The organism is Pseudomonas sp. HMSC076A11 (assembly GCF_001810205.1).
Classification (GTDB): domain Bacteria; phylum Pseudomonadota; class Gammaproteobacteria; order Pseudomonadales; family Pseudomonadaceae; genus Pseudomonas; species Pseudomonas aeruginosa.
Window position 1 is genome coordinate 54,346 of record NZ_KV800319.1, and the last position, 48,948, is coordinate 103,293.

At 67.0% G+C, this 48,948-nt stretch carries 46 protein-coding genes (1 of these 46 only partly in view); 26 read left to right on the plus strand and 20 right to left on the minus strand.

The features are described from left to right. On the plus strand, nucleotides 1-212 hold the 3' end of the coding sequence (locus HMPREF2716_RS24650) for a pseudouridine synthase (RefSeq protein WP_003114324.1). Its footprint begins 358 nt before the window's first position; the window shows 212 of its 570 coding nt (coding positions 359-570); the start codon falls outside the window, past its left edge; its stop codon occupies nucleotides 210-212. Between the two features lie 33 nt (nucleotides 213-245). On the opposite strand, the gene HMPREF2716_RS24655 is transcribed toward HMPREF2716_RS24650, so the two are convergent. The 3 genes from HMPREF2716_RS24655 to HMPREF2716_RS24665 form a co-directional block, all read right to left on the minus strand. After that, nucleotides 246-638, minus strand: a complete 393-nt coding sequence (locus tag HMPREF2716_RS24655; RefSeq protein ID WP_003093127.1) for a globin — start codon at nucleotides 636-638, stop codon at nucleotides 246-248. Between the two features lie 100 nt (nucleotides 639-738). Continuing rightward, a complete protein-coding gene (locus HMPREF2716_RS24660; RefSeq protein ID WP_003093125.1) occupies nucleotides 739-948 on the minus strand; it encodes a DUF2788 domain-containing protein in 210 nt (69 codons plus the stop codon). Between the two features lie 201 nt (nucleotides 949-1,149). Then, on the minus strand, nucleotides 1,150-1,659 hold the full coding sequence (locus HMPREF2716_RS24665; RefSeq protein ID WP_003119210.1) for an Lrp/AsnC family transcriptional regulator: 510 nt from the start codon (nucleotides 1,657-1,659) through the stop codon (nucleotides 1,150-1,152). A gap of 447 nt (nucleotides 1,660-2,106) precedes the next feature. Here HMPREF2716_RS24665 and HMPREF2716_RS24670 point away from each other — a divergent pair, with 447 nt between their 5' ends. Beyond that, complete coding sequence (locus HMPREF2716_RS24670; RefSeq protein ID WP_043492969.1) at nucleotides 2,107-2,790, plus strand: DUF6515 family protein; 684 nt, start codon at nucleotides 2,107-2,109, stop codon at nucleotides 2,788-2,790. Here the strand turns inward: HMPREF2716_RS24670 and fieF are convergent. Further along, complete coding sequence (fieF, locus tag HMPREF2716_RS24675) at nucleotides 2,783-3,679, minus strand: CDF family cation-efflux transporter FieF (protein ID WP_003093118.1); 897 nt, start codon at nucleotides 3,677-3,679, stop codon at nucleotides 2,783-2,785. The genes HMPREF2716_RS24670 and fieF overlap by 8 nt on opposite strands. An 88-nt stretch (nucleotides 3,680-3,767) precedes the next feature. After that, complete coding sequence (locus HMPREF2716_RS24680) at nucleotides 3,768-4,184, minus strand: hypothetical protein (RefSeq protein WP_003093116.1); 417 nt, start codon at nucleotides 4,182-4,184, stop codon at nucleotides 3,768-3,770. A 141-nt stretch (nucleotides 4,185-4,325) separates the two neighbouring features. On the opposite strand from HMPREF2716_RS24680, the gene hrpB reads away from it, so the two are divergent. Continuing rightward, a complete protein-coding gene (gene hrpB / locus HMPREF2716_RS24685) occupies nucleotides 4,326-6,842 on the plus strand; it encodes an ATP-dependent helicase HrpB (RefSeq protein ID WP_042178000.1) in 2,517 nt (838 codons plus the stop codon). 10 nt (nucleotides 6,843-6,852) lie between these two features. Here hrpB and HMPREF2716_RS24690 read toward each other — a convergent pair whose 3' ends face one another. The 3 genes from HMPREF2716_RS24690 to HMPREF2716_RS24700 all read right to left on the minus strand — a co-directional run bounded on the left by HMPREF2716_RS24690 (nucleotide 6,853) and on the right by HMPREF2716_RS24700 (nucleotide 9,247). Beyond that, on the minus strand, nucleotides 6,853-7,260 hold the full coding sequence (locus HMPREF2716_RS24690) for a hypothetical protein (RefSeq protein ID WP_003118266.1): 408 nt from the start codon (nucleotides 7,258-7,260) through the stop codon (nucleotides 6,853-6,855). Between the two features lie 23 nt (nucleotides 7,261-7,283). Next, on the minus strand, nucleotides 7,284-8,018 hold the full coding sequence (locus tag HMPREF2716_RS24695; RefSeq protein ID WP_003159347.1) for a substrate-binding periplasmic protein: 735 nt from the start codon (nucleotides 8,016-8,018) through the stop codon (nucleotides 7,284-7,286). Between the two features lie 89 nt (nucleotides 8,019-8,107). Beyond that, nucleotides 8,108-9,247, minus strand: a complete 1,140-nt coding sequence (locus HMPREF2716_RS24700; RefSeq protein WP_009313390.1) for an endonuclease/exonuclease/phosphatase family protein — start codon at nucleotides 9,245-9,247, stop codon at nucleotides 8,108-8,110. Between the two features lie 61 nt (nucleotides 9,248-9,308). On the opposite strand from HMPREF2716_RS24700, the gene HMPREF2716_RS24705 reads away from it, so the two are divergent. Further along, nucleotides 9,309-10,145 (plus strand): SDR family oxidoreductase, encoded by an 837-nt coding sequence (locus tag HMPREF2716_RS24705; RefSeq protein ID WP_003093110.1) that lies wholly within the window; start codon nucleotides 9,309-9,311, stop codon nucleotides 10,143-10,145. Nucleotides 10,146-10,151: 6 nt separating this feature from the next. Here HMPREF2716_RS24705 and HMPREF2716_RS24710 read toward each other — a convergent pair whose 3' ends face one another. The 4 genes from HMPREF2716_RS24710 to HMPREF2716_RS24725 form a co-directional block, all read right to left on the minus strand. Beyond that, nucleotides 10,152-10,586: a VOC family protein gene (locus tag HMPREF2716_RS24710; protein ID WP_003106829.1), complete on the minus strand. Its 435-nt coding sequence runs from the start codon at nucleotides 10,584-10,586 to the stop codon at nucleotides 10,152-10,154. Between the two features lie 66 nt (nucleotides 10,587-10,652). Continuing rightward, a complete protein-coding gene (locus tag HMPREF2716_RS24715) occupies nucleotides 10,653-11,309 on the minus strand; it encodes a DUF7847 domain-containing protein (RefSeq protein WP_003106831.1) in 657 nt (218 codons plus the stop codon). Between the two features lie 83 nt (nucleotides 11,310-11,392). Then, nucleotides 11,393-12,487 (minus strand): dimethylsulfone monooxygenase SfnG, encoded by a 1,095-nt coding sequence (sfnG, locus tag HMPREF2716_RS24720; protein ID WP_003093107.1) that lies wholly within the window; start codon nucleotides 12,485-12,487, stop codon nucleotides 11,393-11,395. Nucleotides 12,488-12,644: 157 nt separating this feature from the next. Then, complete coding sequence (locus HMPREF2716_RS24725) at nucleotides 12,645-13,226, minus strand: cysteine hydrolase family protein (RefSeq protein ID WP_003106834.1); 582 nt, start codon at nucleotides 13,224-13,226, stop codon at nucleotides 12,645-12,647. A 99-nt stretch (nucleotides 13,227-13,325) separates the two neighbouring features. Between HMPREF2716_RS24725 and HMPREF2716_RS24730 the strand changes: the two genes are divergently transcribed. The 3 genes from HMPREF2716_RS24730 (at nucleotide 13,326) to HMPREF2716_RS24740 (ending at nucleotide 16,035) form a co-directional block, all read left to right on the plus strand. Continuing rightward, on the plus strand, nucleotides 13,326-14,039 hold the full coding sequence (locus HMPREF2716_RS24730; protein ID WP_019726682.1) for a DUF2076 domain-containing protein: 714 nt from the start codon (nucleotides 13,326-13,328) through the stop codon (nucleotides 14,037-14,039). A gap of 65 nt (nucleotides 14,040-14,104) precedes the next feature. Then, nucleotides 14,105-14,608 carry a LabA-like NYN domain-containing protein gene (locus HMPREF2716_RS24735; protein ID WP_003093104.1) on the plus strand — a complete coding sequence of 168 codons (504 nt, stop codon included), beginning with the start codon at nucleotides 14,105-14,107 and terminating at the stop codon, nucleotides 14,606-14,608. 77 nt (nucleotides 14,609-14,685) lie between these two features. Next, the gene (locus HMPREF2716_RS24740) at nucleotides 14,686-16,035 is read left to right on the plus strand and encodes an RNA helicase RhlE1 (protein ID WP_003114319.1); all 1,350 of its coding nucleotides are present in this window, start codon (nucleotides 14,686-14,688) and stop codon (nucleotides 16,033-16,035) included. Nucleotides 16,036-16,057: 22 nt separating this feature from the next. Here the strand turns inward: HMPREF2716_RS24740 and HMPREF2716_RS24745 are convergent, their stop codons facing one another. Both HMPREF2716_RS24745 and HMPREF2716_RS24750 read right to left on the minus strand, forming a co-directional pair. Then, the gene (locus HMPREF2716_RS24745) at nucleotides 16,058-17,299 is read right to left on the minus strand and encodes a TIGR03862 family flavoprotein (RefSeq protein WP_003106008.1); all 1,242 of its coding nucleotides are present in this window, start codon (nucleotides 17,297-17,299) and stop codon (nucleotides 16,058-16,060) included. Between the two features lie 293 nt (nucleotides 17,300-17,592). Beyond that, complete coding sequence (locus tag HMPREF2716_RS24750; protein ID WP_003106011.1) at nucleotides 17,593-18,222, minus strand: response regulator transcription factor; 630 nt, start codon at nucleotides 18,220-18,222, stop codon at nucleotides 17,593-17,595. 281 nt (nucleotides 18,223-18,503) lie between these two features. Between HMPREF2716_RS24750 and rocR the strand changes: the two genes are divergently transcribed. From rocR to HMPREF2716_RS24785, 7 genes are all read left to right on the plus strand, one after another. Next, on the plus strand, nucleotides 18,504-19,682 hold the full coding sequence (gene rocR / locus HMPREF2716_RS24755; RefSeq protein WP_003106013.1) for a two-component system response regulator cyclic di-GMP-specific phosphodiesterase RocR: 1,179 nt from the start codon (nucleotides 18,504-18,506) through the stop codon (nucleotides 19,680-19,682). A 101-nt stretch (nucleotides 19,683-19,783) separates the two neighbouring features. Next, on the plus strand, nucleotides 19,784-23,422 hold the full coding sequence (locus HMPREF2716_RS24760) for a transporter substrate-binding domain-containing protein (protein WP_023518001.1): 3,639 nt from the start codon (nucleotides 19,784-19,786) through the stop codon (nucleotides 23,420-23,422). A gap of 214 nt (nucleotides 23,423-23,636) precedes the next feature. Continuing rightward, complete coding sequence (locus tag HMPREF2716_RS24765; RefSeq protein WP_003110394.1) at nucleotides 23,637-24,227, plus strand: GNAT family N-acetyltransferase; 591 nt, start codon at nucleotides 23,637-23,639, stop codon at nucleotides 24,225-24,227. A 26-nt stretch (nucleotides 24,228-24,253) separates the two neighbouring features. Continuing rightward, nucleotides 24,254-24,832, plus strand: a complete 579-nt coding sequence (locus tag HMPREF2716_RS24770) for a GNAT family N-acetyltransferase (RefSeq protein ID WP_003110395.1) — start codon at nucleotides 24,254-24,256, stop codon at nucleotides 24,830-24,832. 2 nt (nucleotides 24,833-24,834) lie between these two features. Continuing rightward, the gene (locus HMPREF2716_RS24775) at nucleotides 24,835-26,430 is read left to right on the plus strand and encodes a SagB/ThcOx family dehydrogenase (protein WP_016253023.1); all 1,596 of its coding nucleotides are present in this window, start codon (nucleotides 24,835-24,837) and stop codon (nucleotides 26,428-26,430) included. A gap of 33 nt (nucleotides 26,431-26,463) precedes the next feature. Next, on the plus strand, nucleotides 26,464-27,333 hold the full coding sequence (gene tesB, locus HMPREF2716_RS24780) for an acyl-CoA thioesterase II (RefSeq protein WP_003093084.1): 870 nt from the start codon (nucleotides 26,464-26,466) through the stop codon (nucleotides 27,331-27,333). Next, entirely contained in the window at nucleotides 27,330-27,926 is a 597-nt protein-coding gene (locus HMPREF2716_RS24785; RefSeq protein WP_016253024.1) for an HAD family hydrolase, read from the plus strand. The genes tesB and HMPREF2716_RS24785 overlap by 4 nt, the downstream gene beginning before the upstream one ends. A gap of 123 nt (nucleotides 27,927-28,049) precedes the next feature. Here the strand turns inward: HMPREF2716_RS24785 and HMPREF2716_RS24790 are convergent, their stop codons facing one another. Then, the gene (locus HMPREF2716_RS24790) at nucleotides 28,050-28,376 is read right to left on the minus strand and encodes an HU family DNA-binding protein (RefSeq protein WP_223198316.1); all 327 of its coding nucleotides are present in this window, start codon (nucleotides 28,374-28,376) and stop codon (nucleotides 28,050-28,052) included. A gap of 324 nt (nucleotides 28,377-28,700) precedes the next feature. Here HMPREF2716_RS24790 and HMPREF2716_RS24795 point away from each other — a divergent pair, with 324 nt between their 5' ends. The 6 genes from HMPREF2716_RS24795 (at nucleotide 28,701) to HMPREF2716_RS24820 (ending at nucleotide 35,642) form a co-directional block, all read left to right on the plus strand. Then, a complete protein-coding gene (locus HMPREF2716_RS24795) occupies nucleotides 28,701-29,621 on the plus strand; it encodes an acyl-CoA dehydrogenase family protein (protein WP_073650780.1) in 921 nt (306 codons plus the stop codon). Nucleotides 29,622-29,825: 204 nt separating this feature from the next. Next, entirely contained in the window at nucleotides 29,826-30,839 is a 1,014-nt protein-coding gene (gene tauA, locus HMPREF2716_RS24800; protein WP_003114314.1) for a taurine ABC transporter substrate-binding protein, read from the plus strand. A 64-nt stretch (nucleotides 30,840-30,903) separates the two neighbouring features. Further along, nucleotides 30,904-31,695 carry a taurine ABC transporter ATP-binding protein gene (locus HMPREF2716_RS24805; RefSeq protein WP_003114313.1) on the plus strand — a complete coding sequence of 264 codons (792 nt, stop codon included), beginning with the start codon at nucleotides 30,904-30,906 and terminating at the stop codon, nucleotides 31,693-31,695. Next, on the plus strand, nucleotides 31,685-32,503 hold the full coding sequence (locus HMPREF2716_RS24810; protein ID WP_023518000.1) for an ABC transporter permease subunit: 819 nt from the start codon (nucleotides 31,685-31,687) through the stop codon (nucleotides 32,501-32,503). Before HMPREF2716_RS24805 ends, HMPREF2716_RS24810 begins: the two co-directional genes overlap by 11 nt. A gap of 106 nt (nucleotides 32,504-32,609) precedes the next feature. Beyond that, the gene (gene tauD, locus HMPREF2716_RS24815; protein ID WP_003114311.1) at nucleotides 32,610-33,443 is read left to right on the plus strand and encodes a taurine dioxygenase; all 834 of its coding nucleotides are present in this window, start codon (nucleotides 32,610-32,612) and stop codon (nucleotides 33,441-33,443) included. 162 nt (nucleotides 33,444-33,605) lie between these two features. Next, nucleotides 33,606-35,642, plus strand: coding sequence for an OPT family oligopeptide transporter (locus tag HMPREF2716_RS24820; RefSeq protein ID WP_003114310.1), 2,037 nt, complete (start codon nucleotides 33,606-33,608; stop codon nucleotides 35,640-35,642). 107 nt (nucleotides 35,643-35,749) lie between these two features. On the opposite strand, the gene betT is transcribed toward HMPREF2716_RS24820, so the two are convergent. The 3 genes from betT to HMPREF2716_RS24835 all read right to left on the minus strand — a co-directional run bounded on the left by betT (nucleotide 35,750) and on the right by HMPREF2716_RS24835 (nucleotide 39,829). Then, nucleotides 35,750-37,711 (minus strand): choline BCCT transporter BetT, encoded by a 1,962-nt coding sequence (gene betT, locus HMPREF2716_RS24825; protein WP_003119234.1) that lies wholly within the window; start codon nucleotides 37,709-37,711, stop codon nucleotides 35,750-35,752. A 189-nt stretch (nucleotides 37,712-37,900) separates the two neighbouring features. Next, complete coding sequence (locus tag HMPREF2716_RS24830; protein ID WP_023517999.1) at nucleotides 37,901-38,875, minus strand: sigma 54-interacting transcriptional regulator; 975 nt, start codon at nucleotides 38,873-38,875, stop codon at nucleotides 37,901-37,903. A gap of 174 nt (nucleotides 38,876-39,049) precedes the next feature. Further along, a complete protein-coding gene (locus tag HMPREF2716_RS24835; RefSeq protein WP_003118275.1) occupies nucleotides 39,050-39,829 on the minus strand; it encodes a MetQ/NlpA family ABC transporter substrate-binding protein in 780 nt (259 codons plus the stop codon). A 437-nt stretch (nucleotides 39,830-40,266) separates the two neighbouring features. On the opposite strand from HMPREF2716_RS24835, the gene cioA reads away from it, so the two are divergent. From cioA to HMPREF2716_RS24850, 3 genes are read left to right on the plus strand one after another with little or no spacing between them, the layout of a single operon-like run. Further along, nucleotides 40,267-41,733: a cyanide-insensitive cytochrome bd quinol oxidase subunit I gene (gene cioA, locus HMPREF2716_RS24840; RefSeq protein ID WP_003103027.1), complete on the plus strand. Its 1,467-nt coding sequence runs from the start codon at nucleotides 40,267-40,269 to the stop codon at nucleotides 41,731-41,733. Nucleotides 41,734-41,736: 3 nt separating this feature from the next. After that, nucleotides 41,737-42,744 carry a cyanide-insensitive cytochrome bd quinol oxidase subunit II gene (gene cioB, locus HMPREF2716_RS24845; protein ID WP_003093053.1) on the plus strand — a complete coding sequence of 336 codons (1,008 nt, stop codon included), beginning with the start codon at nucleotides 41,737-41,739 and terminating at the stop codon, nucleotides 42,742-42,744. A 13-nt stretch (nucleotides 42,745-42,757) separates the two neighbouring features. Then, nucleotides 42,758-42,928: a DUF2474 domain-containing protein gene (locus tag HMPREF2716_RS24850; protein WP_003093052.1), complete on the plus strand. Its 171-nt coding sequence runs from the start codon at nucleotides 42,758-42,760 to the stop codon at nucleotides 42,926-42,928. A gap of 280 nt (nucleotides 42,929-43,208) precedes the next feature. Here the strand turns inward: HMPREF2716_RS24850 and HMPREF2716_RS24855 are convergent, their stop codons facing one another. Further along, a complete protein-coding gene (locus tag HMPREF2716_RS24855) occupies nucleotides 43,209-43,997 on the minus strand; it encodes an AraC family transcriptional regulator (protein WP_033862830.1) in 789 nt (262 codons plus the stop codon). A gap of 101 nt (nucleotides 43,998-44,098) precedes the next feature. Between HMPREF2716_RS24855 and HMPREF2716_RS24860 the strand changes: the two genes are divergently transcribed. After that, nucleotides 44,099-45,280, plus strand: a complete 1,182-nt coding sequence (locus tag HMPREF2716_RS24860) for an MFS transporter (protein WP_003093049.1) — start codon at nucleotides 44,099-44,101, stop codon at nucleotides 45,278-45,280. Nucleotides 45,281-45,336: 56 nt separating this feature from the next. Here HMPREF2716_RS24860 and HMPREF2716_RS24865 read toward each other — a convergent pair whose 3' ends face one another. Beyond that, a complete protein-coding gene (locus HMPREF2716_RS24865) occupies nucleotides 45,337-46,512 on the minus strand; it encodes an acetyl-CoA C-acyltransferase (protein ID WP_003103022.1) in 1,176 nt (391 codons plus the stop codon). 181 nt (nucleotides 46,513-46,693) lie between these two features. On the opposite strand from HMPREF2716_RS24865, the gene HMPREF2716_RS24870 reads away from it, so the two are divergent. Next, nucleotides 46,694-48,376 carry a fatty acid--CoA ligase gene (locus HMPREF2716_RS24870; protein ID WP_003103012.1) on the plus strand — a complete coding sequence of 561 codons (1,683 nt, stop codon included), beginning with the start codon at nucleotides 46,694-46,696 and terminating at the stop codon, nucleotides 48,374-48,376. Nucleotides 48,377-48,587: 211 nt separating this feature from the next. Next, nucleotides 48,588-48,948 (plus strand): DUF1302 domain-containing protein (locus HMPREF2716_RS24875; protein WP_031799310.1); only part of this gene is annotated, 361 nt, incomplete at its 3' end.

Consider the following 48,948-nt stretch of genomic DNA (forward strand, 5'->3'; position numbering starts at 1 on the left):
GGGAGCGGGTGCCGCCGGTGCGTTTTCGCAAGTCGGTGCCGACCCACTGGCTGGAATTGGTGATCCGCGAGGGGCGCAATCGCCAGGTGCGGCGGATGACGGCGGCGGTGGGCTTGCCGACGCTGCGGCTGGTGCGGGTGCGGATCGGCCCCTGGAGCCTGGACGGCCTGGGCCTCGGGGAATGGCGGGAAGTGCCGGCGCGGCTGGACTGACGAGAGGGGCGTCGTCCAGCGGGCGCGGAACGATCAGTAGTACGACTTGATCACGGCGATGCCACGACCCATCACGTCGCGCCAGGCGTCGCGGGTCTCGGCGTCGCAGTCGCGGTCGTGCTCGGCGACCGCCATCAGCAGGGCGTCCAGCCACAGGTCGTAGAGTTCCGGGCGGATATCCAGCGCGGCGCGCGAATGGCTGGCGCCGAGGGCGCGCAGCTTGCTGTCGGACATGCCGCGGGCGTACATCACCAGGTTCATGATCCCGGCACGCAGCAGGTGTTTCTGCGCAGTCATGTCGGTGGTGGCGAACTTGGCGCGAATCTGCGGGGAACTGGCAAGGAAATGCCGGTAGAAATCATCGAAGAATCCGGTGCTGGCACAGCAGCGTCCATAACTCTGCATGACGCGGTCGGCGGCGTTCATGGCGACTCCCTTGTTCTAGGCAATGGCAAGGCGAGCCGGCCCCGTTGGCCGGGGCCGGCGGATGATTACGAATGGTTGGATGACGCGCGTGGCGCCGGGGTTACATGCCCGCGCCTTCGAGGCTGCCGATGACCAGGCCCTTGATGATGAAGCCCAGTACGCCCAGGCCGAGGGCGAAGAACAGGATCAGGGTTCCGAACTTGCCGGCTTTCGACTTCTTCGCCAGGTCCCACACGATGAAAGCCATGAACAGGATAAGCACGGTCACCAGACCGGTCATCATCCACTCTTCGAACAGTTCGGGATCCATTGGCAACCTCCGGATTTTCAAGCAAACGAAGTCCGGCTCGCGGTCGGACGGAGCGTGCCATGGGGGGCGGGCAAGGCGTTTATCGTTCTACGAGCAGGCTGCTCTTTATATGCGGGGGCCACGCGGGCATGACAACTGAAACAGGCTGCCGATTATACGGCATGCCGCCTGTTCCGTGTCATGTCCCAGGTCTCGCTACGATCAATCGCGCAGGTGCTCCAGCGGCAGTTCGGTACTCGCCAGCACCTGGTTGAGGACGAAGCTGGAGCGCACGCTGGAGACCCCCTCGATGCGCGTCAGGGTACCCAGCAGGAGCTTCTGGTAGTGGTCCATGTCCGGCACCACGACCTTCAACTGGTAGTCCGCGTCCATCCCGGTGACCAGGCTGCACTCCAGCACTTCCGGGCATTTGCCGATGACTTCCTGGAAATGTTCGAAGCGTTCCGGGGTGTGTCGGTCCATGCCTATGAGGACGAAGGCGGTGAGGCTCAGGCCGAGTTTCTTGCGGTCCAGCAAGGCTACCTGGCGGACGATGTAGCCGTCGTCCTCGAGCTGCTTGACCCGTCGCGAACAGGGCGATGGCGACAGGCCTATCCGTTCTGCCAGTTCCTGGTTGGAGATGCGTGCGTCGCGCTGGAGTTCTTCGAGGATACGCAGGTCGTAGCGGTCGAGTTTGTTCATGGCGAGGATTTCTTTCAGGTTGATTGCCATCGGCAAGGTGAATTTGAGTGATTTATTGCGCAATCAAGGTTCTGGTGAGCAATATTAGCAATCATTGGTCGCGCCTGGCGACGTATTCTTTTACCCAGATTCACGGCCCGGACATCTCGTCCATCACGGCTCGCCCAATCAGGCCAGCCGTGGCCGCCGACCCTACAGGGTTGCGCCGGCCTCCGGGTTGCACACCGCCCAGAAGGTGGAGTGAGGTGAGCCGTCGCCAACAGCGCCGAGCCAGGACAGTTACCCCAGAAGGGAGGTCGACGGGCCTCCCTTTTTCTTTGCCCGCGATCCGGCCCGTGCCGCGCTTTTACCCATTCTTTACCCGGCGTTTACCCACCCTTGGCGGAAAACGGCGGAAAGTCGTTCCCGGGATCATTCGAACATGGCCGGGCGACCATGCCCGGGGCGAGGCAGACGATGAACGGTGGATGGTGGCGAATGCTCGGGGTGGGCGCTCTCTCGCTGAGCCTGTGCGTCCAGGCGCAGGCCGACGACGGCCGAGGGGGACGCGGCGGACCCGGCGGCGAGCGCGGTGTTGCCCACGGACAACCGGGACCTGGCCGCGGCGAAGCGTACGGCGGCAGTTGGGGACCGCATCCCGACTGGCGTCCGGGCCGGGTGGTGGAGGCCTTGCCGCGCGGACACCTGCGGGTGCCCTATCGCGGCGGCGAGTATTTCTTCCACGACGGCTACTGGTACCGACCCGACGGCCCGCGCTATGTGCTGGTCGTGCCGCCCCGCGGGGTGCGCGTCCGCAGCCTGCCACCCTATGCGGAGCAGGTCTGGCTGGGCAGCGTGCTGTACTTCCTTGCCGCCGGTACTTACTACCTGTGGCATGCCGACACCCGTGAGTACGAAGTGGTCAGCCCGCCGCCGCGGGCAGCGGGGCCCGGTTATCCGGTCAGCGTGCCGGCCACCGGCTACGACGTGGTGGCCTACCCCGCGCGCGGCCAGGGGCCCGACCAGCAGGGCCGCGACCGCTACGAGTGCCACCGCTGGGCGGTGGGCGAGAGCGGCTTCGACCCGGCGGGGGCGACCTACGCGCCGGCCGCCGAGGTCGCCAACGGCTACCGCCGGGCCATGGCCGCCTGCCTGAGCGGGCGCGGCTACAGCGTCAACTGACGGTTTCCTTGCCGACCACTTCCTGCGGGTCGGCATGGATCAGCACCTCGGCCTTCGGGTATTCGCGCTTGATCGCCAGCACTGCGCGGTCGGTCAGGGCGTGGGCCACCGACAGGCTTAGCTCGCCGGGCAGCTCGAGGTGCAACTGGACGAACCAGTGGTTGCCGGAGATCCGCGTGCGCACGTCGTGCGCGCCGAGCACTCCCGGCACGCTGCAGGCGAGTTCGCGCATGCGCTCGCTGATGTCGGTAGGCAGTTCCCGGTCCATCAGGATCGACACCGACTCGCGAGCGATCTGCAGGGCGCTCCAGAGGATGTACAGGGCGATGCCCAGGCCGAACAGGCCGTCGCTCTGTGGCCAGCCGTAGCGGGCCAGGAGCAGTGCCACGAGGATGCTGGCGTTGAGCAGCAGGTCCGAGCGGTAGTGCAGCGAGTCGGCGCGTATCGCGGTGGAACCGGTGCGGCGGATGACGTGGGTCTGGAAGGCCAGGAGAAGGGCCGTGAGCAGCAGCGACAGCAGCATCACCGCGATGCCCCAGGTGGCCGCGCCGAGGGGCTGCGGGTCGCGCAATTGCTCGACCGCCTGGATAGCCACCAGCACCGCGCTGGCACCGATGAACATGGCCTGGGCCAGGCCGGCCAGGGCCTCGGCCTTGCCGTGGCCGTAGCGGTGGTCGTCGTCGGCCGGGCGTAGCGAATAGTGCACCGCCAGCAGGTTGAGCAGCGAGGCGGCACTGTCCAGCAGGGAGTCGGTGAGGCCGGCGAGCAGGCTCACCGAACCGCTCAGCCACCAGGCAATGGCCTTGCCGATGACCAGGGTGACGGCGACACCGAGCGAGGCCAGGGTGGCCAGGCGCAGCAGGCGGGCGTGGGGGGAATCGGGACTCATGGGGCGCTTCTGTCAGGAGGGACGGCGCCACTGTAAACCAACCGGGCGGCGACCGGGCACTGACGCACGGTCGCGCTCGGAGGGCGGATCAGGCGGCCGGCTTCAGGCCATAGGCCGCCAGTTGCTCGACGCTGCCGCTGTGGCGGATGAGGCGCGGGTCGTCGAGCGGCAGTTCACGGCCGATCTCGCGTTCGAGGATGGCCTTGAGCTTGCGGTTGTCGACCTTGCCGTCCGCGCCGACGGCATCCTTGAGCACTTCCGGGGCGACCGAGTACTTGGCGTCGGGCAGGTAGATGGCGCCGGTGGCGAAGTCGACGCCGAAGGCGATCAGGCCGGGGATGATATAGAACAGCAGGCCGATGGCGTCGAAGGCGACGATGGCCGGATCGATGCGACCGTCGATCTGGCCGCGTCGCTCGGGGTAGAACAGCGTACCGCAGGCCGACAACTGGCTCAGCAGGGCTGCACTGAGAACGGCACAGGAAACGCGGGTGGCAAGGCGCATGTATGACCTCCGGGTGAACATGACGGCGAACTATAGCAATCGACCAGCGTTCGGCAATCTTCTGCCGCGACGATGACGATAAGACCGTCGAAGGCGCCTGCCGGTTCGCCGGTATACTTCGTCGGTCAGTCCGGAGCCAGCATGATTTCCCTACCCATCGACGCCGTTGTTCCCGCCCTGCGCCAGGCCCTTGGCGCACAACACCAGGCCGTCCTGGAAGCCCCGCCGGGTGCCGGCAAGACCACCCGGGTGCCGCTGGCCCTGCTCGACGAGCCCTGGCTCGCCGGCCAACGCATCCTCATGCTCGAACCGCGACGCCTGGCGGCGCGGGCCGCGGCCGAGCGGCTGGCCGCCGAGCTGGGCGAAAAGGTCGGCGAGACCGTCGGCTACCGGATCCGCCTGGAGAGCAGGGTCGGCCCGAAGACCCGCATCGAAGTGGTCACCGAGGGTATCCTTGCCCGTCGCCTGCAAGACGACCCGGCGCTGGACGGTGTCGGCCTGGTGATCTTCGACGAATTCCACGAGCGCAGCCTGGATGCCGACCTGGCCCTGGCGCTGACTCTCAATGGCCGCGAACTGTTGCGCGACGAGCCGCCGCTGAAAGTGCTGGTGATGTCGGCGACCCTGGAGGGCGAGCGTCTTGCGGCGCTGCTCGGCGAAGCGCCGGTGGTGCGCAGCGAGGGCCGCATGTTCCCGGTGGATATCCGCTGGGGACGGGCGGCGCAACCCGGCGAGTTCATCGAGCCGCGGGTGCAGCAGGCGGTGCTCCAGGCGCTGGCGGAGGAAAGCGGCAGCGTGCTGGTCTTTCTTCCCGGCCAGGCCGAGATCCGCCGCGTTCACGAAGGCTTGCGCGAGGCCCTTGGCGGTCGCCCCGAGGTGCTGCTCTGCCCGCTGCATGGCGAGCTCGACCTCGCCGCCCAGCGCGCCGCCATCGAGCCGGCGTCGCGGGGCACGCGCAAGGTGGTGCTGGCGACCAACATCGCCGAGACCAGCCTGACCATCGACGGCGTACGGGTGGTGATCGACGCCGGCCTGGCGCGGGTGCCGCGCTTCGATCCGGGTAGCGGCATGACCCGCCTGGAGACCCAGCGCATCTCCCGCGCCTCCGCTACCCAGCGTGCCGGCCGCGCAGGGCGCCTGGAGCCGGGCGTATGCTACCGCTTGTGGTCGGAGAGCCAGCATGAGCAGTTGCCTGCCTACGGCACGGCGGAAATCCTCCAGGCCGATCTGGCCGGGCTGGCCCTGCAACTGGCGCGCTGGGGCGTGGCGCCGGAGGAGCTGGCCTGGCTCGACGCGCCGCCCGCGGCGGCCTACGCCCAGGCCCGCGAGCTGCTCGGGCGGCTGGGGGCGCTGAACGCCAGCGGCGCGTTGAGTGCCCATGGCCAGGCGATGGCCGAATTGCCGACCCATCCGCGCATTGCCCACCTGCTGCTGCGCGGCCAGGCCCTCGGCCTTGGCGAACTGGCTTGCGACGTAGCGGCGCTGCTCGGCGAACGTGACATACAGCGTGGCGGCGGCGCCGACCTGCACAGCCGTCTCGCCCTGCTCGCCGGCGAGGCCCGCCCTGGCGCCTCGCGCGGCGCGGTACAGCGCGCCCGGCAACTGGCCCGGCAGTTCCGCGGTTACCTGCGCGGCGCCGCCAGCGAGGCGGTCGTCGATCCCGGTCATCCGCGTTGGCTGGGTTGCCTGCTGGCCTTCGCCTATCCCGACCGCATCGCTCGCCAGCGCCGCGCCGGCGGCGGCGACTACCGGCTGGCCAATGGACGCGCTGCGCAGTTCGGCGAACCGGACAGCCTGATGAAGCTGCCCTGGCTGGTGATCGCCGATCTGGGCAGCCGCCAGGGCCAGCGCGAAGAGCGGATCTACCTGGCCGCCGAACTCGATCCGAGGTTGTTCGATACGGTCCTGGCGGAGCAGGTCAGCCAGCGCGACGAGCTGCAGTGGGACGAGCGCGAAGGCGTGCTGCGCGCCGAGCGCCAGCGCCGGGTCGGCGAACTGGTGCTGTCCAGCGAGGCGCTACCCGGCCTCGACGAAGCGGCGCGCAGCCAGGCGCTGCTCGGCCTGGTCCGGCGCAAGGGCCTGGAGTTGTTGCCCTGGACCCCGGAACTGCGCCAGTGGCAGGCGCGCATCGGCTTGCTGCGCCGGCTGGACCTGGAAGACAAGGGCGAGAGCGAGTGGCCGGACGTCAGTGACGCCGCGTTGCTGGAACGGTTGGAGGAATGGTTGCCGGCCTATCTCGGCAAGGTCACCCGCCTGGCTCACTTCGCCAACCTCGACCTGGCTTCGATCCTCGCCGGGCTGTTGCCCTGGCCATTACCGCAGCGTCTCGACGAGTGGGCACCGAAAACCCTGGAAGTCCCCTCCGGCTCGCGCATCCGCCTGGACTACAGCGAAACCCCGCCGATCCTCGCGGTGCGCCTGCAGGAACTGTTCGGCCTCGGCGACACTCCGCGCATCGCCCAGGGCCGCCTGGCAGTGAAGCTGCACCTGCTGTCTCCCGCGCATCGCCCGGTGCAGGTGACCCAGGACCTGGCGAACTTCTGGCGCAGCACCTATGCGGAAGTCAGGAAGGACCTGAAGGGACGCTATCCGAAGCATTATTGGCCGGACGACCCGCTGGTGGCCGAGGCCACTGCCCGGGCCAAGCCACGCAAGTAGTCGACGGCGCTCAGAGCACCCGGGTCAGGTCGTCGTCGAGGAAGTGCCGGAAACTCAGGCGCTGGCCGTCGGCGAAGTCGAAGTGGCTGTCCAGGGTCGGGCCGTTGAGGACGAACTCCAGGGCCAGCAGGCGCACACCGGCCAGGCCGCGCTGCCGGCCGAGGTCGTGCAGGCGGTACTCGCCCGGGCCTTCGTCGTTCTCGCAGGGCCGCGGCGCTTCGCCGCTGCGCCAGAACACCGTCTCGCCCTCGAAGTAGAGGCGATACCAGCGTTGCTCGAACTGCAGGTAGACCACGTTCACCGGATCGGCCGGACGGCCTTCCCACCACCATTCCTGGATCAGCAGCGACTGGCAGACCTGTCCGCGCAGGGCGGGCTGTTCGCCGTTGATCGTGCAGCAGGGGATGGCGGTATGCATCGGGCTCCTCCTCCGGGGTCGGTTCACAGCAGGGACAGGTCGGCGCCGTCGCTCCGCAACTGGTCGTAGGCCTGGTCCAGGCGGTCGCGCAGCGCTTCGGCGCCGGGAATGTGGCGCGAGACGATCATCCGCAGCGGCAGGCGGTACAGTTCCTGGCTTGCCAACGCCTGGCGGCTGGCCGCTTCCACCGGCGCCTGGTAGTCGAGCAGGTAGTCGCCGCGCCCGAGTTCGAGCATGCGCAAGGCGGCGTGGTGGGTGCCGGTGCGGTACAGGCGCAGGTGCAGGTTGGGGTCCTGGATGAAGTCGGTGACCGGTTTCCAGTAGCTGTAGCCGCTGATCAGGATCAGCCGGCGTCCGGCCAGGTCCTGGGGAACCCGCGGTGCCGGATGGTGCGCCGGGTAGTACAGGTTCAGGCTGACGTGGCCGAGCACGCGCCGCGCCTGGAGGGTGTCGGCGGCCAGCTCCGGCTTGGCCGCGCCGGCCCACAGCGCCACGCTGCCATCCTGCAGCCCCAGGTACAGGCGCGCGCTGGGCAGGGCGCGGAACGCCGGACGATAGCCGGCCCGCTCCAGCAGCAGGCGGACCAGGCGGGCGCCGGAACCGGCGGCGTGGCCATCCCGGGCGGTATAGATGTAGGGGGGGAATTCGTAGTAGCCGACGTTCAACGACGGCCTTGCGTCCTGCGCATGGAGCTGCGGGGCGGCCAGCAGGGCGAACGCCAGCAGCGCGAGCAGGGGCGTTGTGGTGCGTAGGGGCATGGTGTGCGGCCTTGCCGTTTTTTGTTGTTATGAATGGGGGCGAAGCATGCGGCGCGCCGGGCCGCTTGTCCAGCCCGGCGCGCGCCCGGTCAATGGGGCAGCAGGAAGCGCGCGGCGAGCGGCAGGTGGTTGGAGATCTGCAGCGTATCGCTGCGCCGGACCCGGGCATCGAGACGGGTCAGCGAGGGGCTGTGGAACAGGTAGTCGAGGGTCCGATCCGGCCCCTGGACCCGTGGGTCGTTGGGGAAGTGCGTGTACCAGCGAACCTGGTCGACGCCACTGGCCTCTTCCAGCGACGGCACCATCGGGAAGCGCCCGCTCAGGATGGCCAGTTCGCTGTCTTCCCGGTAGGGCGCGCGCAGCGGCGCCAGCAGGTAGGGATACTGGCCGGGCGGCAGCAGGTTGAGGTCGCCGCCGAGCAGCCAGGGCGTGCGCCTGGCCTGCAGTTCGTCGAGCAGCGTACGGGTGGTCCCGACCTGGCGCTCGAGGGTGTCGTCGTTCGCCTGCGGGCGGTCGAAGCGAGCGTTGAGCACGGCCAGCTCGCCGCCGCCGTCGATCGGCAGGTGGCTGACCAGGATCGCCGGGCGCGGCCCGAACAGGCGGTCGAACAGCCCGCCATCGCGTGGCGGCAACTGGCGCCGCTCGGCGCTATCGATGCGATAGCGGCTCAGGGTGGCCTGCTTGCGGCCGACGCTGCCGAAGATGTGCGGCGTCGGCACGAAGGCCGACTTCCACTCGTAGGCCTGGGCGCTGCAATGGTAGAGATCGTTGATGCGCTCCTGGATCAGCGCCAGTTGGTCCTGATCGTCGGTGGCGCTGGAGCCGTCGTCGATCTCCTGGAGCAGGACCAGGTCCGGCTGCTCGTCGCGGATCACCCGGACCACCTCGTCGAGGGTGAACGCCAGGTCTTCGGCGGTGGGGCGCTGGTCCGGGCCGGTGGCATCCGGCAGGTCGTCCCAGAAGACGTAGCGCTTGCCGGCCAGGTACTGGATGTTCCAGGTCATCACCTTCAGGGCCTGCCCCGGCTTCAGCGCCGGCGCGGCACCCTGGCAATGCAGGGGCGCGGCTTCGCGGTCGGCGGGTTGCCAGCTCAGCAGGTAGCTGGCGAGCAGGGCACCGCCGACCAGCAGGAGCAGGCCGACGAACAGCAGGTTGCGTAGACGGGGCAGTGACATCGCAATCGAGACTATGCTGGAAAGGACCAGAGCATAGAGCTTGCCGCCGCGCATTTCATCCTTGCAGGTCGAATTGACGCAAGGGTTCGCGTTTTTTCGAGCGGGAGGGTACCGCATGCCGCGCAAGGTATTCAGCAGCCAGGCCTACCGCCACAAGGTGGTGCTGGTCAGCGGCGGCTGTTCCGGCATCGGTCGCGCGCTGGCACTGCGTTTCGCCCGGGCCGGTGCGCGACTGGCGATCCTCGACCTCGACCAGGCGGCGCTGGACAGTTTGGTCCAGCACCTGCGCGACCATCTCGGCGGCGAGGCGCTCGGCCTGCGCTGCGACGTCGCCGACGCCGATGCGGTGGAGCGTGCCGTGGCGCTGGCGGTGGAGCGCTTCGGCGGCATCGACGTGCTGGTCAATAACGCCGGCATCACCCACCGCGGTACCTTCGCCGAAACCGGCCTGGGGGTTTTCCGCAAGGTCATGGCGGTGAACTTCTTCGGCGCCGTGCATTGCACCCGCGCGGCGCTGCCGAGCCTGCTCGAACGGCGCGGGCAGATCGTCGTGCTCAGTTCGCTGACCGGCTTCGCCCCGTTGCTCTACCGCAGCGCCTACAACGCCAGCAAGCATGCCTTGCACGGTCTGTTCGATACCCTGCGGATGGAGCTGGAAGGCACCGGCGTCAGCGTGACCCTGGCCTGCCCGGGATTCACCGCCACCGACCTGCGCAAGAACGCGCTGGTCGGCGATGGCTCGGTGACTCGCCAGCCGGTGCAAGTGCTGGGCAGCCAGGTGGCATCGCCGGTGGAGGTCGCCGAGGCGATCTTCCAGGGCGCCGCGCGGCGCCGGCGCCTGCTGGTGCTGTCCAACGTCAACTGGCGGGCGCGGCTGCTGGCGCGCTTCTTTCCGCGTCTCTTCGAAAAGCTGCTGGTGCCGCGCCTGTCGGGACTCAAGCCGCAACCCTGACGGTGCTCAGTGGGCGTGGTCGTGGGCGTCGAAGCCCTGGCTCATGTCCCAGTAGGAGGCCTCGACCTTGTGCCCGTCGAGGTCGCGGATGAAACACCCGTAGTAGGGCTCGCCGTACAGCGGACGCGGGCCCGGCGCGCCCTCGTCGCGTGCGCCGGCGGCCAGGGCCGCGGCGTGGAAGGCGTCGACCTGGGCCTTGCTGTCGGCGAAGAAGCCGACGTGGCTGCCGTTGCCGACGCTGGCGGGACGGCCGTCGATTGGCGCCTGCACCCAGAACTCCGGATAGAGCTTGCCGTAGGCTACGGCGCCGGGGTATTCGAGGATCACCTTGCAGCCGAGGGCGGCCATCACCGCGTCGTAGAAGGCTCGGGCACGGGGAAAGTCGTTGGTGCCGATGGACAGGTGGGAAATGCAGCTGGGGTTGGCCGATTCGTCGCTCATGGTCCGTTCCTCGAGGCAGGGCTCGTCAAGCATAGGCCAGCGCGGCGAATCGGCGCGCGGCGCCGTTCACATCCCGTTGCGTGGCGCCGGACCGAGGCTGTAGATGCGGAAGGCGACGATGGTCAACAGCAGCTGGAAGAACCCGCTGAGCGTATGCAGGGCGACCCGCAGCACGACGGCGTCGCCGGCCGAATCGGCGAGCCAGGCTTCCAGGCTCCAGACCGGCAGCAGGATCACCAGCGAACAGGCGAGGATCAGGAAGAATCGCCCACGGGTGAACTCGAAGCTTTCCCGCAGCGCCTGCAGCGGACTACGGCCGCGCAGCACCAGGCAGAATTCGGCGAAGGACAGCTTCACCATGACGAAGATGCCCGGCAGGATCAGCAGCGACAGGCCGAGCACGATCAGCAGCGAAGTCAGCGCCGCGAGTAGCGCGAAGGCTGGCCACAGGCGCAGCGCGGCGCTCCACAGCTGGCCGACGCGAGGCCGCTCGTCGCGCCCGCGCGCGTCCATGAACAGGATCAGGGCTGCGGTGTAGAGCGGGTAGAAGAGCAGTCCGGCGACCAGGCTCCAGGCGCCCATCTGCTGGGGGCCGACGGCTTCGTCGATCTGCTGCTGGAGCAGGCTTTCGAGGAATATCCAGGGCAGGCAGAGCGGCACCAGGGTGGTCAGGTGGCGGGTGAAGAAGAACCAGGCGTCACGCAGCGGCAGCAGAGGATTCATCGCGGGTCGGCAGATCGGATACGAGCCCGCGACTCTAACCCAGCCGGCCGCCGAGGCCAACGCCTGGCGGCCGCCGTTGCCGTTCAGGCCGCTTCGCGAGCCTGGGCCTGCTCCAGTTCGCGGACCAGCGGCAACACGTGCTTGCCGAAATACTCCACTTCTTCGTGGAAGTGCAGGAAGGCCGACAGCACCAGGTCGACCCCGGCCGCCTTCAGCGCGACGATGCGCTCGGCGATCTGCCGTGGCGTGCCGATCAGGTTGGTCTTGAAGCCGTCGTTGTATTGCACCAGGTCTTCGAAGGTGGATTTGGCCCAGTTGCCATCGCCCTCCGGCGAGGCCTTGCCGGCCTGTTTCACCGCGTCGCCGAAGGCGTTCACCGCCTCGTAGTCGGCCTTGGCGATGATCTCGTCGAGCACCGCCCGCGCTTCCTCCTCGGTGTCGCGGGCAATGATGAAGGCGTTCACTCCGACCTTGACCGAATGGCCGTTGGCCGCCGCCTTGGCGCGGATGTCCTCGACCTGGGCGCGGATGCCGTCGATGCTGTTGCCGTTGGTGAAGTACCAGTCGGACACGCGCGAGGCCATGTCCCGCGCCGCCCGCGAGCTGCCGCCCTGGAAGATTTCCGGGTGCGGCTGCTGGATCGGCTTGGGTTTCAGGGTGTAGTCGTGGAAACGATAGAAATCGCCCTTGAAGGTGAAGTTTTCCTCGGTCCAGATGCCTTTCAGCACGCGGATGAACTCCTCGGAGCGCCGATAGCGTTCGTCGTGCTCCAGCCAGGGTTCGCCGATGCCGGTGAACTCTCCCTTGAACCAGCCGCTGACGATGTTCACCGCGACCCGGCCATTGGTCAGTTGGTCGATCGTCGCCAGTTGCTTGGCCACCACCGCAGGATGCCAGGGGCCAGGCAGGATCGCCGCGATCACCTTGAGCTTCTCGGTGGCCGCCAGCAGGGCGTGGCTGATGGCCACCGACTCGTGCTGGTACTCGGCGCCGTAGCCGGCGGTGAAGCGGATCTGCGAGAGGGCGTAGTCGAAGCCGTTGCGTTCCGCCAACTGGGCCAGCTTGCGGTTGTAGTCGATGTCCCAGCTGGTGCGTTGCTCGATCTTGCTCACCACCAGGCCGCCGCTGACGTTGGGGACCCAGTAGGCGAAGCGGATCGGCTGTTGCTCTTGGCTCATCGGGGGTATCTCCGGGTAGGGGCGTGGTCCGGTGTCTATGAAGGAACCGTGCCATCCCGGATTCATGTTTTCGAATCAATGGCTTATGGGGGATATGGCGGAACCGGCCTGTCTTCTGCCGGACAGCCCTGTTGTCCCGCTGTTGCCCGGCAGACAGTCAGGCCGGCAAGCGCTGCAACAGTTCGGCGGCGCGCAGTACCACGGCGTACTCGCCGTGCAGGTTGGCCAACGCCATCGCATGCACCTCGTCGGCGCTGCGCGGGGTGCCGTGGAAATCGGGCTTGGCGAAGGTGAAGCAGGCGTCGGCCACTACCCAGGTCTGGAAGCCGAGGTTGCCGGCGCTGCGTGCGCTGGCTTCCACCGAGTTCTCCGTGGCTACCCCGACGAGCGCCACCTGGCGGATGTCGCGGACATGGAGCCAGCGTTGCAGGCCGCTGTTGATGAAGGCGTCGGGAACGTTCTTCTCGAACACCGCCTCGTCGTCGCGCGGCGCCAGCGCTGGCTGGAACTCCACGCCAGGCTGGCCGGGCGCGAAGGGCGAGCCGGGCTGCCGGGATACGTGCCGGACGTGCACCACCGGCCAGCCGGCGGCGCGCCAGGCGGCAAGCAGTTCGACGATGCGCGCCTCGGCGCCGGGATTGTTGCGCGGCGGCAGGTCGTGGCGCTGCATGCCGCGTTGCAGGTCGACGATCAGCAGGGCGACCTGGGACCGTGCGGAGCGCTGGGCATCGTCATTCATCGGGAATTCACCGGAGGAACTTGAGATCGTGCAGGGTGCTCCAATATTTCCCTTTGGTGCAATCCATCCTTCCTTCTCGAAATGCAGTCGAGGCGTGCGATGAAATCCGATGAGAAAACCCTGATCGACGGCCTGTTCAGCCGCCTGCGCGAGGCCGAGGGGCAGTCCGCTCCGCGTGACGCCGAGGCCGAGGCGCAGATCAACCAGCACCTGGTGCGGCAGCCGGCGGCGCCGTACTACATGGCGCAGGTGGTGCTGATCCAGGAAGCCGCGCTGAAGCGCCTCGACCAACGGGTGAAGGAGCTCGAGGCGCAGGTCGCCCAGTTGCAGCAGAGCCGTCCGAGCAGCGGCGGCTTCCTCTCCGGCCTGTTCGGCGGCGGCGCGCGCGACGAGCCGGCGCCGAGCCAATCGGGGCGCCCGGCGGGCTGGGGCGAGACGCGTTTCTCCAATCCGGCGGCGGCCGGCGACATGCGTCCGGGTATGGCGCCCGCCGCGGCGGCCGCGCCTTCGCGGGCCAGCGGCTTTCTCGGCGGTGCGCTGCAGACGGCCGCTGGGGTCGCTGGCGGGATGCTGGTGGCCGACCTGCTCACCGGCATGTTCCGCCACAGCCAGCCGCAGGAAATCGTCGAGGTGATCCAGGACGTCCCGGTGGATAACCTCGACGCCAGCCAGTTTGCCGATCCCGAGCCGGCGACCGAGCGCTTCGCCGATAGCGACTATCCCGCCGACGGCGGTTTCGCCGATGGCGATTTCAGCGACAGCGACTTCAACGACGACTCCAGCTTCCTCGGCGACGACGATTTGTTCACCTGACCGTTAGGGTTGCGGGCCGTGGGCTGCGATAATGGTGGCCCACTGCCGTCGTTCCGGAGTTCCCCTTGAGTCGTCCCGAGTCGCCCGCGGCGAAGAAGATCGCTGTCTTCGCCGATGTGCAGAACCTCTACTACACCGTGCGCCAGGCCTACGGCTGCCATCTCAACTACGCCGCCCTGTGGGCAGACATCGCTCGCGGCGGGAGCATCGTCGAGGCCTATGCCTACGCCATCGACCGCGGCGACCCGCGTCAGCAGCAGTTCCAGCAGATTCTGCGCAACCTCGGTTTCACGGTGAAGCTGAAGCCCTACATCCAGCGTGCCGACGGCTCGGCCAAGGGTGACTGGGATGTCGGCATCACCATCGACGTACTGGATGCCGCGCCACGGGTGGACGAAGTGGTGCTGCTGTCCGGTGACGGCGACTTCGATCTGCTGCTGGAGAAGGTCATCCGCGCCCACGGCGTCGTGGCTACGGCCTACGGGGTGCCTGGCCTGACCGCCAACGCGCTGATCCGAGCGGCGTCGCGCTACGTGCCGATCGAGGGCGGACTGCTGCTCAAGGGCTGACCGGCCGCGCTCCAGAGGACGATGGGAGACGGCGAATCCGCTAGAATGCCGTCCGTTTCCTTTTTTCCGAGTCGCTCATGACGTTCGCTTCCCTCGGTCTGCTCGACCCCCTGCTCAAGGCCCTCGAAGGGCTCGGCCACGGCACGCCTACGCCGATCCAGGCCCAAGCCATACCCCCGGCGCTCAAGGGCCGCGACCTGCTCGCCGCAGCACAGACCGGCACCGGCAAGACCGCCGGTTTCGCCCTGCCGTTGCTGCAGCGGCTGACCCTGGAGGGGCCGCAGGTCGCTGCGAACTCGGTGCGTGCACTGGTCCTGGTTCCAACCCGCGAACTGGCCGAGCAGGTCCACGCCAGCGTCCGCGACTACGGCCAGCACCTGCCGCTGCGTACCGCGGTGGCCTACGGTGGGGTCAGCATCAACCCGCAGATGATGAAGCTGCGCAAGGGAGTGGATATCCTCGTCGCCACTCCCGGGCGGCTGCTCGACCTGTATCGGCAGAACGCGGTGAAGTTCGCCCAGCTCCAGGCGTTGGTGCTGGACGAAGCCGATCGCATGCTCGACCTCGGTTTCGCCCGCGAGCTGGACGAACTGTTCGCCGCGCTGCCGCGCAAGCGCCAGACCCTGCTGTTTTCCGCGACCTTCTCCGACGCCATCCGCACGCTGGCCCGTGAACTGCTGCGCGACCCGCTGTCCATCGAGGTCAGTCCGCGCAATACCGCGGCGAAGAGCGTCAGGCAATGGCTGGTGCCGGTGGACAAGAAGCGCAAGGCCGAGCTGTTCTGCCACCTGTTGCAGGCCAATCGCTGGCGCCAGGCGCTGGTCTTCGCCAAGACCCGCAAGAGCGTCGAGGAACTGGTCGGACTGTTGCAGCGGCAGGGTATCGCCGCCGACTCGATCCATGGCGACAAGCCGCAGCCGGCGCGGCTGCGCGCCTTGCAGCGGTTCAAGGCCGGCGAGGTAGACCTGCTGGTAGCCACCGACGTGGCCGCGCGTGGCCTGGATATCGAGGAAATGCCGCTGGTGGTCAACTTCGACCTGCCGATCGTCGCCGAGGACTACGTGCATCGCATCGGCCGTACCGGACGTGCCGGTGCCTCCGGCCAGGCGGTGTCGCTGGTCTGCGCCGACGAAGTGGAGCTGCTGGCGGCGATCGAGACACTGATCGGGCAGACCCTGCAACGCCGCGAGGAGCCCGACTTCGAGCCGGAGCACCGGGTGCCGCAGACCGCACCGGGCGGCGTGGTGCTGAAGAAACCGAAGAAGCCGAAGAAACCCAAGGCCGCGGAGAGCGTCGGCAAGCCCGGCAAGATCCACTTGGGCAGTTGGTTCGACAGCAGCGCGCCGACGGTCAAGGCGGTGCGCAAGGCACCGGGCTTCGGCGCGGGTGCGGCGGGCAAGCCGAAGAAGCGGCCGTCCGGCAAATAGCGAGGCGCTGGCGTACCGGTCTCTAGCGCCTGCCGCGCAACCAGGCCAGCGCGCCGAGTCCGGCCACGCGCCCGCTGGCGAAGCAGGCGGTCAACAGGTAGCCGCCGGTGGGCGCCTCCCAGTCGAGCATTTCCCCAGCGCAGAACACGCCGGGCAGGCCATCGAGCATCAGGTTGCGGTCGAGCGCCTCGAAGCGTACGCCGCCGGCGCTGCTGATCGCTTCGTCCAGCGGACGCGGGCGCAGCAGCGTCAGCGGCAGGCGCTTGATCGCCGCCGCCAGGCGGGCCGGCTCGGTATAGGTGGCGGCGGGGGTGAGTTCACGCAGGAGGCCGGCCCGAACCCCATCGATGCCCAACTGGCTGCGCAGGTGATTGGCCATCGACCTGGAACCGCGCGGGCGAGCCAGGGCTGCCTCGATCTGCTCGCGACGCCTGTTCGGCAACAGGTCCAGCCATACTTCGGCCGAGCCCCGTGCCTCGATCCGTTCGCGGATGGCGGCGGAGAGGGCATAGACCAGGCTGCCCTCGATACCGTCGCGGGTCACGACGAATTCGCCCTGGCGCGGCGTTTCGCCCGCCAGTCCCATGGCCACCGGTTTGACCGGAGCGCCGGAGAACTTGTCGCGAAACAGCTCGCTCCAGCCGTCGATCTCGAAACCGCAATTGCTTGGCCGCAGGGGCTCGACCTCGATGCCACGGGCGCGCAGCAGGGGCACCCAGGCGCCGTCGGAGCCCAGGCGCTGCCAACTGCCGCCACCGAGCGCCAGGATCACGGCGTCGGCGCGTATCGACAGGCGCTCGGCGGCGCTCTGGATGTCCAGCGTACCGTCCGCGTTCCAGCCCAGCCAACGGCAGCGGGTGTGGATGAGCACGCCTTGCTCGCGCAGGCGCTTGAGCCAGGCACGGAGCAACGGCGCGGCCTTCATGTCGGAGGGGAACACCCGGCCGGAACTGCCGACGAAGGTGTCGATACCCAGGCCGTGGATCCAGGCGCGCAACGCATCCGCGTCGAATTCGCCGAGCAGTGCGGCGATTTCCTTCTGGCGCCTGCCATAGCGGCCGAGGAATTGTTCCCTGGCCTCGGCATGGGTGATGTTCATGCCGCCGACGCCCGCGAGGAGGAATTTCCGGCCGACCGAGGGCATGGCGTCGAACACTTCCGTGCGTACGCCCGCCTGGCTCAGGACCTCCGCGGCCATCAGGCCTGCGGGACCGCCGCCGACGATGGCGACCTGGGGGGAAGGGGAGGATGCTTGACTGGGCATGTGGACGACGAGCGAGACCTGGGGAAACCGGCGTGCAGTGTAACCGAGGCGAAGACCGCCTCCGAGCCTTGTCGATGCCACCTGGTCCGCTCGCCGTGCGCCTGGTCAGGAACTGATCAACCGTCGCAAGGCCAGGTACGATGCGCTGCGCGAAGCGTTTTTCGCACCTTATCCACAGGCGGTTCCACACGCTTTGTGGAAATCCGCCGACGCTCGTCGCGTGGCAGGAACGGCTTCCGGTCGCGCTTGCCCGAAGGTGCGCTAGGCCTTGGCTTCGACAGCCAAGCGCCAGGTCAGTGGATCAGCGAATTGCGCTTGGCGAACTCTGCGAGGTCGACCAGCGAACCCAGGCCGAGCTTCTGCAGCAGGCGGGTCTTGTAGGTGCTGACGGTCTTGTTGCTGAGGAACAGCTTCTCGCCGATGGCCTTGTTCGAATAGCCCATGGCGAGGTGCTGGAGGACGATCATCTCGCGGTCGGAGAGCAGGCCGATAAGCTCGCTTTCGGAAATGCGTTCCGGCGGGGTGCCGAGGGTATCGAACGTGAGCGAAGGAAAGAACGTGTAGCCAGCGGTCACCGCGTTCAGGGCGTTGATCAGGTTGTTCAGGTCTTCTTCCTTGTTGACGAACCCACGGGCACCGACCTGGATGCAGCGCTTGCAGAACGCCTCTGCGGATTGCGAAGTGAGTACCAGCACCTGGCTACGCAGTCCCAGGGACTTGATCCGCGAGATCACGGTCAGGCCATCGAGTTTGGGAATGCCGATGTCGAGAATCACCACGTCCGGTTCGTGCTCCCGGACCAACTGGATGGCATCCACGCCATTGTCCGTCTCGGCGACCACCTGCAGACCATGCTTTTCCAGCAGGACGCGCACGGCGAGACGGATGACGGGGTGGTCGTCGACGATCAGGACGGTATGCATAAATTCGATTTACCTTGAGGGACCGGGACAGGGTCGGGATTCGATTTCCCGGGCGCTGCCGCCGGTGGTCATCCATGTTGGGCGCTAGGCCGAGATCGCCGTCCAGAATAGCCTGTTAAGGCGGGGCGACTCGGTTTTTCATGTGGAACCATGCTAATCCAACCGAACCTCCAAATCAGTAGGAAAATTCCCACAAAACATGGGGACTTGTCCCATAGGTCTAGTAAGGGAAACACAGCAGTATATCGCCGGTATTTCCTGGAAACCCTGTGTGGACCGTGATGAATGATTTGAATGTTCTGGTGTTGGAGGATGAGCCTTTTCAGCGCCTGGTAGCCGTCACAGCCCTGAAGAAAGTGGTGCCCGGATCGATCCTCGAGGCGGCGGACGGCAAGGAGGCGGTGGCGATCCTGGAGTCCTGCGGACACGTCGACATCGCCATCTGCGACCTGCAGATGAGCGGCATGGACGGCCTGGCGTTCCTTCGCCACGCAAGCCTGAGCGGCAAGGTCCATTCGGTGATCCTCAGCAGCGAGGTGGATCCCATCCTGCGCCAGGCCACCATTTCGATGATCGAGTGCCTGGGCCTCAATTTTCTCGGCGACCTCGGCAAGCCATTCAGCCTGGAGCGGATCACCGCCCTGTTGACCCGCTACAACGCTCGTCGCCAGGACCTGCCGCGACAGATCGAAGTCGCCGAGCTGCCCTCCGTGGCGGACGTGGTGCGCGGCCTCGACAATGGCGAGTTCGAAGCCTACTACCAGCCCAAGGTGGCCCTGGATGGCGGCGGCCTGATCGGCGCCGAGGTCCTGGCACGCTGGAACCACCCGCATCTCGGCGTATTGCCGCCGTCGCATTTCCTCTATGTGATGGAAACCTACAACCTGGTCGACAAGCTGTTCTGGCAACTGTTCAGCCAGGGGCTGGCGACGCGCAGGAAGCTGGCGCAGTTGGGGCAGCCGATCAACCTGGCGTTCAACGTCCATCCTTCGCAACTGGGTTCGCGTGCCCTGGCCGAGAACATCTCGGCGTTGCTGACCGAGTTCCACCTGCCGCCCAGTTCGGTGATGTTCGAGATCACCGAGACCGGGTTGATCAGCGCTCCTGCTAGCAGCCTGGAGAACCTCGTGCGTCTGCGGATCATGGGCTGCGGCCTGGCGATGGACGATTTCGGCGCCGGCTATTCGTCCCTCGACCGGCTCTGCGAGTTTCCCTTCAGCCAGATCAAGCTGGACAGAACCTTCGTCCAGAAGATGAAGACCCAGCCCAGGAGTTGCGCCGTCATCAGCAGTGTCGTGGCGTTGGCGCAGGCGCTGGGAATTTCCCTGGTGGTGGAAGGGGTGGAGAGCGACGAACAACGGGTACGCCTGATCGAACTCGGTTGCTCCATAGCCCAGGGCTATCTGTTCGCCCGGCCGATGCCGGAACAGCACTTTCTCGACTATTGCTCCGGATCCTGACGCCGCCGCCCTGGCCTCGGCTGCCTCTAGCCGAACGCCGGGCCTCGCGCCGGACGCGTTTCCTTTCCATACAACTGCCGGCCCTGCCGCACAGACCTTTCATGCGATCAAAACTATTCCTGCTGTTCTTCTGCCTGCTGCTGTCGGGCGGACGCCTGTTCGCCGTCGAAGCGCATCCGTCCCTGACGCTGTTCAGCCAGTTGCGCATCGAGCACGAGGACATGGCGATCGCCGAGGACGACTGGGCCTGGCTGCGTCACAAGGGTCACCTGAGGCTCGGCGCGGCGCTGGACGAGACCTCGCCCTTCAACGTCCGGCTCGACGACGAGAACTACGAAGGCATAACGGCGGACGTCGCCACGCTGGTCGGGCAGTTGCTCGGCATGCGCATCAAGGTCGTGAGCTTCGATACCCATGCGGATGCCGTGGCGGCGCTCGCTGCCGGAAAGATCGACCTGCTTGGCAGCCATTACAGCTCGGCGGGTGATTCCTCCCTGGTGCTCAGCCAACCCTATGCCCGTGATCGATTGGCGGTGTTCAAGCGGATGGGGGAAAAGCGCAACTCGCCGGAGGATCTCGCCGGACTCAGCGTGGCGGTGGCCCGGGAGCATGTCGGGGAATTGCGCCAGCGTTTCCCGCGGGCGCGTTTCGTGGTCTTCGGCAGCCATGACGAGGCCGTTGCCGCGGTGGCTTTCGGACATACCGACCTGTATCTCGACGATGTGCTCAGCGCCTACCACCGGATCAATCGGTCCTATTACGGCTACGTGAGGTTCGAGCGGTTTGCCGATGCCCGCCTGGAAGGGGGCTACGGCTTCCTCCTTCGTCGCGGCGACACGAACCTGTTGCGCGTCGTCAACTCGGCCATCGGCGCGATCAACCAGGACCGTCTCGAAAGCATCGCCAGGCGCTGGGTCGGCAGCGGTTCCCTGCCAACGGGCCAGCGTATCGCGCTGACGCCGCAGGAGAGTCGCTGGATCGCTCGCCACCCGGTGGTGCGGTTGGTCATCAACGACGACCTGGCGCCGCTGGCCTTCTTCAATTCCGACGAGACCTTCTCGGGCATCGCCTCCGACCTGCTGGACATGATTTCCCGCCGCACCGGCCTGCATTTCCAGGTCACGCCTCGCAGTGGCGGCTTCCCCGAGCAGATCGGCGTATTGGCCAGGAAGGAGGCGGACCTGGCGATCATGAGCCGCAGCAGCAAGCGCGAGGAAATGCTGCGTTTCACCCGCTCGTTCCTGTCCACCTCGTACGTCCTCGTCACCCGGGCGGACGACAAGGGACGCGCGGAGAGCCCCGGGAGCCTCGACGGCAAGCGCATAGCGATTCCCGCCGGCCATGTGGGCATGCAACAGGTGCGCGAGCGCTATCCGCAGGCCTCGATGGTGGAGGTCGGCGTCGCGCTGGATGCCATGAACCTGGTCTACGAAGGACGGGCCGACGCGGCGGTGGTGCCGCTGGTCACCGCTCGCTACTACATCGTCCGGTTGTTCCGCGAGAGGCTGGCGATCGCCGACCTGGTTCCCATCGGTGCGGCCACCGCCCACTTCGCCGTTCGCCGAGGCGACGCCGAACTCCAGTCGATTCTCGACAAGGCCTTGCTGAGCATCTCGCCGGACGACCTGAGCGATATCGTCAATCGCTGGCGCTCGCCGCCGGGAATGAGCGGCCAGACCTGGGTCGACTACATCCTGGTGATCACCGAGATCCTGGCGATCGCAGCGGCCTTGCTGCTGCTCTGCCTGGGCTGGGTCACTTATCAGCGCCGGCAGATCAGGGTGCGCGCGCGGGTCGAACAGGCGCTCAGCGAACAGTTGCGGTTCGTCGAGGCCCTGACCGACTGCATGCCTCCGCCGCTGTATGTGCGCGATGTCAACGGACGGATGCTGTCCTGCAACCGCAGCTACCTGCAGAGCGTCGGCTTGAGTTCCGAGGAGGTGATGAACCGCACCGTGCTCGAACTGCCCATGGAAAACTTCGAGACCGCTCCGGAGTTCCATCGCAGCTACCTGATGGCCATGCGCGAGGGCAGGACCATCGAGGCGGTCTACCCGGTGGCGCTGGGCGGTCGGGAGCGCTGGATCGACCACTGGATCCAGCCGTTCCGCGATTCCAGCGGGACCATCCGCGGTGTCATCTGTGGCTGGCTGGACATCACCGAGCACCGCCAGTTGATCGATGAGCTGGAAGAGGCAAAGAATCTGGCCGACGAAGCGAGCCGGGCCAAGACCACCTTCCTGGCGACCATGAGCCACGAGATCCGCACGCCGATGAACGCGGTGATCGGTATCCTCGAACTGGCGCTCAAGCGTGCCGAGACCGGTCGGGTGGACCGTTCCAGCATCGAGATCGCCTATGCCTCGGCGAAGAGCCTGCTGGAGCTGATCGGCGATATTCTCGACATCGCCCGCATCGAGTCAGGTCGCCTCAGCCTGTCGCCGAAACGGGCCAACCTGCGCGAGCTGGTGGAATCGGTGGCACGGGTATTCGAAGGCCTGGCCCGGCAAAAGCGCCTGAGCCTGGTGCTGGAGATCGATTCGAGCATCAACGGCGACGTACTGCTGGATGCCATGCGCTTCAAGCAGATCCTCTCCAACCTGGTCAGCAACGCGATCAAGTTCACCGACGAGGGCTCGATCCGCATCCGCATCGATGGCCGCCAGGTGGAGCCGTCGCTGTTGCAGGTCAATCTCTGTGTGGAAGACACCGGCATCGGTATTTCCCTGGGCGACCAGCAGCAGTTGTTCCGGCCTTTCGCCCAGGTCAACCGCAACCTGCAGAACACCGAGGGCACCGGGCTCGGCCTGGTGATCTCGCGCTCGCTGTGCGAAATGATGGGAGGGCGCCTGGTGATGAGCAGCGAGCTGGGGCAGGGTACGCGGATCGACGTCGAGCTGCGCCTGCAGGTGCTGGAACCGATCGTCGAGAACGTGCGGGCGATCCCGCTCGGCAGTCGCCAGGCGCGGCGGTTGCAGGTGCTGGTGGTGGACGACCATGCGGTCAACCGGCAGATCCTCCATCAACAGCTGAGCTTCCTCGGCCACGACGTAGAGGAGGCGGAAAACGGCCTGAGCGCTCTCAACCTGTGGCATGGGCAACCGTTCGACATGGTCATCACCGACTGCCACATGCCGCTGATGAGCGGCTCCGACCTCGCCCGCTCGATCCGCCAGGAGGAGCGCGAGAATGGCGAGGAACCGGTGGTCATCATCGGCCTCACCGCGGACGCCCAGCCGGAGGAGATCGAGCGCTGCATCCAGGCTGGAATGAACGAATGCCTGATCAAGCCCATCGGTCTCGATGTTCTCGAGGAGCGCCTGCTGGCCCTGGGCTTTGCCGACGACGACCTGCCCGTCACCATCGACACCGAACCCGTCGCGATACCGTCGGACCCCCGTCTCTACGACCTGGATTCCCTGCATGCGCTGACCGGCGGCGAGCCGACGATGCTCAGGCGGCTGCTCGATGAACTGCTGACCAGCAACCGCAAGGACCTGGAGACCCTCGAGGGACTGGTGCAACGCCAGGAGACCGGCGAACTGGCCGAGCTGGCGCATCGGATCAAGGGCGCGGCGAGGGTGGTGCGTGGCGAGCAACTGGTGGAAAGCTGCCGGCGCCTCGAGGATGCCTGCCTCAGCCCGAACGCCTCGTTCGCCTGGGTGGAGGAGTGCGCCGTTGGGGTGAAACTGGCGATCCTCGCCCTGGACGAGAGTCTGGTGGAAGAGTGCAGGGATTGACGTGGCTTGCGCCCGTTGCCCGGGCGGTAAACCAATCGTCATCGCTTTGCCCGAGGATCGGGCATGTCCAGGCGCGGAAAAGACTACACTCCGGTTGGGTAGCCTTTTCCGCGAAGCCTGACCAAAGATCGGAATACCGCCCTCGCGGGCACCCCAGCCGATTCCTGCGGTCAGATAGTCCTTCTGGAGTGCGTTGAACGAAAGGAACCAAGCGATGGCCGACCTGACCAGCCTGAGCATCGAGCATCTGCGCTCGCCACGGCTGTATACCCACCGTCTGATCCTGCGGCCCTGGCTGGTGCAGGACCGAGCCAGGTTCGCCGAGCTGAATGCCGACCCGCGGGTGATGGAGTTCTTTCCGTCCTGCCTGGATCGCGCCCAGAGCGACGCGTTGCTGCGCCGCATCGACGCGCACTTCGCCGAGCACGGTTTTGGCTGGTGGGCGCTGCAGGTCAAGGGCGGCGATCCTTTCATCGGCTACGTGGGGCTGGAGGTCGTGGACTTCGATGCGCCCTTCGTACCCGCGGTGGCCATCGGCTGGCGTCTCGCCGCCGAGCATTGGGCGGAGGGCTTCGCCCACGAGGCGGCCGAGGCGGCGCTGAGCTACGCCTTCGATACCCTTGGCCTGGACCAGGTGGTGGCTTTCACCGTACCGGCCAACGAGAACTCCCTGGGACTGATGGAGCGCCTGGGGATGCATCGCGATCCCACCGACGACTTCGAGCATCCCGACCTGCCCCCCGGCCACCGCTTGCGGCATCATGTGCTGTACCGGTTGACGCGCGAGGACTGGCTTCGCAGATGAGTCGGCCGTTTCCGAAAAGGCCTCCCATGAACGCGAACCTTCCCCCTTCCGCCATTTCCGAACTGCATGGCCCGCGCCTGCTGCTGCGCGCCTGGCGCGACAGCGACCGCGAGGCGTTCGCCGAGATGTGCGCCGACCCGCAGGTAATGGAGTTCTTCCCCAGTGTGCTCGACCGCGCGCAGAGCGACGCCTTGGTCGATCGCGTCCAGGCGCATTTTGCCGAGCGTGGCTACGGGCCCTGGGCCCTGGAGCTACCGGGCGAGGCGGCGTTCATCGGATTCACCGGCCTGTTCGACGTGACCATGGACGTGCACTTCGCCCCGACCGTGGAGATCGGCTGGCGCCTGGCGCCCGCCTACTGGGGCCGTGGATTCGCCCGCGAAGCGGCGGAAACCGCCTTGGACTTCGCCTTCGAGCGGCTGCGCCTGCCCGAGGTGGTGGCCTTCACCACGCCGCCCAACCGCCGCTCCTGGGGCTTGATGGAGCGCCTGGGCATGCGTCGCGATCCGGCCGAGGATTTCGACCACCCACTCCTGGCAGCGGATCACCCGATGCGCCGGCATATCCTTTATCGCGTCGACGCGGCCCGCTGGGCGGAGCGGTGAACATGGGCGACGGCGGCGGCGAGGTGCTCTCCTACCATCGCCTCAGCATGCATCGCCCGGAGCGCTACGCTCCTGGTCCCGGCGGACTGGACTGGGCGACCCAGCCGGCGCCGTTCCGCCAGTACCGGGGCTGCCGGCAAGTCGAACTGCTGCATCGGCCGCTGGAGGAGTCGCCACCCTACGACGGGGTGTTTTCCGGGCCGGCGGCCGCGCCCTCTCGGCTCGATCGCCGCAGCCTCTCGCAGATGCTCTACGACGGATTGGCGCTGTCGGCCTGGAAGGAGGCCGGCGGCACTCGCTGGGCGCTGCGGGTCAATCCGTCGAGCGGCAACCTGCATCCCACCGAAGCCTACCTGCTGCTTCCCGGCGGTACCCTGGAGCCGGCGCCGCTGCTCGCCCATTACCGTCCCGACAAGCATGCCCTGGAGGTGCGCGGCGAACTGCCGGCGCCGCTGGCTTCGCTGCTGGATGACTGCTTGCCGGCCGGCGGCTGCCTCCTGGCATTGACCAGCGTGCCCTGGCGCGAGGCCTGGAAATACGGTGAGCGAGCCTATCGCTACTGCCAGCATGACCTCGGCCACGCGCTGGCCTGCCTCTCGATCGCCGCGGCGATCCAGGGCTGGGAGATGCGCCTGCTGCGCGGCGTCGCCGAAAGCGCACTGGACGGCCTGTTCGGCCTTGACCGGGACGGCTTCGCCGAGTGCGAGAGCGTCGACGCACTGTTCTGGATCGGGCCGGCGCTCACGCAGGAGCCTTCCCTTTCGCCGCGCCTGTGCGAAGGACTGGCGGCCCTGCCGTTGGCCGGCGCGCCGAACCGGCTGTCGCGGGAGTACCGGGACTGGCCGGAGTTGCAGCGGATACATGGGCTATGTCGGGCGCCGCGCCTGCCGGCACGCCCGTGGAGGGTCGCACCGGGCGAGCCCGGCAACGACAACCCCGGCCTGCCGCTGCGACCGCTGCTGCATCGGCGGCGTAGCGCGCAGCGCATGGACGGGCGCGCCGGCATCGATGTCGGGCTGCTGCGGGCCTGGCTGCGCAGGCTGCTGCCGGAGCGCTCGCCGGTGCCTTTCGCGGTCACCGGCGAGGCCGCGCGGGTCGATCTGCTGCTGTTCGTCCATCGCGTCCGGGGCCTGGTGCCGGGGTTGTACTGGCTGGACCGCAGCGGCCTGCGGCGGCCGCCGATGCGCGAGGACTTCCTCTGGCAGCACGTCGATCCGGAGTTGCCGCTGTACCTGTTGCAGGAAGGCGATGCACGCGCGCTGTCGGCGTATCTCTCCTGCCAGCAGGACATCGCCGGCGACGGCTGCGTCGCGCTCGCCATGCTCGCCCATCTCGGCGCGGCGCTCGAAGAAGGTCCCTGGTGCTATCCGCGGCTGTACTGGGAATGCGGGCAGGTCGGCCAGTTGCTCTACCTCGAGGCGGAGGCCGCCGGGCTGTCTGGGACGGGTATCGGCTGCTACTACGACCCCCTGGTGCATGAGCTGCTTGGACTAACGGATGAGTCCATGGCCAGTCTCTACCATTTCACCCTCGGCCGCGCGGTGTGGGACACTCGTCTTTGCAACATGCCCGCGTACCCGGCCATGCGCCGCGACTAGCCCGTCGACAGCCCGAATTCGAGGAAACACCCCATGACCCAGATACTGGACAACCTGGTGGCTTTGCTGAGCCTGGAACCCATCGAGGAGAACCTGTTCCGGGGCATGAGCCAGGATCTCGGCTTCCGCCAGCTCTATGGCGGCCAGGTCCTGGGGCAGGCGCTGTCGGCGGCCAGCCAGACGGTGGAGGACGATCGCCACGTACACTCCATGCACGGCTACTTCCTGCGTCCCGGCGACGCCAGCATGCCGGTGGTGTACCAGGTGGACCGGGTGCGCGACGGCGGCAGCTTCAGCACCCGCCGGGTCACCGCGATCCAGAAAGGCCAGCCGATCTTCACCCTGAGCAGCTCCTTCCAGTACGACGAGGAAGGTTTCCACCACCAGATCGAGATGCCCGAGGTGGTTGGCCCGGATAATCTGCCTTCGGAACTGGAGCTGACCCGCCAGCGCGCCGAGCGGATTCCCGAGCGCATCCGCGACAAGCTGCTGTATCCGAAGCCCATCGAGATTCGTCCGGTCACCCAGCACGACCCCTACGACCCGCAGCCCGACGAACCGGTGAAGTACCTCTGGTTCCGTGCCGACGGCAAGCTGCCGGACGTCCCGGCGCTGCACAAGTACCTGCTGGCCTACGCCTCGGACTTCGGTTTCCTTACCACCTCGATGCAGCCCCATGCCGTTTCGGTGTGGCAGAAGACCATGCAGGTCGCCAGCCTCGACCACGCCCTGTGGTTCCACCGCGACCTGCGCGCGGACGAGTGGCTGCTCTACGCCATCGACAGCCCCTGGGCCGGCAACGCACGCGGTTTCGTGCGCGGCAGCATCTTCAACCAGAGCGGCCAGCTGGTCGCCTCGTCGAGCCAGGAAGGCCTGATCCGCAAGCGTGAGGACTGGGCGTGAGGCTGGCCGACATCCGCCACTGGGTGTTCGACATGGACGGCACCCTGACCCGGGCCGTGCACGACTTCCCGGCAATCCGCCGAGCGCTGGACATCCCCGAGCAGGACGACATCCTGCTGCACCTCGCCGCCCTGCCCGAGGCCGAGGCGGCGGCCAAGCACGCCTGGCTGCTCGAACACGAGCGCGCCCTGGCCGAGGCCGCGCGGCCGGCGCCGGGCGCACTGGAACTGGTGCGCGAGTTGCAGCGGCGCGGCGTGCGCCTGGGCATCCTGACCCGCAACGACCACCAGTTGGCGCTGATCACCCTCGAAGCGATCGGCCTGGGCGGCTGCTTCCCCACCGAGCACATCCTCGGGCGCGGCGAGGCGCGGCCCAAGCCGGACCCTGATGGCTTGCTGCGCATCGCCCGACGCTGGAACGTGACGCCGGCGGAGCTGGTGATGGTCGGCGACTACCATTTCGACCTCGACTGCGGACGCGCCGCGGGTAGTCGCACGGTGCTGGTCAACCTGCCGGAAAACCCCTGGCCGGAGCTGGCCGACTGGCACGCTGCCGATTGCCATGCGTTGCTCGAGCAACTGCAAACGCCGTAGGAATATCCGGCGGAAAACCTCGAGGGCGGCAGCGCCAGCGGCTCCCCGAAAACGAAAAAAGCGCAGGAGGCCAGGCTCCTGCGCTTTTTTCCTGCGCATCCGTGCGGGATGCGGCGGCCGTTATCAGCCGTTGATCGCGTCGGTCAGCGCCTTGGCCGGAACGAACTTGGCTACACGCTTGGCAGCGATCTCGATCGCCTTGCCGGTCTGCGGGTTGCGGCCGGTGCGCGCGGGACGCTCGGAGACCTTCAGCTTGCCGATACCCGGCAGGGTGATTTCGCCATCGTTCTCCAGGGCGTCCTTGACGATCTCGGCGAGCTGGTCGAGCGCGCTGCGAACGGTGGTCTTCTGCGCGTCGATGGCTTCGGCGATGTCCTGGATCAGTTGGTCTTTGGTCAGTGCCATGGTGGTGTAGCTCCTTGGTAAAAGACTGCGCGAGGGGCCTCGCACAGAAACGGGCGTGATTTTAAACAGCTTGGCGCGAATAAGGTTCCCTTTTCTCCGCTTATTTGTTTCCTCGCACGACGCGCATGACAGAGCCGTTACAGAGGTTTTCGCGGCTGTCCGGAATGATGCCGGCGTCGGTTGCCCGACGCATCCTCATGGTTCTGCCAGGGGCGCATGCCTCCGGTTCTTAGTTAAGGATTATTGGTTATTTATAGGTTAGGGTTTCATCCATTAGGGTTATAAGCAGGACATCCCGTCCCTTTCCATCACCGGAGCCTGCTTACCTCGCGCCAACGCCTGGCCCTCGCTCCCCGTTCGAGGTGCCGCATGAGCGAAGCCCGGCTCCACTCGCCCGACCCCAGGACACCGCGACCCATGGCCGGTTGGGCGGCAAGCCTGCGCGACAGTGGACTGCTGGCGCTGGCAGTGCCGCGCGTGTTCGCCGGCATGGAGCGGGACTGGGGGGAAATCTTCGCTGGCGTCCGCCACCTGGCCGAGCAGGAACTCGAGCTGGCACGGCGCCTGGCCCTGCATCATCTGCAGATCGCTTCCATTCGCCTGCTGGGTAGTCCTGAACAGCAGCGCCGCCTGTTGCCGGCCAGCGTCGAGCGCCGCTGGCTGTGGAGCGAGGCGGTCGATCTGCGGCGCGCCCAGCCCGAAGCGCAGGAGCACTGGCGGGGCGGTTTCCTGGTGGGTGGGCGGGGTAGCGATTGCTTCGCCGTGGAAGACGTGGATCGCTTGCTGATCTCAGCCTGGCACGCGCCCTCCCGCGCTCACCTGATCGCTGTCGCCGAAACGGGGCGGGCAGGCATCGACATCTCCGGCCTCGCCGATGGCTCGGGGCTGTTCTTGCCCGCCGGGCAGCGGCTGCATTACCAGCGGCTGCGGCTGCATCCCGAGGACATCCTGGTGCCGCCCGGCCTGCCGCCGACCCCGTGCGGGCAACTGCGCGAAGGCTTGACCCGATTGGCCCAGGCCAACCTCGACCTGGGCCAGGCTGCGCGGGTGCCGGGCGACATGGCGGGGCAGGGAGAGGCGCCGCGTCTCCTCGCCCTCGCGCTGCGTCTTGTCGAACTGGCGGCGGAGTCCTTCCAGGCGGCATTCGCCCGCGGCGGCGCGCTGACATTCCGCGAAAGCGCGGCGGCGTCGCTGCTGGCGAGCGAGGCGGAGGCGGTGGCCCGCGCCGGGCTGCTCGCCTGCCTGCGCCGACAGGCCCTGGAAGCCCGTTTGCTGGGCGCGGCCCTGTAGGGACGGGGGCATGGAGCAAGGGCGGAAGGGCATCCGGGTGCGCATTCGCGCTCATAAACTAATTCCAAAATATTATTTATATCGAGTTTTTTATATCTGTAATCTGCATCGCACCGGACCACCGGACTCGCTGTCGCCACCCATTGCCCGTCCCTGGTCCGTTCTCCTCCGGAGCGCGGCACCGTTGCCTCCGAGGTTCGCCCGATGAAACGCCCGAATTCCCTGCACCGCCTGGTGGCAGCCCTGGCCTTTGCCAGCCTTTCCGTCGCCGCCCAGGCCGCCGACATCACGGTCGGCTACCAGACCGGCATCGACCCGACCAAGGTGCCCCAGGCCGATGGCCTGTACGAGAAAGCCATCGGCGAGAAGATCGACTGGCGCCGCTTCAACAGCGGTCCGGAAGTGATCGCCGCGCTCGCCTCCGGAGACCTGCAACTCGGCAACATCGGGTCCAGCCCGCTGGCAGCGGCGACCTCGCGGAAGCTGCCGATCGTCGCCTTCATCGTTTCCGCGCAGATCAACGCCGCCGAGGCGCTGGTGGTGCGCAATGGAAGCGGGATCGGGAAACCCGAGGACCTGGTCGGCAAGACCATCGCTACCCCGTTCGTTTCAACCTCCCACTACAGCCTGCTCGGCGCCCTCAAGCACTGGCAGATCGATCCGTCCAAGGTGAAGATCGTCAACCTCAACCCGGCCGAGATCGCTGCCGCCTGGCGTCGCGGCGACATCGACGGGGCCTTCGTCTGGTCGCCGGCGCTGGGCGAGATCAAGAAAAGCGGCAAGGTCCTCACCGACGCCGCCGAAGTCGGCCAGTGGGGTGCGCCGACCTTCGAGGTGTGGGTGGCGCGCAAGGACTTCGCCGAGAAGCATCCTGAAATCGTCGCCCGCTTCGCCCGCGTCAGCCTCGATTCCTTCGCCGACTACAACGCGCACAAGGCCGAATGGACCGCCGACTCCGAGCCGGTTAAGAAGATCGCCCGGCTGACCGGCGCCGATCCCAGGGACGTCCCCGAACTGCTGGCCGGCTCGACCTTCCCGGAAAGCCAGGCGCAACTGTCCGCCGACCTGCTCGGCGGCGGCACCGCCAAGGCTATCGCCGGCACTGCCGAATTCCTCAAGGAACAGAAGCGCGTGCCGGCCGTCCTCGGCGACTACTCGCCCTACGTCAGCGCCGACTTCGTGCGCCAGGCGGAGCAGGTCCAGGTCGGCCAGCGCTGAATTCCGCGACTCCGCTCCGGCCTGTCGAAGCGGAGGCTTTCTTACCCTACGGAGGGCAGAACACATGAGCCGTCTGACGGCCGAGGCGATCAGCCTCTCATTCGAACAGCGCGGCCAGCGCCGCGCCATCCTCCGCGATCTCAGCCTGGGCCTGGCCAAGGGCGAGTCGCTGGTGGTGCTGGGTCCTTCGGGCTGCGGCAAGTCGACACTGCTGAACATCCTCGCCGGTTTTCAGAAGCCGGACCAGGGACGCGTGCAGATTGACGGCCGGACACTCGAAGGGCCCGGCGGCGAGCGCGGCGTGGTGTTCCAGGACGACGCCCTGATGCCCTGGCTCAACGCCCTCGACAACGTCGCCCTGGGCCTGCGCATCCGTGGCCTGGGCAAGGCCGAGCGCACCGCGCGGGCGCGCCAGGTCCTACAACTGGTGGGCCTCCAGGAGTACGCCGAGCAGTCCGTCGCTCAGCTCTCCGGCGGCCAGCGGCAACGCCTCGGGCTGGCACGCGCGCTGGCGGTCGAGCCGGACTTCCTGCTGCTCGACGAGCCGTTCGGCGCGCTCGACGCGCTGACCCGCGAGCGCATGCAGGTGCTCCTGCTGGACCTGTGGAAGCAGACCGGCAAGGGCCTCTTCCTGATCACCCACAGCGTCGACGAAGCCCTGTTCCTGGCTACCGACCTGGTGGTGATGGACGGCCCGCCGGCGCGCATCGTCAAGCGCCTGCCGGTGGACTTCGCGCGGCGTTACGCCGCCGGCGAAACGGTGCGTTCGATCAAGGCTGATCCCGAGTTCGGCCGTTTGCGCCAGGCGTTGCTGGACGAATTCCTCGATGTCGCGGAGGCCGAACATGCCCACTGATACCCTCGGACTCGCCGTTGCCAATCCTGTCCCGCGCAAGCGCCGTCTGCCCGGCGACCGTCGGCGCTGGGCCGCCGGTGCCAGCGTGCTGGCCCTGGCCCTGCTGTGGTGGGCGGCGACCCGTTTCGGCTGGGTCGACGTGCTGTTCCTGCCGGCGCCCGAACAGCTCTTCGAAGCCCTGCAACGGCTATGGCAGGAGGGCTACCTCGATGCCAGCCTGCTGCAACACGTCGGCACCAGCCTGCTGCGGGTGCTCCTGGCGCTCGGCGCGGCGGTGCTGACGGCGATCCCGCTGGGCGTGCTGATGGGCCTCAATCCCTTGGCCGGAGCGGCCCTCGATCCGCTGGTGGAGTTCTACCGGCCGATCCCGCCGTTGGCCTACCTGCCGTTGATCGTCATCTGGTTCGGCATCGGCGAGCTGAGCAAGGTGCTGCTGATCTACCTGGCGCTGTTCGCGCCGCTGCTGATCGCTACCGCCGCCGGCGTGCGTCGCGTCGACCGATCGCGGGTGCAGGCGGTGCGCTGCCTGGGGGCCAGCCGCTGGCAGGTGGTGCGCTACGTGATCCTGCCGAGTGCCTTGCCGGAGGTCCTCACCGGCCTGCGCATCGCCCTCGGCGTCGGCTGGTCGACCCTGGTCGCCGCCGAGCTGATCGCGGCCAACCGAGGCCTCGGCTTCATGGTCCAGTCCGCCGCGCAATTCCTCGCCACCGACGTGGTGGTGGTCGGCATCCTGCTGATCGCCGCCATCGCCCTGGCCTTCGAACTGGGGCTGCGCTGGGCCCAGCGGCGCTTCGCCGCCTGGGGTTGAGCGCGAGAGTCCCGAGTCATTTCCGAACCGGCCTTCACTCACGCGGCGAAGGCCGGAGCGAGGGCGCGCAGGGCGCGCCCGCAACCTGCCCGACGAGTAGCACGACATGAGCCTGACCATCCAACCCATCAGCCCGGCCCTGGGCGCCATCGTTTCCGGCATCGACCTCGGCGCGCCGCTGGACGACACCGGCCAGCGGGCCATCGAGCAGGCCCTGCTCGAACACCAGGTGCTGTTCTTCCGCGACCAGTCGCTGGAACCCAGGAGCCAGGCGCGCTTCGCCGCCCGCTTCGGCGACCTGCACATCCATCCGATCTACCCCAGCGTGCCGGAGCAGCCGGAGGTCATCGTCCTCGACACCGCGGTCACCGACGTGCGCGACAATGCCATCTGGCACACCGACGTGACCTTCCTCGAGACCCCGGCGCTGGGAGCCGTGCTCGCCGCCAAGCAATTGCCGCCGTACGGCGGCGACACCCTCTGGGCGAGCAGCACGGCGGCCTACGAGGCGCTGTCGGCGCCGCTGCGGCGTCTGCTGGACGGCCTCACGGCGACCCACGACATCGGCAAGTCCTTCCCCCGCGAGCGCTTCGGCGTCACGGAGGCCGACCTGGCGCGCCTGGAGGAGGCCCGCCTGAAGAATCCGCCGCGCTCGCATCCGGTGGTGCGCACCCATCCGGTCACCGGGCGCAAGGGCCTGTTCGTCAGCGATGGCTTCACCACCCGCATCAACGAACTGGAGCCGGCCGAGAGCGATGCGCTGCTGAAGTTCCTCTTCGCCCATGCCACGCGACCTGAATTCACCGTGCGCTGGCGCTGGCAGGAAAACGACGTGGCGTTCTGGGACAACCGCGTGACGCAGCACTACGCGGTGGACGATTACCGGCCACAGCGGCGGGTCATGCATCGCGCCACCATCCTCGGCGACAAGCCCTTCTGACGACGCCGCGCGCGGGCTTCCTCCGGCGGCCCGCGCCGGCAACTGTGCGTTCCGCCAGCTTTTGCTCTCGAAAAGGTCGCCTCTGCGACATTCGCTGTCGTGTCCCGGCGTGCCGCTCTCGCCTAAGCTTGGCGGGTCCAATTGTTTCGAGAGTTTTCATCCATGCAAGAACGCATCCCGGATGAGCTGACCCTGCCAGAGCTCACCCTGCGTGGCCTGATCCTCGGTGCGCTGATCACCGTGGTCTTCACCGCCTCCAACGTCTACCTCGGTCTGAAGGTCGGCCTGACCTTCGCCTCGTCGATCCCGGCGGCGGTGATCTCGATGGCCGTCCTGCGCTACTTCTCCGGCGCCAACATCCTCGAGAACAACATGGTGCAGACCCAGGCCTCGGCGGCCGGCACTCTGTCCTCGATCATCTTCATCCTTCCCGGCCTGCTGATGATCGGCTACTGGAGTGGCTTCCCGTTCTGGCAGACCGCGGCGATCTGCTCCATCGGCGGCATTCTCGGGGTGCTCTATACCATTCCGCTGCGCCGGGTGATGGTGGTGCAGAGCGAACTGCCGTATCCGGAAGGGGTGGCGGCGGCGGAAATCCTCCGGGTCGGCAGCGACGGCGCCGAGGACGAGGAAGACGCCCGCGCGCCGCGTGCCGCCGGTAACGCGCCGGGGCTCTACGACATCCTCGGCGGCGGCCTGGTGGCGGCGCTGTTCAGCCTCTGGAGCAGCGGCTTCAAGGTTCTCGCCGAAGGCTTCAGCGTCTGGCTCAGTGCCGGGCAGGCGGCGTTCCGCCTTTCCACCGGTTTTTCCCTGGCGCTGGTCGGTGCCGGCTACCTGATGGGCATCACCGCCGGCATCGCGATCCTCATCGGCGTGGTGATCTCCTGGGGCGTCGCGGTGCCGCTGCTGACCGTCAACAGCGTGCCGGCCGACGGCCAGAGCCTGTCGGACCTGGCCACCCAACTGTGGAGTTCGCAGGTGCGCTTCCTCGGCGCCGGCACCATCGGCGTGGCCGCGCTGTGGACCCTGGCGACCCTGTTCAAGCCGATGGTGCGGGGTGTCTGGGCCTCCCTCGGGGCAGTGCGCGGCAATAGCCAGGCGAACAGCCTGCGCACCGAGCTGGACATGCCGGCCAAGTGGATCCTGCTGATCGCCGGGATACTGCTGGTCTCGCTGTTCGTGGTCTTCAGCCACTTCCTCGGTGCCGCCGCGCCGGACATGGCCAGCCCGCAGTTCTGGAGTCTGGTGGCGGTATGCGTGGTGTTCGCCTTCTTCTTCGGCTTCCTGATCGCCGCCGCCTGCGGCTACATGGCCGGCCTGGTCGGTTCGTCGAGCAGTCCGATCTCGGGGATCGGAATCATCGCGGTCATCCTGGTGTCGTTGCTGATACTCGGCTTCGGCAGCATCGAGGGCGGCCTGCTGGACCGCCAGAACGGCAAGCTGGCGATCGCCCTGGCGCTGTTTACCACCTCGGTGGTGCTGGCCATCGCGGCGATCTCCAACGACAACCTGCAGGACCTCAAGACCGGCTACCTGGTCGGCGCCACGCCCTGGCGCCAGCAGGTCGCGCTGATCGTCGGCTGCATCGTCGGCGCGCTGGTGATCCCCCCGGTGCTGGAACTGCTCTACAGCGCCTACGGCTTCACCGGGGCCCTGCCGCGCGAGGGAATGGACCCCGGCCAGGCCCTGGCCGCGCCGCAGGCGACCCTGATGACGGCGATCGCCAGCGGGATTTTCCACGACGCGCTGAACTGGAACATGATCCTCATCGGCGTCGCCCTGGGCATCGCCCTGATCCTCGTCGACCTGCTCCTGCGCCGTACCGGCAAGGCCTGCCTGCCGGTGCTGGCGGTGGGCCTGGGGATCTACCTGCCGCCGACCATCGGCATGACCCTGGTGGTCGGTGCGCTGATTTCCTGGCTGCTGGAAAATGCCCTGAAGAAGCGTGCGGCGGCGGCCGGGGTCGACGAAGAGGCTTATGCCGAAGAGCCGAAGCGACGCGGCGTGCTGCTGGCTTCGGGGCTGATCGTCGGCGAGAGCCTGATGGGCATCCTGCTCGCCGGGGTGATCGGCGCCACCGGCGAGGACGCGCCGCTGGCGCTGGCCGGCGCCGGCTTCGCGGGCATCGCCCAGTGGCTGGGACTGGTGGTATTCGTCGCGATCTGCGTGCTGTTCTACCGGCGAGTGCTGGCGCGCTGAGGGATTCGCAGCTGCACGGGGATGGGATGTTGCCGCTAGCGTCATTCCCCGCGGTCAGGGACGGAGGATGAGGGAAGGGGCGCCCTGCGCGCCCCCTTTTCCTGCGCTCAACGCACCAGGTGCAGGAACTGCAGGTGCCGCTCGTACTGGTCGAGCATGTCGTTGATGATCTGCTCCTTGGTGTAGCCCATCAGATCGTAGTCCTGGCTACCTTCGGCGAGATGCACCTCGGCACGGAAGTAGCGGCGATTCTTCAGGTGCAGGCCGCCCATGCCGGCACGCGCGAAGGACGGCGTGAAGTAGCCGCGCATCAGCACCTGGTAGAGGAACCGATGCTGCTCGCCATGACCGATCTCCAGGCTCAGCGAGGCGTTGCCCGGGTCGAGCTGGGCGTCCACCGCCAGGCCCTTCTCGCGGAACACCTCGGAAACCTCGCTGATCGCCGGGCGCACCACGTCGTTCATGAAGCGGTACACCTCGTCCCGCGAGGGGAAGTGCACGGCCTGCGACAGGCGTCGCTTCCAGCCGCCGGAGCGCTTGCCGTTGCCGCTCATCAGCGGCGCCAGGGAGTGGCTCCGCGCCCGCTGGCGCTGCGACTCCATGTAGAAGGCCTTGTGCAGGCCCCACATCATCAATAGCAGGATCAGCGAGAAGGGCAGGGAGGTCAGCACCACCGCCGACTTCAGCGCGTCGATGCTGCCGGCGAACAGCAGCCCGCCGGTGACCAGCGCGGTGACCGAGCCCCAGAACACCCGCAGCCACTTCGGCCCGTCGTCGTCGGCGCTGCCGCCGTGGGCGGAGAGGGTGGAGAGGACCACGGTGCCGGAGTCCGCCGAGGTGACGAAGAAGACGAAGCTGACCAGCACCGTGACGGTGATCACCGCGCGGCTCCAGGGGTAGTTCTGGAGCATCTGGTAGAGGGCCATCGACGGCTGCTCGATGGCCACCCGGCCGAGTTCGCTGGCGCCGCCGAGGGCCTGCTCCAGGGCGCTGTTGCCGAAGATCGACATCCACGCCAGGGTGAAGCCGAGCGGGATGAACAGCACGCCGAAGACGAATTCGCGGATCGTCCGGCCGCGCGAGATGCGCGCGATGAACAGGCCGACGAAGGGCGCCCAGGCGATCCACCAGGCCCAGTAGAACACCGTCCACGAGCCCAGCCAGTCGCTGGGGCCGCCGTAGGCGTAGAGGTCGAAGCTCTTGCCCGGCAGGTGGCCGAGGTAGTCGCCGACGTTCTGCACCAGGGTGTTGAGCAGGTGCTGGGTCGGACCGGCGAACAGCACGAACAGCAGCAGGCTGCAGGCCAGCAGCATGTTGATGTCGGAGAGGATGCGGATGCCCTTGTCGACCCCGGAGACCGCCACCGAGATCGCCGCGCCCATCATCAACACGATGAGCGCCATCTGCACCGGGTGGGTATGCGGGATGGCGTACAGGTAGTCCAGCCCGGAGTTGAGCTGGAGCACGCCGAAGCCCATGTCGGCGCCGAGGCCGAACACCGTGGCGATGATGCCGAAGCAGTCCACCGTGTAGCCGATCGGCCCGTTGATGCGCTTGCCGATCAACGGGTAGAGCGCCGAGCGCAGGGCCAGCGGCAGGTTGTGGCGGTAGGCGAAGTAGGCCAGCGCCATCGCCACCAGGGCGAATACGCCCCAGCCGTGCAGGCCCCAGTGCAGGAACAGCAGTTCCATGGCCTGCCGCGCGGCTTCCTGGGTACCGGCCTCGCCTTGCGGCGGCTGGAGGAAGTGGGTCAACGGCTCGGATACGCAGAAGAAGAACAGGGTGATGCTGATGCCGGCGGCGAACAGCATGCCGGCCCAGGACAGGTAGCTGAATTCCGGCTCGTCGTGGTCGGCACCGAGCTTGATCTTGCCGTAGCCGGAAAGCGCGGTGACCACCACGAAGATCAGGTACAGCGTCATCGCCAGCAGGTAGTACCAACCGACGGTCTGCGAGGCCCAGGTCTGCGCGGCCAGCAGCCATTCGCCGGCGCGCTGGGGGAAGCCGATGACCACTGCGGCGAACAGCAGGATCAGGATCGCCGCACCGTAGAACACCGGGGGATTCATGCGGATGGGCGTGGGGGTGGAGGGGGTGGCGGAGGGCGATTGTGCGTCAGTCAAAACAGGCTGGTCTCCTCGTCCTTAATTTGATCAAGCGTTCAATATAAACACGATCAAGGGCCCGGGAGCCAATCCTTCGGACGTATGGAAGCCTTCGGCGCCGCGCTTTTCCCGCACGTTCGCCGAAGGATTCCTTCAGTTCGCCGCCAGTCCCAGGCGCCGCCTTCCCGCCTCCTCGTCGCCGCCTGCCTGCTCGGTGGCCAGTTGCAGGAGCAGGGCCTGTACCTGCTCCAGCGACGGCGCTCCGGCTTGGCCGAGCAGGCGCCGCAGACCGACCAGCGATGGGTCTGGCGTTGCCCCGCCAAAATTCAGATGCTGCGGCAGGATTTCTTCCTTGTCGCTGACCAGCAGGGCGAAGTGGACGACGTTTTCCAGCTCGCGGATGTTGCCTGGCCAGGGATAGCTCTCGAGGACCCGCTGGGTTTCCACGCCGATGGCCGGCACCGGCAGGTCCAGGCGCTGGGCATAGACGCCGATGAAGTATTCCGCCAGCGGCAGGATGTCTCCCGGACGTTCGCGCAATGGCGGCAGGCTCAGGCGGCCGTCGTGCAGGTATTGTTGCAGGCCGGCCAGGAACTTGCCGGCGCGCACCGCCTGGTCCAGGTCGACGCTGGTGGCGGTGACCAGGCGCACGTCATGGGGAATCGGCTGCTGCGCGCCGACCCGCAGCACCTCGCGTTCCTCCAGCGTCTGTAGCAGCCTGGCCTGCAGCGTCAGCGGCAGGTCGGCGATCTCGTCCAGGTACAGGGTGCCGCCATTGGCCGAACCGAACCAGCCGGCGCGGCTGCCGACCGGGCCGTTGTGGGTACCGGGGGCATAGCCGAACAGCTCGGCTTCGGCGTGGTTGCGACTGAGGGCGCTGCAACTGACCGCGACGAACAGACCGGCGCGTTCGCTGTGGCGGTGGATCTGCCGGGCGAGCAACTCCTTGCCGGTGCCGGTCTCGCCTTCGATCAGCACCGGCTGGCCCTGTGGCGCGAGGCGCTCGAGTTCTTCGCGGACCCGGTGCGAGCGTGGGTCGAAGAACACCAGGGCCTTGGCGCGGATGCTCAGCGGACTGCGGTCGGCGTCGGGGAAGGTCAGCGGCGCGGGGCGTGGTTTCTCGCTCATGGGTAACTCCTTGGCGGCACGGGGCGCCTCCAGCGCCTGCGCCGCGACGACGGCCGGAACGGCTGCGGGCGGGGGCCGTTGCGGAAAAAGAAACGCCGGTGCAAGCCATGCGACACCGGCGTGAACAAGGGGCGCTGCAACGGCGCCCAGCGTGGGAGTCGGGACGGGCTGGGGTCAGAAGGCCGGGACCACCGCGCCGGCATATTTCTTCTCGATGAAGGCTTTCACTTCCGGGCTGGTCAGCGCGGCGGAAAGCTTCTTCAGGGCGTCGCTGTCCTTGTTGTCCGGACGCGCCACCAGGTAGTTCACATAGGGCGAGTCGCGGTCTTCCAGGACCAGCGCGTCCTTGGCCGGGTTGAGCTTGGCCTCCAGCGCGTAGTTGGTGTTGATCAGGTCCAGGTCGACCTGGTCCAGCACGCGCGGCAACAGGGCCGATTCGAGTTCCTTGAATTTCAGGTTCTTCGGGTTCTCGGCGATGTCCTTGGGGGTGGCCAGGGCGTTGTTCGGATCCTTCAACTTGAGCAGGCCGGCCTTCTGCAACAGCAGCAGGGCGCGCCCGCTGTTGCTGCCTTCGTTGGGGATGGCGACGGTGGCGCCGTCGGGCAGCTCGGCCAGCGACTTGTATTTCCTCGAATAACCACCGAAGGGCTCGACGTGTACGCCGACCACGGTGACCAGGTTGGTGCCCTTGCCTTTGTTGAAGTTCTCCAGGTACGGCAGGGTCTGGAAGTAGTTGGCGTCCAGGCGCTTCTCGGCGACCTGCACGTTGGGCTGCACGTAGTCGGTGAACACCTTGATCTGCAGGTCGACGCCTTCCTTCGCCAGGGTCGGCTTGATCAGCTCGAGGATTTCCGCGTGGGGGATCGGCGTGGCGGCGACGAGGAGCTTTTCCGCTGCGTTGGCGGAAACGCTGATGACGGAGGCCAGGGCAGTCAGCAGGAGCAGTTTTTTCATTCTTCGATCCTTGTAGGGCGATGTCCGCCGCTGCGTTCAGGGCGGTGAAGGAGGGGCGCCAACACGCGAGGGGCGGCTTGAAGGGGAGAGTAGCGACTCTTTTTATTCCATAAAAATATTATTTGTTTATTTTTATATTCTATTAATGAATATGAGAGAGCTGAGGCAATTTGTCTCGCGACAACCGACCACAGCAGGACGGTCTAGGCTAACGGGTAAGATTTTCGTACCGAATTGCTCTGCATCAAGGCGGGCGGTCCGGGAATCTGCTTGCGACCCTTCCCGCATTCCTGCCATCCAGGGCTGCGGTCGCTTTCCAATGACAAGAACGATAGCTGAAGGATGTGTTCCAAAACCTTGCGTAGCGTTGCGCGTGAGGAAGCACGGCCGAATCCGCACGTAAGCCGGAAGGGCCGAGAACCTGAAGAGGAGTTGCCATGTTCGGATTGGAGGCTATCGACCTTGCCCGCATCCAGTTCGCGTTCACCGTGTCCTTCCACATCATCTTCCCGGCGATCACCATCGGGTTGGCCAGCTACCTGGCCGTACTGGAAGGCCTCTGGCTGAAAACGAACGAAGAGGTCTACCGCGACCTCTATCATTTCTGGTCGAAGATTTTCGCGGTCAACTTCGGCATGGGCGTGGTGTCCGGGCTGGTCATGGCGTACCAGTTCGGCACCAACTGGAGCCATTTCTCCGACTTCGCCGGGTCCATCACCGGTCCGCTGCTGACCTACGAGGTGCTCACCGCGTTCTTCCTCGAGGCCGGTTTCCTCGGCGTCATGCTGTTCGGCTGGAACCGCGTGGGACCGGGCCTGCATTTCTTCGCCACGGTGATGGTGGCGATCGGCACGCTGATCTCGACGTTCTGGATCCTCGCTTCCAACAGCTGGATGCAGACCCCGCAGGGTTTCGAGATCGTCGACGGCCGGGTGATCCCGGTGGACTGGCTGGCGGTGATCTTCAACCCGTCGTTCCCCTACCGCCTGCTGCACATGTCGGTCGCCGCGTTCCTCGCCACCGCCTTCTTCGTCGGCGCCTCGGCCGCCTGGCACCTGCTGCGCGGGCGCGACAACCCGGCGATCCGCAAGATGCTCTCGATGGCCATGTGGATGGCGCTGATCGTCGCCCCGGTACAGGCGCTGATCGGCGACGCCCATGGCCTCAATACCCTGGAGCACCAGCCGGCGAAGATCGCCGCGATGGAAGGCCACTGGGACAACAGCAGCGGCGAGCCGACCCCGCTGATCCTGTTCGGCTGGCCGGACATGCAGCGCGAGGAAACCCGCTTCAAGGTGGAGATCCCGGTGCTCGGCAGCCTGATCCTCAAGCACAGCCTGACCGAGCCGATCCCGGCGCTGAAGGACTTCCCGCCGGAAGACCGGCCGAACTCCACCGTGGTGTTCTGGTCGTTCCGGATCATGGCCGGCCTCGGCATGCTGATGATCCTGGTCGGCGTCTGGAGCCTGTGGCTGCGCTGGCGCGGCCAGGACAAGCTGTTCAACTCGAAGGCCTTCCTGCGCCTGACCCTGCTGATGGGACCGTCCGGCCTGATCGCGATCCTCGCCGGCTGGTTCACCACTGAGATGGGCCGCCAGCCCTGGGTGGTCTACGGACTGATGCGCACCGCCGACGCCTCCTCGGCGCAGAGCGTGACGCAGATGAGCCTGACCCTGCTGACCTTCGTGGTGGTGTACTTCTCGCTGTTCGGCGTCGGTATCGGCTACATGATGCGCCTGGTGCGCAAGGGCCCGGTCACCCATGAGGGACGCGAGACCAACCCGGGAGGCGCCGGGCAGAAGCGCACGCCGGCACGGCCGTTGTCGGCCGCCGGCGAAGGTTTCGACGAAGAGCACGACGGCCACGCGCAAGCGGCCGACCGCGACCAGGACAAGAGGAACTGAGACATGGGTATCGATCTTCCCCTCATCTGGGCGGTCATCATCATCTTCGGCATCATGATGTACGTGGTGATGGACGGCTTCGACCTGGGCATCGGCATGCTCTATCCGTTCTTCAAGGACAGCGGCGACCGCGATGTGATGATGAACACCGTGGCGCCGGTCTGGGACGGCAACGAGACCTGGCTGGTGCTGGGCGGCGCGGCGTTGTTCGGGGCCTTCCCGCTGGCCTACGCGGTGGTCCTGTCGGCGCTCTACCTGCCGTTGATCTTCATGCTCGTCGGGCTGATCTTCCGCGGCGTCGCCTTCGAGTTCCGCTTCAAGGCCAAGCCGGCCAAGCAGCACATCTGGGACAAGGCGTTCATCGGCGGTTCGCTGGTGGCGACCTTCTTCCAGGGCGTGGCGCTGGGCGCCTTCATCGAAGGCATCCCGGTGGAGAACCGCAGCTTCGCCGGCGGTTCGCTGGACTGGATCGCGCCGTTCCCGCTGTTCTGCGGCCTGGCCCTGATCGTCGCCTACACCCTGCTCGGCTGCACCTGGCTGATCATGAAGACCGAAGGCCGCCTGCAGGAGCGCATGCACGACCTGGCGCGCCCGCTGGCGTTGGTGCTGCTGGCGATCATCGGGGTGGTCAGCCTGTGGACGCCGCTGGCCCATGCCGAGATCGCCGCACGCTGGTTCAGCCTGCCGAACCTGTTCTGGTTCCTGCCGGTGCCGATCCTGGTCCTGGTGACCTTCTATGCGCTGCTGCGCTCGGTGGCCAACAACGACCACGTGAAGCCGTTCGTGCTCACCCTGGTGTTGATCTTCCTCGGCTACAGCGGCCTGGGGATCAGCCTGTGGCCGAACATCATCCCGCCGGCGGTGAGCATCTGGGAGGCCTCGGCGCCGCCGCAGAGCCAGGGCTTCATGCTGGTCGGCGCGCTGTTCATCATTCCCTTCATCCTCGGCTACACCGCCTGGAGCTACTACGTGTTCCGCGGCAAGGTGAAGCACGGCGATGGCTATCACTGAGGAGGCGCCGCATATGGTCCGTACGCCGAGTCATCCCGAACGAGATAGCGCGGCCAAGCCACCGCTCTGGCGACGCCTGGCCTGGCTGGCGGGTATCTGGACCGCCAGCGTGCTGGCCCTGGGCGTCGCCGCCTGGCTGATGCGCCTGTTCATGAGCGCGGCGGGGCTGGGCGTCCCGCACTGATCGACGATCCCATCCGGGCGCTCCGGCGCCCTTTTCCGAGAGCCCTCCGCTGGAGGGCTTCTTTTTGTCCGCCGATCCGCCAGTGCTCGGTGTTGCGCCCTAGGGCGTCAATCCTCGCGTTCCCGCCTTGCACCATCCAGGCCGGTTCGGCGGATAACCGCGCTGCGGTTATCCGCCCTACGGGAGCGGCGGATGCGCCCTACTGAAGCCTTGGTAGGGCGAATAACGCCGCAGGCGTTATCCGCCGAATTGCCATGGCTTGGCGTTGCGCCGTGGGGCATCAGTCCTCGCGGCCCCTGACCCGTGCCAGTTGCTCCAGTCGCCCCAGGTAGTCGCGCGGGGTTTCGCCGAGCAGGCGGCGGAACATGCTGCTGAAGGCCCGCGTACTGCCGTAGCCGAGGTCGCGGGCGACCACCTGCACGCTGTCGCCGGCCAGCAGGCGCGGCAGGGCTTCGGTCAGGCGCAATTGCTGGCGCCACTCATGGAAGCTCATCTGCAATTCCTGGGCGAACAGCCGCGCCAGGGTGCGCGAGCTGGCGCCGACCCGCAGGCCCCAGTCATCGAGGGTCAGCCCCAGTTCCGGCTGTTTCAGCAATGCCTGGCAGATCGCCTGCAAGCGGCGGTCGCGGGGCATCGGCAGGTACAGCGGCATCCGTTCGAGGTTGGCGATCTCGCTGAGGATCAGCCCTTGCAGGCGCTGACGGAAGTCGTCCAGGCGCGGCAGGCTCTCGAGGTGGATGGCGCGCAGGATCATTTCCCGCAGCAGCGGCGTCACCGCCAGTACGCAACAGTCGCTTAGCGGTGTCGGCGTTTCGGGTTGCTCGATGAACAGGGTGCGCATGTGCACCTCGCCGGACATGAATATCTCGTGCTCCACCCGGGGCGGAATCCATACCGCGCGGGTCGGCGGGATCACCCAGGCGCCGTGGTGGGTGGCCAGGCGCATCAGGCCGCGAGCGGCGTAGAGGAACTGCGCCTGCGGGTGGAAATGCCGCCCCAGGTGATGGCCGTCGGGGAAGTCGAGGGAGATGGCGGCCAGCAGGCCGTCCGGGCGGTGCTCGATCAGCATGTCCGTTTCGATGACCTCGCTGTCCTGTCTGCGCTTTTCGGTCAACCTATCATGCCCGGGTCATGACGCCCATTCCTCACCGACCATTCAGACCACACGCCATGAACCGACCTCGAACCGTTATCCGCTTCATCAACGCCGCGCATGTCATCGACCACATGTTCATGCTGATCTTCCCCGCCGCCGTGCTCGGCATGGCCGGCAGCTTCGACCTCGACTACGCCGGTCTGATCGGCCTGTCGCTGGGCGGTTTCATCGCCTTCGGCGCCTGTTCTCTGCCGGCCGGCTGGCTGGGCGATACCTGGAGCCGGCGGCGGATGATGCTGTTGTTCTTCTTCGGTATCGGCGCCGCCGCACTGCTCACCGGGCTGGCCGGCAGCGTACCGATGCTGGTGACCGGGCTGACCCTGATCGGGGTATTCGCCGCGATCTACCACCCGGTCGGCACCGCGATGCTGGTGGCACACGCGGAGAACCGCGGCCGCGAGATCGGCATCAACGGCATGTGGGGTAACCTCGGGGTCGCCTTCGCCGCGCTGCTTACCGGCTTTCTCACCGCGCACTTCGGTTGGCGTGCGGCGTTCATCCTGCCCGGCGGGGTGGCCATCCTGCTCGGCATCGGCTTTTTCTTCTGCGTGCGCGAGGAGCCATCGCCGCACCTGTCGGCCAAGGCCGCGGCGCGTGGCGAGGACAGCGAGGGCCTGTCGATGCGCCGGGTGTTCGGCGTGCTGGCGCTGGTCACCGCCACCGGCGGGGTGGTGTTCAACGCCAGCACCGTGACCTACCCGAAGCTGTTCCAGGAGCGCCTGAGCGACTTGCTGGCGTCGCCGCAGACCCTCGGCGTGGTGGTCAGCCTGGCCTATGCCTTCGGCGCGGTGGCGCAACTGATCATGGGGCGCCTGATCGATCGCCTGAACCTGAAGTTGCCGTTCGTCTTCCTCACCTTCTGCCAGGTGCCGCTGCTGCTGGCCCTGGCCTACGGCCACGGCAGCGCAGTGGTGCTGTTCGGCGCGCTGTTCATGTTCGCGGTGTTCGGCCAGGTGACGGTGAACGATGCGATGGTCGCCCACTTCGTCGCGCCGCAGTGGCAGGCGCGGGTCTTCGCCCTGCGCTATTTCCTGTCGTTCGGCGCCAGCGCGGCGGCGATCCCGATGATTGCCTACCTGGAACCACGGCAGGGGCTGCTGGGGTTGTACCTGGTACTGGCGGGCTTCGCCGCGCTGACCTTCGCCGCGGCGCTGGTGTTTCCGCGTCCGGCGCGCAGCGCCGCGGTGGGCACCTGAGGAAGAGGGCGCCCGGACAGCGCGAGCCGGCCGGGCGCCGATGGCTCAACGCCGTATCAGAGCAGTTCGAGCGCCACGGCGGTGGCTTCGCCGCCGCCGATGCACAGCGAGGCGACGCCGCGCTTGCCGCCTTTCTGGCGCAGGGCGTTGATCAGGGTGAGGATGATCCGCGAGCCGGTGGAGCCGACCGGATGGCCCTGGGCGCAGGCGCCGCCATAGACATTGACCTTGGCATGATCGAGGCCGTGTTCGCGCATGGCGAGCATGGTGACCATGGCGAAGGCTTCGTTGATCTCGAACAGGTCGACGTCGTCCTTGCTCCAGCCGGTCCTGGCGAACAGGTTGGTCATCGCGCCGATCGGCGCCAGGGTGAACTCGCTCGGGTCCTGGCTCTGGGTGGCATGGCCGACGATTCGCGCCAGCGGCTTCAGGCCACGGCGCTGGGCTTCCTCGGCGGTCATCAGGACCAGCGCGGAGGCGCCGTCGGAGATCGAGCTGGCATTGGCGGCGGTGATGGTACCGTCCTTGCGGAACGCCGGCCTGAGGCTCGGGATCTTCTCCAGGTTGGCGGTCAGCGGTTGCTCGTCGTCCTTCACCACGCTCTCGCCCTTGCGGCTGGTGACGGTGACCGGGACGATTTCCGCCGCCAGCGAGCCATCGGCGATGGCGGCCTGGGCGCGCTTGAGCGATTCGATGGCATAGGCGTCCATCTCCTCGCGGGTCACGCCGTACTTGTCGGCGGTCTCCTGGGCGAACGAACCCATCAAACGGCCGGTACGGGCGTCCTCCAGGCCGTCGAGGAACATGTGGTCCTTGATCTCGCCGTGGCCCATGCGCAGGCCGCTGCGGGCTTTCTCCAGGACATAGGGCGCGTTGGACATGCTTTCCATGCCACCGGCGACCATCACCTGGTTGGTGCCAGCCTTGAGCAGGTCGTGGGCCAGCATCACCGCCTTCATCCCCGAGCCGCACAGCTTGTTGATGGTGGTGCAGCCGGTGGCGGCGGGCAGGCCGGCCGCCAGCGCGGCCTGGCGGGCCGGGCCCTGCTTCAGGCCGGCGGGCAGGACGCAACCCATGATCACTTCCTGTACGTCCTCGGCGGCGATGCCGGCGCGCTGCACCGCTTCGCGGATCGCGACGGCACCCAGGTCGACCGCGGAAACGCCGGCCAGGCTGCCCTGGAAGCCGCCCATGGGAGTACGGGCGCCGGCGACGATGACGATATCGGACATGGAACGTTACCTCTTGTTCTGGATAGGGTCTGAACGATTCAGTGGGCGGATTCTATCTTGTGACCGGGAGGCTCCGAAAGGTCACGGGGCAAATCACTCTTTTGACTGATGAACAAAGCCCGCCGACGGCTCTAGAGTCGGCCTCATCCTGACAACGAACCCGCTCCCAGGTGTACGCCCCATGCTGAAGACCCGTCTCATCCCGGCCGCCGCCGGCGCTTATCAGTATCCGTTGCTGATCAAGAGCCTGATGCTTTCCGGCCGTCGTTACGAAAAGAGTCATGAAATCGTCTACCGCGACCAGGTGCGCTACAGCTACGCCACCTTCAACGAGCGCGTCGCGCGCCTGGCCAACGTACTCAGCGAGGCCGGGGTGAAGGCCGGCGACACGGTGGCGGTGATGGACTGGGACAGCCATCGCTACCTGGAATGCATGTTCGCCATCCCGATGATCGGGGCGGTGCTGCATACCATCAACATCCGCCTCTCCCCGGAACAGATCCTCTACACCATGAACCACGCCGAGGATCGCTTCGTGCTGGTGAACAGCGAGTTCGTCCCGCTCTACCAGGCGGTGGCGGGGCAGCTGGCCACGGTGGAGCGGACCATCCTGCTCACCGACGGCGCGGAGAAGAGCGCCGAACTGCCCGGCCTGGTCGGCGAATACGAGTCGCTGCTGGCCGCGGCCAGCCCGCGCTACGACTTCCCCGATTTCGACGAGAACTCCATCGCCACCACCTTCTACACCACCGGCACCACCGGCAATCCGAAAGGTGTGTATTTCAGCCACCGGCAACTGGTCCTGCACACCCTGGCGATGGCTTCGACCATCGGCAGCCTGGACAGCATCCGCCTGCTCGGTACCAGCGACGTGTACATGCCGATCACCCCGATGTTCCATGTCCACGCCTGGGGCACTCCGTACGTGGCGACCATGCTCGGGGTCAAGCAGGTCTATCCCGGGCGTTACGATCCGGAACTGCTGGTCGAACTGTGGAAGCGCGAGAAGGTCACCTTCTCCCACTGCGTGCCGACCATCCTGCAGATGGTGATGAACGCCAGGGCTGCCCAGGGCGTGGACTTCAAGGGCTGGAAGGTGATCATCGGCGGGAGCGCGCTGAACCGCTCGCTCTACGAGGCGGCCAAGGCGCGCGGCATCCAGCTGACCGCCGCCTACGGCATGTCGGAGACCTGTCCGCTGATTTCCTGCGCCTACCTCAACGACGAACTGCTGGCCGGAAGCGAGGACGAGCGCACCACCTACCGGATCAAGGCCGGCGTGCCGGTGCCGCTGGTGGATGCGGCGATCATGGACGAACAGGGCCGCTTCCTCCCGGCCGACGGCGAATCCCAGGGCGAGCTGGTGTTGCGCTCGCCATGGCTGACCCAGGGGTATTTCCGCGAACCCGAGCGCGGCGAGGAGTTGTGGCGCGGCGGCTGGATGCACACCGGCGACGTGGCGACCCTGGACGGCATGGGCTTCATCGAGATCCGCGACCGCATCAAGGACGTGATCAAGACCGGCGGCGAGTGGCTGTCCTCCCTGGAGCTGGAAGACCTGATCAGCCGCCATCCGGCGGTACGCGAAGTGGCGGTGGTCGGGGTGCCCGATCCGCAATGGGGCGAGCGCCCGTTCGCCCTGCTGGTGGTGCGCGAGGGCCAGCAACTGGACGCCCGTGGCCTGAAGGAGCACCTCAAGCCTTTCGTCGAGCAGGGCAACATCAACAAGTGGGCGATCCCCTCGCAGATCGCGGTTGTTACCGATATTCCCAAGACCAGCGTCGGCAAGCTGGACAAGAAGCGCATCCGTATCGAGATCGCCCAGTGGCAGGAAGCCGGCAGCGCCTTCCTGTCGACCGTCTGACGGGGCTTTCCTACACCGCCGAAACGCCCGGAGGCCAAGCAAACGCTTGGTCTCCGCGTTTTCGCGACCGCCCGGTCATTCTCCATCCGCCGCAAAGGCGCGAGCCAGAGTGGTTGCGCCGCGCAAATCACACTTTCGAGGGATCAAGCGGCAGGCAGCGCTAGCTATAGTCCACGCACTCATAACAAAAAACACACATGGAGTAGCGTCGATGACAACCCGTAATCCGTTCTCGCGTCGGGCCCGGTTGCCGTTGGCCGTCAGCCTGGCTTCCTCGCTGGCGGCTCCGGCCTTTGGGGTGACCTTCAACATCGGGGAAATCGAAGGTTCCTTCGACTCGGCGTTGTCGGTCGGGGCCAGCTGGTCGACCGCCAAGCCGAACAAGAACCTGATCGGTGTGAACAACGGCGGCAAGGGACTTTCCCAGACCTCCGACGACAGCCACTTGAACTTCAAGCGTGGGGAAACGTTCTCGAAGGTCTTCAAGGGCATCCATGACCTCGAACTGAAGTACGGCGATACCGGTGTGTTCCTGCGCGGCAAGTACTGGTACGACTTCGAGCTGAAGGACG

Bases quoted from the DNA above. Each gene is read 5' to 3' on its own strand.
- HMPREF2716_RS24655 (WP_003093127.1), bottom strand. From the start codon at position 638: ATGAACGCCGCCGACCGCGTCATGCAGAGTTATGGACGCTGCTGTGCC.
- HMPREF2716_RS24660 (WP_003093125.1), bottom strand. From the start codon at position 948: ATGGATCCCGAACTGTTCGAAGAGTGGATGATGACCGGTCTGGTGACC.
- HMPREF2716_RS24665 (WP_003119210.1), bottom strand. From the start codon at position 1,659: ATGGCAATCAACCTGAAAGAAATCCTCGCCATGAACAAACTCGACCGC.
- HMPREF2716_RS24670 (WP_043492969.1), top strand. From the start codon at position 2,107: ATGCTCGGGGTGGGCGCTCTCTCGCTGAGCCTGTGCGTCCAGGCGCAG.
- fieF (WP_003093118.1), bottom strand. From the start codon at position 3,679: ATGAGTCCCGATTCCCCCCACGCCCGCCTGCTGCGCCTGGCCACCCTG.
- HMPREF2716_RS24680 (WP_003093116.1), bottom strand. From the start codon at position 4,184: ATGCGCCTTGCCACCCGCGTTTCCTGTGCCGTTCTCAGTGCAGCCCTG.
- hrpB (WP_042178000.1), top strand. From the start codon at position 4,326: ATGATTTCCCTACCCATCGACGCCGTTGTTCCCGCCCTGCGCCAGGCC.
- HMPREF2716_RS24690 (WP_003118266.1), bottom strand. From the start codon at position 7,260: ATGCATACCGCCATCCCCTGCTGCACGATCAACGGCGAACAGCCCGCC.
- HMPREF2716_RS24695 (WP_003159347.1), bottom strand. From the start codon at position 8,018: ATGCCCCTACGCACCACAACGCCCCTGCTCGCGCTGCTGGCGTTCGCC.
- HMPREF2716_RS24700 (WP_009313390.1), bottom strand. From the start codon at position 9,247: ATGCGCGGCGGCAAGCTCTATGCTCTGGTCCTTTCCAGCATAGTCTCG.
- HMPREF2716_RS24705 (WP_003093110.1), top strand. From the start codon at position 9,309: ATGCCGCGCAAGGTATTCAGCAGCCAGGCCTACCGCCACAAGGTGGTG.
- HMPREF2716_RS24710 (WP_003106829.1), bottom strand. From the start codon at position 10,586: ATGAGCGACGAATCGGCCAACCCCAGCTGCATTTCCCACCTGTCCATC.
- HMPREF2716_RS24715 (WP_003106831.1), bottom strand. From the start codon at position 11,309: ATGAATCCTCTGCTGCCGCTGCGTGACGCCTGGTTCTTCTTCACCCGC.
- sfnG (WP_003093107.1), bottom strand. From the start codon at position 12,487: ATGAGCCAAGAGCAACAGCCGATCCGCTTCGCCTACTGGGTCCCCAAC.
- HMPREF2716_RS24725 (WP_003106834.1), bottom strand. From the start codon at position 13,226: ATGAATGACGATGCCCAGCGCTCCGCACGGTCCCAGGTCGCCCTGCTG.
- HMPREF2716_RS24730 (WP_019726682.1), top strand. From the start codon at position 13,326: ATGAAATCCGATGAGAAAACCCTGATCGACGGCCTGTTCAGCCGCCTG.
- HMPREF2716_RS24740 (WP_003114319.1), top strand. From the start codon at position 14,686: ATGACGTTCGCTTCCCTCGGTCTGCTCGACCCCCTGCTCAAGGCCCTC.
- HMPREF2716_RS24745 (WP_003106008.1), bottom strand. From the start codon at position 17,299: ATGCCCAGTCAAGCATCCTCCCCTTCCCCCCAGGTCGCCATCGTCGGC.
- HMPREF2716_RS24750 (WP_003106011.1), bottom strand. From the start codon at position 18,222: ATGCATACCGTCCTGATCGTCGACGACCACCCCGTCATCCGTCTCGCC.
- rocR (WP_003106013.1), top strand. From the start codon at position 18,504: ATGAATGATTTGAATGTTCTGGTGTTGGAGGATGAGCCTTTTCAGCGC.
- HMPREF2716_RS24760 (WP_023518001.1), top strand. From the start codon at position 19,784: ATGCGATCAAAACTATTCCTGCTGTTCTTCTGCCTGCTGCTGTCGGGC.
- HMPREF2716_RS24765 (WP_003110394.1), top strand. From the start codon at position 23,637: ATGGCCGACCTGACCAGCCTGAGCATCGAGCATCTGCGCTCGCCACGG.
- HMPREF2716_RS24770 (WP_003110395.1), top strand. From the start codon at position 24,254: ATGAACGCGAACCTTCCCCCTTCCGCCATTTCCGAACTGCATGGCCCG.
- HMPREF2716_RS24775 (WP_016253023.1), top strand. From the start codon at position 24,835: ATGGGCGACGGCGGCGGCGAGGTGCTCTCCTACCATCGCCTCAGCATG.
- tesB (WP_003093084.1), top strand. From the start codon at position 26,464: ATGACCCAGATACTGGACAACCTGGTGGCTTTGCTGAGCCTGGAACCC.
- HMPREF2716_RS24795 (WP_073650780.1), top strand. From the start codon at position 28,701: ATGAGCGAAGCCCGGCTCCACTCGCCCGACCCCAGGACACCGCGACCC.
- tauA (WP_003114314.1), top strand. From the start codon at position 29,826: ATGAAACGCCCGAATTCCCTGCACCGCCTGGTGGCAGCCCTGGCCTTT.
- HMPREF2716_RS24805 (WP_003114313.1), top strand. From the start codon at position 30,904: ATGAGCCGTCTGACGGCCGAGGCGATCAGCCTCTCATTCGAACAGCGC.
- HMPREF2716_RS24810 (WP_023518000.1), top strand. From the start codon at position 31,685: ATGCCCACTGATACCCTCGGACTCGCCGTTGCCAATCCTGTCCCGCGC.
- tauD (WP_003114311.1), top strand. From the start codon at position 32,610: ATGAGCCTGACCATCCAACCCATCAGCCCGGCCCTGGGCGCCATCGTT.
- HMPREF2716_RS24820 (WP_003114310.1), top strand. From the start codon at position 33,606: ATGCAAGAACGCATCCCGGATGAGCTGACCCTGCCAGAGCTCACCCTG.
- betT (WP_003119234.1), bottom strand. From the start codon at position 37,711: ATGAATCCCCCGGTGTTCTACGGTGCGGCGATCCTGATCCTGCTGTTC.
- HMPREF2716_RS24830 (WP_023517999.1), bottom strand. From the start codon at position 38,875: ATGAGCGAGAAACCACGCCCCGCGCCGCTGACCTTCCCCGACGCCGAC.
- HMPREF2716_RS24835 (WP_003118275.1), bottom strand. From the start codon at position 39,829: ATGAAAAAACTGCTCCTGCTGACTGCCCTGGCCTCCGTCATCAGCGTT.
- cioA (WP_003103027.1), top strand. From the start codon at position 40,267: ATGTTCGGATTGGAGGCTATCGACCTTGCCCGCATCCAGTTCGCGTTC.
- cioB (WP_003093053.1), top strand. From the start codon at position 41,737: ATGGGTATCGATCTTCCCCTCATCTGGGCGGTCATCATCATCTTCGGC.
- HMPREF2716_RS24850 (WP_003093052.1), top strand. From the start codon at position 42,758: ATGGTCCGTACGCCGAGTCATCCCGAACGAGATAGCGCGGCCAAGCCA.
- HMPREF2716_RS24855 (WP_033862830.1), bottom strand. From the start codon at position 43,997: ATGCTGATCGAGCACCGCCCGGACGGCCTGCTGGCCGCCATCTCCCTC.
- HMPREF2716_RS24860 (WP_003093049.1), top strand. From the start codon at position 44,099: ATGAACCGACCTCGAACCGTTATCCGCTTCATCAACGCCGCGCATGTC.
- HMPREF2716_RS24865 (WP_003103022.1), bottom strand. From the start codon at position 46,512: ATGTCCGATATCGTCATCGTCGCCGGCGCCCGTACTCCCATGGGCGGC.
- HMPREF2716_RS24870 (WP_003103012.1), top strand. From the start codon at position 46,694: ATGCTGAAGACCCGTCTCATCCCGGCCGCCGCCGGCGCTTATCAGTAT.